Below are 57,671 nucleotides of genomic sequence, written 5' to 3'. Positions count from 1 at the left end.
ACTGATCAGCTAAGGGGTACACATGCTAAAAACTACTTCTGTATTGCAACAGTGTTATATGTCTGGTAGGGCAGCTGGTATAGCCACAGACCTTGGTTTTGATCATTATAGCCAATAAAGCTGCTCCACTCAGGCACATATCGCCATCGACCAAAAATGCCTCGATCTTTTCGATTTCCCTGGTGATTATATTGGCTGGGGGTATTTCCTGTCAGCGTGGGTTGATGCTCTGTGAGTGTCCAAGTTTCAGGGTTCAAGGTGATGGTATTACTGCTACCATTCCACAATACGAATACTCTGTTAACTGTATCGTAATCAATTCCATAGTGGCGAAGTGAAGTCGGTTCCTCTTTCAGTTGGCCTTGCCCCAATTGAAAGCGCTCTCGTTTACCATTTTGAATGATATACAGGGGTGCGGTTTTAATTTTTGGTAGTTTACTACTTGAATTATGCCAGTTCATATTAGATAGGTCATAATAGCTGACTTGTGAATCAAGAAGTTGAATAAATAGTCGGCGGTCTGGGGCAAAACCTGCTGGTGAAGCACCTCCAAAGTCAGGGCCTGTAGGCGACTTGTGCTTTATTTGGTTGTTGACAGGGTCATAAGCAACCATTTTTTTGCCATTAGCGACTAAAATGTACCCTGTTTGTTTATCGTAAGCTGAGCTTAGTTTGCCAGATAGAGGGATGGTTTGTTGTTGAGTCCATTGTCTGGACTGAGAATCAAAAAAATATGATTGCTGCTGTGATGTCGTTTTACCCCGGCCATATAGTGTACCAGGCCCCATCCAGAATTTTCCCAAGTTAGGCAGATATTGAACAGCATCATAGGAGTGAGCAGCAGTAGGGGTTTGATCCATGGTCAGGCAGTTGTCAACTGGCTGATTGTTGGGGTCAACACAATTACCTCGTGTGTCGCGATAGTAAAGGCTTGGTTCTGTTAGCTGGTGCCACTGTAAGGTTGTTAAATCTAGGCTATAGACTTCATTACCTCCGTAGTTGGATCGACCTCCACCCCAGAGTAGCAGCTGACCATTACCAACTGCACCACCAGACCATGCTGATAACACGGCAGTTGGGCCTGTGTTTCCCCAACTGTCGTGGGGTTTTGTGGGAAATACGTCAGCTAAGGTGTTATGGGTATTGACATAATACCATTGCCCCGGCTTCATATTATTAACAATATCGTTAATAGCAGTCACCTTACTCACTGACTTGCTGCCACTTTTAGCCTTTTGCTCACTTTTGGCTTTTGATAGGGTGGTGGCTTGGGCTGTGCCTGAACTGGAGTAATGAAAGGCTGCTTCAACCTGGTCATCAGGGTCTTCTATGATAATAACGTCATCATTGTTGTCATCATCATTTGTATCATCTTTGGATGGCGGCAAATTAACTGGGTTGACCACTAGGGTTTGACTAGGGGTTTCAGGGTGATAGCTTGATCCTTGCGTGTTGATTATATCATCAGCTTGAGTGTATTGGCTGCGAGGAACCAGTGCTAACTGAGGCCTTATATTGTAATTAGGCTTCATTGAACGACTAGCAAAAGTCTCCCAGGCTTGCATTGCATTGGAGTAGTTTGAGTCGGCAACAACAGCTAATGCAATCTGAAGGTGAGAAGGGAAGCCCTCTGTTGATGTAGCATAGCCGACCATTTCCCCAAGCTTTAACGTTTTTTGATTTTTTTGATTATAGTAGTCAAACATACCTTTGGAGTTGCAAGGCAGTTTTGCTAAGTCAATGCTGGTTGTTTTTGAAAATGCTTCAGCAAATGAACGATAGGTTTTGAATTGCTTGTTGCCTAAATTATCCCTTACTTTAAGGCTGTAGTTACTAGCAAAAATCCAGCAAAATCCAGGGTTAAGCATTCTTTCAACACTGAATTTAGCCCGAATGTCTAGAATGTTTTTGGCTTTGGTAAAGCCCAGTTCATTTAAAAAGCCAAGCGACCAAGTGTGAAGGTCGTCCATCCAAGGCGCAAGGCCTGTCTGGTTATCATAAGCCAAAGGGTTGGTACCCGTGCGGACAGCAAAGTTGTCGATTAGCGCTTCATTACCTTTACGGTCGCTATCCGTTTTATTGATATACATATCTTCTAAATAAGATAAGTTATTATCCAGCACTTGCTTGAAGTATGACTTAAGCGAGCGTTGGTGGTCTGGAGTAATATATGCTGCTTGCCCTAAGGTACGTAATGACCAAGCTTCTCCACGAATCTGTAAGTTTCTAAAAATACCTTGTCCTTTGCGTCGATACCAAGGATTGGTGTTGAGTAAGTTATAAGTTACCCAAAACTGGAGTTCTTCTAAATAATAATAATCCCCTGTTAAAGTGTAAGGTAGATAGGCTAAGGATGGCTGATGAGCACTATCAGGCTTGTAAGGACTCTTACACGACGAGCAGTTAGGAAATGCTTCAGATTTTCCTGTTTCGGGGTTTTTAAAGTCATGGGGGGTTCCTTTTAAGCCTGCATAAGGCTTTTTATCAATCCGAACGACTTGACCTGTTTCCTTATTTCGATAGTGGATAGACCAGGAGCCAGCTTGGCTAGCATTGCCCAAGGTGACATTTTTAAGTCGTTTATCCTGGCTAATTAAATAACTGGCGGTCCAGCCTGGAAGTGGGCCAATATCCGCACGCCCACCGGTAGTAGGCATGTATGCTGTCACAGTACCTATATTCATTAGCTGACTGTTTTTTTGGTAGTTCTGGTAGTACTTATTAGCCGTTGATTCATCCACTTGAATAGATGGGTCATATAAAGGAAATGCTTTGGTATTGATTAAGTAATTTTTGTTAAAGACAATATGAAGAGGGTCATTGCCCTTTAAAATAACATCTCGTTTCCAGCGGGCATGATGATAGTGCTCAACAGCATTTTGTTGTAAAAGGGTTTTACCCTGGCTGGTCAGCGTAACATTATAGGTATAGTTGCGGGGATTGGGTTGATAAGCATAGGTATTCTCAACAATCACTGAAACTTTGGCTTTTTCGTTATTACTACCATAAGTTCTCAGGTAGAAGCGAGCATGTAAGTGAGGGTGAGGCTGCCCCTGGCTGTTTTTAATTGGGCTACTAAAAATAAATTCATTAGCAATACCACCCGCAAGCCACTGCTTTTCTAAAGTACCATTTTTAATCACATCTGCCAGTTTGAGCTGATAAGCAGTACCTTCAACGTCAAGTCGTAGGGTTAAGTCAAAATTATATTGTTGCAACTGAGCGCGGGTAATGGGCGAACCAGGATTGGCCCCAGTTCCTTTAAATAGTGAGAAGGTTTCTTGTGAGTTGTGGAGGTTGACTTTAGCACTGATGATAGCGTGTCTTAGTGAACCATCAGGATGAGTCGCTTTTTTATCAACTTGAGTGCGAATTAAATTGCCCTTAGCATTTTTTAGCAACACAGTTTCGTTGGCGCTAATTTCACCAAGCTTAAATACATGGCCAAACGTGATGTAGTCAGCCAGTGGTTTGCCTTCTGCGTGGGTAATAATAATTTCAGTAATTTTTTCCCCAGCCTTCACAGGTGTATCGGGTGCGGGTTGGCTTGGTGCAGGAGGAGGATCGTTATTGACGACAGGATCATCAGGTTCAGTGTCATTATTATCATTATCTCCAACAGGTGATGATGGAGGAGGAGCATCAGGTTCTGTTGTCTTTGTATCGGGTTTTGGCTTAGAGCTACTTGAGTCTGGACAGCCAGTCAGGCAGAGAGACAAAATGCTGACTAGAGCAATGTATATCGCTGGCGATTTCATTAGCACTTATCCTTTAATTTAACAATATAGGTTGTTGGCGCCAATGTGTTCAAAGCATGACTTATTGTTCAGAATATAGCTTAGGTATATAAGCCAAGAGCGAATAAAAAACCAACAACTCAGTTAATAAACTTAATGAGTCAATTAATAAAACCTGTGCGAACTTGCTAACTCAATTCCCTGTTCGGTATTTGATCAACTCTCAGAGCTAAATCAACCGCTACGTTCCTGGCGCTATTGTTCCCTGTGTAGGCCAATAATGACACCCTTAGTTCAATGAAATGGCACTATTTGAGAATAAATACATAGGTTTTTTTATAAAGGATGAGCCGATTAAAAAATTAGTTGTTAAATAGAAAGAATCTTCAAATTAGTTTTTTAGTGATAAAAAATAGACATTAAAAAATAACGTGCAGTGTGTTACTTGTTTGTTGAGATAAACTTTTTACTCCTTTAAATGATCTTCTTAATTAGCAATACCTTATTAGTGTGGTTATCACTTGACTGAATTAAGAGATGAGTTTGATGGTATTTTGTAGTCACACTGCTGCTTTTAGTGGCTGTCGACACTGTTTACAAATATAGCGTGTCCCTTGCTGAGCACGTTTATGTTGTATTGGCCCCAACCAAACGGGTTGAGCACAATGACAATCGTAGCGGCGCTGGTTATTGAGGGTCGCTAAGTCATATTGATGACAGCGTTCTGCTGGGCAACGAAATACTTGTATCATCACGAACTGCCACTCTTTACCATGGGGCTTTATGCGACTGCCGTAAACGAGAGGGGCAATTAAGTGTGCTACTTCATGGGCAACGGTATGAGTAATAAAATGTTGTTGATGGTGGGCTAGAAATAAAGCGTTGAAGCGCACCTCATTGTTAAGCCAGTCGGCAGTACCTGCACAAGTACCTGTTAGGTCAAAGCGAATAGTGGGCATTTGAAACATTCTGCCAAAACGGGTTTCAGCCAGGCAGATTAACACTCTTACTCGCTTAACCACTGCATCTTCAAGCATTTTTAACTAACACATCAATTGCCGAATAATCTATTCGGCAATTGTAGGCGGTTGACTTGTAACTGCCAAGAGAAATTAAAAGACTACTTGTGATGGTCCAATGCCAATGCCCCAAAATAAAACGGTGATAGTGATCATTGAAACGAGCACCACCAACCCGACACAAAGCACGCTGCTGGCAAATAAAAAACCGACTTCTTTGGGTACCTTCATCATAACAGGAATACCAGTGTAGAGTAGGTAGGTTGCATAACTGGCCCCAGCAATGACAAGAAACAGATTGAGCCATACGTTGGGTAATAGAGCACCCAGGCCGGTAAGGAACAAGGGGGTGGCGGTATAAGCGGCAAAGACAATAGTCTGACTTAAGGTAGTATTGGCATGATAGGTTTTGGCCATCCACTGAATAAAGCAGCCCATGACAAAAATGCCTGCTAACATCGCCATGTAACCCAGCAAAGCCATGCTTGCAGCATTGGCTTCAGTGAGCTTGACCAGCTTGTCGGTGCCGACTGACCAACCCACTTGAGTAAAGCCAATATATCCACAAATAGCAGGGATCGCAGCAAGTAATAGAACATGAGTTAAGTAAATTTTACTAACTGAATTAGATTCATTACGAATGAGCCGCCACTCTTGTTGGGGAGTTGTAAATAACCCCCAGATGTGATTTAACAGCATGTGTTACCTCCTTGGCTTTTTAAGTATCAAGTAAAGTAGACATCATACCCTTCGCGAATGGATCTTTAGGGTTTGTTGTCGTCGCTGACCACCATGGATGGTGGGAATGCAGTTTCAGCAGGAGCATTTAACTGCCTTCACCCCAATCATGTATAAAAACATAAACTCATGGGGCCTCATCGCTCGACGGCCGCCCCTAAAAATCATTCGCATTGGCTATAGATAAGGGGATGCCCTACTTGTTGATTCTTGAAAGCAGCATACGGAAAACAAAAAAATTGTTTCACCACATTTAGGTTACTCTTAAAACTTAGGGAGCAGTATAAATGGCTGCTTTTTGTACCTGTTATTGTTAGTTTATGGTTTGTTTTTTATGCGTTTTTATTTCTTTTATTAGCTTATGTTAAATCCAGTTAACAGGTTCAGTATAAATAAATCAGCTTACAGGGTCACTTGATTTGTTATAGTTTTCAGTGCTTATAAAGCGTTTTTTTAAACATTATTAACCTTTTTCCTTATTTATATGACTAATAGTTATGAACAAAACATATCTTTAGTTTGAAAATGAAAGAGTTATCAAACCGTACCTTTCTTTTACTAATGTAAAGAAGGCTTAATTTATCGGGAGGTTAATAAGTGGTTGTAATGAAACGTAAGCTGTGGGGTTTATTATGGGGGTTGGCTGTATTGATCGTTTGTCAGCCTACTCTTTCTGTTGCGGCACCAAAAGCCAACTTATGGCATTTTTGGCAAACCAGTAATGAACAAAATAGCCACCAAATTAACCATCAACGATGGCAGCAGCTGTTAAACCAACACTTGGTGGTTAAACCTGAGGGGCATTTGTTTAATTACAATGAAGTGAGTGCTAGTGATAAACAGCAGTTGGCTCGTTATATTGAACAACTGAGTCATATTGATCCGCGCCAATATAAAAAACAAGAGCAGTTTGCTTATTGGGTTAATTTATATAATGCGTTGACTGTACAATTGGTGTTGAATAACTACCCTGTCAGCTCAATTAAAAAACTGGGTAAAGGCATTTTTAGTTTTGGCCCTTGGGATGATGAAATTATTCGTATTGCTGGCCAGGCAATTACCTTGAATGATATTGAGCACCGTATTCTCAGGCCTATCTGGCAAGATCAGCGGATTCACTATGTGGTCAATTGTGCTAGCTTGGGTTGCCCTGATTTAGCTACTCAAGCGTTAACGGCAGATAATCAAGAGCAAGTATTAGAGGCGGCAACTAAACGGTTTATCAATCAGGCTAAAGGGGTTTCATTTTCGAAGCAAGGGCTTGTATTATCAAAAATATACGACTGGTATCAGGTTGATTTCGGTGATAACGAAACTGCTTTAATACAGCACTTACAGCAATATGCCCAGCCAGCTTTGCGTAAGCAGTTAGCGCAATTTAAAGGCGATATCAGCTACCAATATGATTGGAATTTAAATGAAGTGAAGAAGTAAAAAAGTAGTATGACAGGCTGGTAAGGTGATACCAACCTAGAATAGTGTTTGCTATTTGGGCGTTCTGCTACAGTGAAATAAGCTTTACCACTGATGGTTGTTCTTCTGCATCTGTGCTTTCATCAATACCTGCTTGGTAATCTAAGCTGGGTGGGTCAAAGGCCTGATCTCCATCAGGGAATGGCTGGTCTTGTGTTGTTAGTGATTGAAAGTCAAACAGGCTTGTGTCTACCATATGTGATGGAACGATATTTTGCGTTGCACGAAACATGCTTTCAATACGCCCAGGGAACTGGCGGTCCCACTGGTTTAGCATGGCTTTCATCTGTTTACGCTGCAGGTTTTCCTGAGAGCCACACAGGTTACAAGGAATGATCGGAAAATCTTTCAAATTGGCGTATTTGGCAATGTCTTTTTCACGGCTGTAGGCTAGTGGACGAATAACCATGTGCTGGCCATCATCTGAAACCAGTTTGGCAGGCATAGCTTTCATTTTGCCACCATAAAACATATTTAATAGTAAGGTTTCGATGATATCGTCACGATGATGGCCTAGAGCAATCTTAGTGGCGCCTAGCTTTTTTGCGGTACTGTATAAGATACCTCGTCTCAGTCTTGAGCATAAGGCACAGGTGGTTTTTCCTTCGGGTACTTTGTCTTTAACAATACTGTAAGTGTCTTCTTCAACAATTAAATAGTCAATATTCAGTGAATTTAGGTAGTTAGGTAGTACTTCCTCGGGAAAGCCAGGCTGCTTTTGGTCCAGGTTAACTGCCACAATAGAAAAGTTGATAGGGGCATGTTGTTGTAGGTTAAGCAAGATATCCAGCAGCGTGTAGCTGTCCTTACCACCAGACAAGCAACACATGACTTTGTCACCGTCTTCAATCATATTGAAGTCGGCAATGGCTCGGCCCACTTCGCGACGTAAGCGTTTTTGTAGCTTGTTAAGGGTGAGTTTGTCAGATTTTGGCTTTTGCATAGACATCGTTACAGCTAAGTGAAGGCAACCAGGTAATGGGGGGCTGATTATACCTGAGCCTGTTGTTAATGAGAATAAAGTATGTGGGTAAGGGGAAGAGAAGCAAACTTTTTGTCTGTATTGTTTGCCCAATCAATAGGAACGTTAGAAAACGCTATAGTTAGATAAAGTAAGTCAATAACAGTTTTTAATAACGAATGTGAAAGTGGTGAGGCACTGCATGACATTATATGAAGACATAAAACGTCAACTACAGGCTAAACAAGTGGAGTTGGAACAGCGATTGTCGCGACTGAAGCGGGATGCAGTAAAACCCACCAGCCGAGACTGGTCAGAGCAGGCACAAGAACGTGAAAATGATGAGGTGGTCGATGCTCTAGGTAATGAGACTTTATCAGAGTTAATCAAGGTCCAGCGTGCATTAACACGTATTGATAATGAAGAGTATCTGTTTTGTAGTCATTGTGGGCAGGAGATTGCACCTGCTCGATTAAAGGTAATGCCTTATACGGATTTGTGTATTCAGTGTGCTGAGCAGTTATCAGGTTAAGTAAATAGGCAATACAGGAACATATGCGCTTGCTTAAAAAGTTAATAGTCAGCAAGTAAATATAAAATATTAACAGACTATATTTTCAACCTACTGCGGTAATTAATATAAGCAGTTGCTATGTTAGACCGTCAGGCTGCTTGCGGAGTACCCAGGATATACTGATGGTAATTATGGATAAAGTCGTCTAATGAGGCCTGGGGTTTACCATGGTAATAACGGCGCCAGCATTTCCCTAACAACCCTAAATTGGATGGATCACCTTTAGTCGGAAAATTTGGGACACGCTGGTAAACCATCCAGGCAATGGCTGTTGCATAACTCAGGTTAGTGGCTAATTCTTGGTGGGGATTTTCCAAAAATTCATGCTGGCTGGCCAATCCCCTTACCTGACTTGCCAGTTCTGGTAATTGAACCAAATATTTATCCCAAATATTTCTATGCATAATAGGGGTAATGCAATAAATGCCATAGGAATGATGTTTTTTAGGGCGTAGGTAGAAGCCTAGCCCACTTTCCTGAGCAGCTGTCCCCATTAGCAAATTTTCTGCTAAGCAATGCTTGATTTGCAATTGCTTTAAAGTGGGTTGAACGACATAATGTCTTAGTTCTTCTGCACAAATGCCCATTATTCAGCTCTCATTTTCCCTACGTTTATTGTTTTTAATGCATTTTTTTGACCAGTATGGGCCTTTACTGCTGTTGGCATTCCTTTTCTTCATTACAAAAAAATGACTGATATTCAATAAAATCCTGTTTTATGGTTAGTGTAGACTGAAATACACAACTTAACGGCTTGCTTTACTTGGAAAAAGTTAAAAAGTGTTTGATAAGGATAATGCTCTGAAGAATGGGGTTAGCGGTAGTGGAAATATTACTTTCGCTTTTTAACCTACCTGATGTTTGTTGAGCAAGATGAACAAGAAAATTATAAAGTGATCAAATAGCTGACAGAGTTGTCATTTAAATGACGGTGAAATTAGCGGTAACAGCTTTACTCTTCGATAACCAGCGCACCCTTTGATGGGCGCGCATTGGTGCAGCCAGGCCTGCTAGTCTTTAGCAAAGGCACAAAGTGTATAAACAGGAATATCCGAATCCTGGAGTTTTTGACTGCCACCTAAATCAGGCAAGTCAATAATGGCCGCTGTTTCATAAATACTACCCCCTAACTGTCGGGTTAAGGTTGCTGCGGCAAGAAGAGTGCCTCCCGTTGCAATCAAGTCATCCACTAGCAGAATACTTGCACCACTTTCAAAAGCATCATGTTGTACTTCTAGCACTGCTTTTCCATATTCGATGTCATATTCTTCTGCAATGGTTTGTGTAGGTAGCTTGCCTTGTTTTCGAAATAGCACTAGAGGCTTATTCAGCTCATAGGAAATGACCGAGCCTAGTAAAAAACCACGAGCTTCCATTGCGCCAATATGGGTAAAATCGGCATCAACATAACGTTGAATGAAGCTATCAACCACCATTCGTTGTGCTTTTGGTGATTTATATAAGGGAGTAATATCACGAAACATGACACCAGGGCTGGGCCAGTCAGGAACACTACGGATTAATGACTTTACATAATATTCGTCAAATATCATTATAATTTTTCCAGATAATGGTTTATCGATGCTTTTTCCCAGCTAAGGGACATGCACGAAATCACTTGCTGGATTTTTGCTCCAAGCTCGTTTGGCAAGGCGCAAAAAAGAAGGCATAGTGGGCTTATGTCGAGTTTTTGCCCTAACCACCAATAAACTTATAGCGCCAAGCGGGATGGATTGGAGCCAAAACTGTCAGCTATTTCGTGCACGTTCCTAAGTTTGCTGGGTAGGAAGGTTAGCCTGTTAATGAATCATTGGCTTGATTAACAGGTTTGCCCCCAGCTAAAGAGCAAATAGTCATGGAATCCTTGATCAGAATTTCCTTACCATTGGCATCAATTAAGCCATTTTTTTGGAAGCGCGTGAAGACACGACTAACTGTTTCTACCGCAAGCCCCAAGTAATTGCCCATCTCATTGCGAGACATGGGGAGTCTGAAAGCTTGAGAGGAAAAGCCCCGGCGACGGAAGCGGGCAGCTAAGTTTAAGAGAAAGGTTGCAATCCGCTCATCGGCATTTTTCTTACTGAGTAGCAGCATCATTTGCTGATCTTCGCGAATTTCTTTACTCATGATTTGCATTAATTTACGACGTAGCTCAGGCAGAGTACTGGCCAGCTCATCCAGTTTTTCGAAGGGGATTTCACAGACCATAGTGGTTTCAACTGCTTGAGCTGATACTGGATAATGTTCATCATCAATACCACTTAACCCAACTAATTCACTTGGTAACTGGAAGCCAGTAATTTGTTCAACGCCATCATCAGTGGTGGTGTAGGTTTTTAAGGCGCCAGAGCGAACAGCATAGATAGAGCTGAACGTGTCACCCTGGAAAAACAAATGCTCACCTTTGCGTAGCGGCTTGCCTCGTTTAATAATGCTGTCTAGCGTATCAATATCTTCTATTTTTAAGGCAATAGGCAGGCAAAGGGTGCTTAATATACAGTCTTTGCAAGCGACTTGGTTGATAGGTTTTACTTTGGCAGTCATTGTTACGCTGAGGCCTCGAACGCATAAAGTTGTTAATTTAGGCTAACGGGTACATTCTGATTATTGTAGGGGGTGAACCCGGTTAGCAACAAGCGAAAATTTCTAGTATTAAATGACTTTAGAAAATAAATTTTCCGTTGACTGTTTGCTTGCCAGATATCGATCAAACACCATACAGATATTTCTGGCTAATAGCCTTCCATTGTTGGTGATAGTTAACTTGCTATCGGCTAAGGTAATGAGCCCATCTTCAAGCATTGGCATAAGTTGCATAATTTCTTCCCGGAAATAAACATGCCAATTTATTCCAAGAGGTTGGCAATACTCAGCTAAATCTACCTGAAAATGGCAGATTAGCTGTTGAATAATACTTCGTCTAAGTAAATCATCCTGGTTTAATCGAAAGCCACGTTTAATTGGTAACTGATTATTTTCGATTGACTGAATATAGTCATCAAGTGCAGTGTGATTTTGGCAGTAAACATCACCAATCTGACTAATTGAAGACACCCCAAGCCCAATTAAGTCGCAATGGCCATGGGTGGTATAGCCTTGAAAGTTACGATGTAACTCGCCTTTTGCTTGAGCAATAGCCAGTTTATCATCAGGCAAAGCAAAGTGATCCATACCAATATAGTGGTAGCCAGCTGCCTGTAGCCGGTCAATACTGTGCTGTAAAATACTGAGTTTTTCTGTAGCAGAAGGTAAGTCGTTGGGCTTAATTCGTCGTTGTGGCTTAAACCGATGGGGTAAGTGGGCGTAATTAAATATCGAGAGCCGGTCGGGTGAGAGAGCAATGACTTTATCAAGGGTTTCTAAAAAGCTGGTTGTAGTTTGAAAAGGTAATCCATAAATTAAATCCACATTAATGGATTTAAATAATAATGCTCTGGCTGCTTCAAAAATAGCCTCTGTTTCAGCCTCTGATTGAACTCGATTAACCGCTTTTTGCACAACCGGATTAAAATCCTGAATGCCTAAACTAATACGATTAAATCCCAAGGAGCGTAATAACCCCATGGTTGGCCAGTCAGCTTCTCGTGGGTCTATTTCAATCGAGTAATCCCCATCAATATCATCCACCAGTTGAAAGTGTTGCTCCAGCAGCTTAAACAACTGGGCGGTTTGCTCATGGGTCAAAAAGGTAGGGGTACCACCTCCCCAGTGCAGTTGCTCAACCACAGGCTTGCAGTCTAATTGCTGAGAGATAAGCTGGATTTCTTTTTCCAATACCGTCAGATAGGGCAGAGCTTTTTGCCGGTTTTTGGTAATAATTTTATTACAGCCGCAGTAATAACAAACACTGGCACAAAATGGGATGTGTACATACAGCGACAGTGGTGTTTGCTGATGTTTGAGTTTTGTTAAAGCCTGTTGATAGTGGTCAGGCTCAAATGATTCTGAAAACTCAACGGCAGTAGGGTATGAGGTATAACGTGGGCCTTGCTGATTATATCGTTCGATAAGCGAGGACTGCCACTTCAAAGGTCCTAACATAAACTTGGCCTGTCACTGTTGATACAGATTAACAGTGTAAAGCGGTGGTCTGGAAAAGAATTGACATGAGTCAATGGTCAATGATGATGGGCATGACTGTTATGGCTTGGCATTAACAGTGCCTGGTGAGGGCCTGGAATCGTCCATATGCCAAAGCCAATCATAAAAATCGCTGCCACTGTGCGAGTGAGGTGGTGGGCAATAAATTGCTTCAATACATCAGCGAAAAAACCAGTCGCTAATACAGTGGGGAGTGTACCTAAGCCAAACCCCAGCATTAATAAACCGCCCTCAAGTGTATTGCCACTGGCTGCAGACCAGGTGAGGGCGCTGTAAATAAGCCCACAGGGCAGCCAGCCCCATAAAATACCTAAACAAAAGCCCTGTTTACTATTGGTTGCGGGTAAAAAAGGTTTAGTTAACGGCTGAATATAACGCCACAGGTGTTGTCCTGCTTGTTCTAGCCAAGTCAGTGCTTTCCACCAGTTAGCGATATAACAGGCCATTAAAATCAGTAAAATGCCTGCTAACCAGCGGAGCCCTTGATTAGCAGCAGGTCCCAGTTGCTGAATAGACCAGCCTAAACTGCCGACTAACATGCCTGCTAGAGTATAGCTGGTAATACGGCCGGTATTATAGCTAAGTAGTACGGGCAGTTTTTTCTGTTTTGGTAGGTGAAGGCTGATTGCTGCCATGATTCCACCGCACATCCCCAAACAGTGGGCACCACCCAGTAAGCCTAATAAAAAAGCGCTGATTAGTTGGCTTAGTTCAATACTCATTACGGTTTATCAGTATCAGAGGCGTGTTGCTTATCAGTCGAAGCAGGCTGGTTTTCCGCTTGCTTTTGAGTAGTGGGGTTGGACTCATCATCAAATAAAATACTGTGAGCAGGGCTTTCTAAATCATCAAATTGGCCGCTATCTACTGCCCAGAAAAAAATCCAAACCCCAATAGCAACAAAAATCAGGGCAATGGGAATAAGTAGATAAATTGACTCCATAATCAGACACCTGTGGTATTTTGATGGGGTTGCTGACTATTCCATGTGGACTTAGCTGTCGTATCAGGCTGAGCCTGATTAGCTTGTTGGGCACTCAGCCTAAGCGCATTCAGTACCACAACCAGTGAGCTGCTGGTCATCCCAATGGCAGCTGCCCAAGGGGGAATCATACCTAATGCTGCTAAAGGTAGTGCTACCACATTATAAGTTAGCGACCAGATTAAATTACCCCGAATAATTTGCCGGGTTTTTTGTGCTTTAGTTAAGGCGGTCAGTAATGTGGCAAGTTTTCCATTAAGCAAAATTCCATCAGCATGGGTTTTAGCTAAGTCGGTGGCAGAACCCATAGCAACCGAAACATCCGCAGCGGCTAATACGGGAGCGTCGTTTACTCCATCTCCTACCATTAGCACTTTATCCCCTTGGTCTTGTAAGGCATTGATATAAGCCAGCTTATCTTCGGGAGAAGCGCCTTGCTTAAGGTTGTGGATAGTTAAAGCGTGGGCAGTATTGCTGGCCTGTGTTGAGCGGTCGCCTGTTAACAAAGAGAGTGTGAATCCTTGTTGTTGTAAAGCCGCTATCGTATCAGCCGCCTCTTCCCGCAAACTATCATTGACTTCAAACCAGGCAATGGGCTGCTGGTCATCAGCCAGCAGTAACCAGTGACCATGGTGGGATGGTGGGGAAATTATTTCAGCGGGCCAGGCATGGCTAGCAATACCAATTCGATAGTTTGTACCATCAATTGTGCCACTGATGCCTTGGCCTGGAGTGTTTGTAATATCGACTGCTTGGAGGGCAGAAGAAGCTGGGAAAGCTTTTGCTATCGGGTGCTCCGAGTGTATTTCTAACGCAGCAGCTAAGGCCATAGCTTGGTCAGTCTTGATTGCTGCTATGGGTATCACCTGGGTGAGACTAAACTGTCCAGTGGTGAGCGTACCAGTTTTATCAAACACAATATGGTTGATGGTAGTTAAGCCTTCTAATAAATGCCCTTTAGTGATGATAAAGCCTTGTTGTTGTAAAGCGTAAGTGGCTGCAGTCAGCGCTGTGGGGGTTGCCAGTGAAAGTGCACAAGGGCAGGTTACCACCAATACTGATAACGTAACCCATAGGGCATCTTCTGGTGCGAGCTGCCACCAACAGAAAAATACCAGAGAAGCGATTACTAATACGCTAGCCACAAAATAATGGGCAACTTTATTCGCCAATAATGCAATGGGGGGTTTATCCTGTTGGGCTTGGTTGAGTAGCTGTTCGATACAAGCCAGTTGGGTATCAGGACCTGTATGAGTGATTTGAACCTGAATGGGTTGATCCACATTAATACTGCCAGCAATAACCTGATCACCCACTTGACGTGGCTCAGGTAAAAACTCGCCAGTGAGGGTTGCTTCATTAATGGTGGTTTGCCCAGCTAAAATAGTCCCATCAGCTGGTATTGTGGCACCAGGCTTGACCAGGATGGTGTCAGCTGGTTTGAGAAGGGTTAAGGGGATAACAGCCTCTTTACCCTCGGTGATGAGAGTGACCTGATCAGGCAATAATTGGTTTAATCGGTAGCCACTAAGGTGGGCGCGTTGTCGGGTATTAAATTCGACAAACCGGCCCAATAGCAGGAAGAAGGTAAACATACAGACAGAGTCAAAGTAGACTTCTCCACTATTGGTCAACATTGCCCAGCTACTGGCCGAATAAGCGCCACCAATAGCCAGGGCAATGGGGACATCCATACTCAGTTGGCGAGTGCGAATATCTCGCCAGGCGGTTTGGAAAAATGGCTTGGCTGCATAAAACACTACGGGTGTAGTAACGATGAAGCTAACCCAGCGCAAAAACCATTGATGTTGCTCTGCAATGCCTTGTAATGTACCCGCGTATAACGCCACCGCATACATCATTACCTGCATGGCGCCAATCCCAGCTACCGCTAACTGACGTACCATTTTTCGGCGGCGTTTGGCCATCAGGCTTTGTTGTTGATTAGGGTGGAAGGGGAGCGGTGGGTAGCCAATCTGCTGCAGAGCTGCCATTAATTGACTTAATGGCATGGCTTTAGCGTCCCAGCTAAGCTGGAGTTGATGTTGGGTAAAGTTGACAGTTGCTTGCTTAACCGCAGGGAATTGCTGTAAGTGCTGTTCAATAAGCCAAATACAAGCTGCACAGTGAATATTTTCTAACAGTAATAATGCTGTTCTATCCCCATTTGGCAGGGTTTTAACAAAGGTATCCTGCAAGGCGGGCTCATCATACACTTGAAACTGTTGAGCGTTAGCCTCGGCTTTAGTGGCTTTGTTGGTGCGATACTGGTAGTACTGGCTCAGGCCGCCTTGGTCAATCGCTTCCGCTACAGTTTGACAGGCAGGGCAGCACATTGGTTGTTGCTCACCAGCAATAGTGGCAAAAAATGTGGTTGAGCCTGCAGTAATGGGGGTGCCACAATGAAAACAATCAGTAAGTTGGGCCACAGCGAAATACCAACCCCTTAATTGGTTTCGGTTGTGGCAGTTGCAGTAGTACTGCCTAGACTGATAGTTTCCTGCTCATTGCTAAGATACCAGGCAGAAATCAGCCGCCAATCATTATCTGTGTACTTATCTCGCTCAGTAGGAATGGTTTCCAGTTGAATGTAGCGCTTCCCTTTTACCTGCTGTTTGAGTTGCCCGACATAATGGCCTTTAGCAATATGTCGCATCAGCAGGGATTGATCATCGTCTGGAATGGTAGGTGATACCAGGCTTAAACTCAGCTTGGCAGGGAATTGGGCTAATTCACCTGTGAGTTTGACATTGATGTCACCTGTTAGGTTATCAACCTTAATAGTGGCAGCTAGCTGTAAATCTTTGGCTTTATAATCTCGGGATAAGTCATTACGGATGGCTAGGCCATCTTTGTAATAATTATCCCGCACTAAGGTATCCGCACCCTTGATTGAAACTGTCAGCATCGCAATACCTAAGGCAATTGCAAGCAAAGGAATGGCCATGACAAACCAAAACCAAAACTCTTTATACCAAGGGTTTGCTGTTTGCTTTACGGTTTGCTCTGAGGTCTGCATAGTCATTACTTCAATCTAACTGGGTCAGTTGGGGCGATAAAGCGGCTTTCTTGAGAGGCGGCTAAATGTTCGCCATCTTGCGAAACTACTTTAAAGTGAAAAGTCATATTCCGGCTGGTAATTTTATCAGGGCTTAACTCCAATCGTACAGGAACCATTTTTACTTCACCTGTTGGTACAACAACTTCCGTTTCTTCCGTGAGCTTCATTCCTGGCACACCACTGACAGTGACTTTAAACGGGTGGTCATGCTGGTCCATATTACCAATCTTCAGCATATAAACATTTTCAATAGTGCCGCGGCTGGTTTCATTGTAAAGGGTGTTGCGGTCGCGGGAAATTTCCAGTGTGACAGGTACACGACTTAGTAAGGTATAGCTGAAAAAGCCGCTGACAATTAATAGCGCTGATAAATAACCTAATAAGCTGGGTCGGAGGATTTTGGTTGCTTTTCCTGCCAGGCTGTTTTCTGTGGTGTAACGAATTAGCCCTTTAGGATAATCCATTTTTTCCATAATATTGTCACAGGCATCAATACAGGCAGCACATCCTATGCACTCATACTGCAAACCATCACGAATATCGATGCCAGTTGGGCAAACCTGAACACACATTTGGCAGTCAATACAATCACCTAACCCTTTGGCTTTATAGTCGCTGCCTCGTTTTCTTGGGCCACGGCTTTCACCACGGTGAGGGTCATAAGAGACAATTAAGGTGTTTTCATCAAACATGACACTTTGAAAGCGAGCATAAGGGCACATGTAGATACACACCTGCTCACGTAGCCAGCCTGCATTGCCATAAGTAGCTAAGGTAAAAAAAGCTACCCAAAAATAGGCCCAAGGGTTTGCAGAACCAGTAGCTAGATCCATCACCAACTCATTAATAGGGGTAAAATAACCCACAAAAGTGATACCAGTAGCTAAGGAAACGGCTAACCAGATAGTGTGTTTGAGAAGCTTACGCCGAAATTTATTAAAACCCATTTCGGTTTTGTCTAGCTTCATCCGCTTGTTGCGGTCACCTTCAGTGATTTTTTCAGCCCACATAAATACCCAGGTAAATACACTCTGTGGACAGGTATATCCACACCAGATGCGACCTGCTAGCACTGTGATGAAAAATAAACCAAAGGCACAAATAATTAATAAGGACGACAGAAGTATCATATCTTGGGGCCAGAAGGTGACACCGAAGATATGAAATTTGCGAGCAGGTAGATCAAATAAAATGGCTTGTCGATCTCCCCAGGGTAGCCATACGCTACCAAAGTAGAGGATAAATAAAAAAGCGCCACCAATTATGCGGAAGTTGCGGTATATGCCCTTAAATGCACGGGTATAAATTTTGTCGCGTTTTTGGTAGAGGTCAATAACTTCGATTAATTCGGGGTTGTCCGGTTTGACTTCTTTTTCAGGAGAGGTGCTCATCAGGTGTTACCGGTAACTAATTAGAGGTTGTAGCAAAGCAAACCACACTGCATTCATAAACGTTTGCGACATCCTCATTAATTATAGAGAGACTGTAGTAATGGCAGAAAACAGCTAAACAATATCAGTTAGAATTAATTATTAGAATAGAGTAAATGACCAGCATTATGACTGGTCATTAAAAGGGCTTGTTATTTTTGTGATAGGCTATAAATATAGGCCGATACCACATGGACCTTGTCAGGACCAAGGATTTTTTCCCAAGCAGGCATTACACCGTTCCGGCCATTTCGTAAAGTATACTCTATTTGAATCTGACGTGAGCCATACAGCCAAATATCATCAGTTAAGTTAGGTGCACCCACTTCAACTTTGCCTTTGCCATCATTACCATGGCAAACGGCACACTGAGCCTGAAAGACTTTGTCACCCTGGGCAAGCTCTTCAGCATTGGCCGATACTTCCAAACCTGCTAGGTTACGTACATAACTAGCAGTATGCCTGATCTGGTCTGGTGTTAGTAATGCTCCCCAAGCAGGCATTTGGCCGTTTTTCCCAGCTAAAATAGTGGTTTTGATTTGCTCAGGTTTCCCACCATGAATCCAATCATTATCGGTCAGGTTAGGATACCCATAAGCCCCTTTGGCATCTGAACCATGGCAAATCGCACAGTTGCTGGCAAAAATCCGTTGTCCCGTGGCCACCGCTTTAGGAATTTTCGCTACTTCTTCAATAGGCAGCTTGGCATAACCTTCAAATAGTTTACCAAATTGGGCATCAGCTTTTGCTACTTCATGTTTTAGCTGACCACGCGCTGTCCAGCCATAGTCACCTGTTTCAAGACGATCTGATCTAAACTCAAAGCCATCTTCTTTAGAGTAGGTCACTAGCCCCCATGCACCTTTCCATAACCCTGGATAAAGGATTAAATACAGGGCAGAAAATACGATGGTGGCAATAAATAGATTAAACCACCAGCTAGGTAAAGGGTTGTCGTATTCTTCGATACCATCGTAAGCATGGCCGGTGGTTTCTTCCGTTAAACTGGAACGATGTTTACGGCGGGTAGCAAATAATACGAACATAATTAACCCTAAGCAGGTTAATGTCAGTACAGCTATCCAGCCTTCCCAAAAGTCACTCAAATACTGGTTAATCTCGATCACGGTTTATCTCCTGAGTGTTGCCTTGTTTTTTTTCAGGCTCATCAGCAAAGGGTAAGTTTGCAGCTTCATCAAAATCTTTTTTACGGCGGTAGCTATAGGCCCACAGACAAATGCCAACAAAGGCTACCATCGCAAATATTGTGGCTAAGCCACGAAAAGTGTTGATATCCATAATTAATTAACATCAACTGGTTTGGGCTTTATGCCTGTGACACCTTTAGGTATCGCAGTGCCTAACCCTTGTAAATAAGCAACTAATGCGTCCATTTCGGTTTTACCCTTCACTTCATCTTTCGCATTAGCAATATCTTCATCGGTGTATGGCACGCCCACCTTTCTTAACGCCCGCATTTTGTCTGCGGTATGCTCGCCAGTGAGTACATTGTCATATAACCAAGGGTAAGCAGGCATTACAGACTCAGGTACTACCTCTCGTGGGTCATTTAAGTGCTGACGGTGCCAGTCATCAGAGTAACGGCCACCCACACGTGCTAAGTCAGGTCCTGTTCGTTTAGAGCCCCATAGGAATGGGTGGTCATAAACGCTTTCAGCTGCTAGTGAGTAGTGTCCATAACGCTCAGTTTCTGCACGGAATGGACGAATCATTTGCGAGTGACAGCCCACACAGCCTTCACGAATATAAATATCACGCCCCTCTAAGCGCAAAGCACTATAAGGCTTAATTTCAACTGATTGAATATTGCCTTTGCTATCGGTATAGCTGATCAAGTTAGTATTTAGTTCTTTGGAAAAGAACAGGGGAACAATTTCAACCAGTCCACCAAAGCTAATCGCTACCACTGTTAGGATCAGCATCAGGCCTAGGTTTTTTTCTACAATCTCATGGCTTTTCATTCGTTTGCTGCTCCTCTACATTAAGCCAGTTGTGCTTCAGCTTTTGCTTTTGCAGGACTCTCATCAGCAATGGTTTTCCAGGTGTTATAAGCCATTAAGAACATACCTGCGAGGAAGAACGCACCACCAATTGCCCGAACAATATAGCCAATTTCGCTGTTTTCTACTGACTCAACAAAGCTGAAAGCAAGGGTTCCATCAGTTTGGTTAGCCGCACGCCACATTAGCCCTTGAGAAATACCATTAACCCACATGGAAGCGATATATAGCACTGTACCAATCGTGGCTAGCCAGAAGTGACCATGGATCAGCTCAACACTGTACATTTGAGCTTTGCCCCAAAGCTTTGGAATCAAGTGGTAAACAGCACCAATAGAAATCATGGCAACCCAGCCTAATGCACCTGCGTGAACGTGGCCGATGGTCCAGTCAGTGTAATGGGACAGGGCATTAACGGTTTTGATTGACATCATGGGGCCTTCAAACGTGGACATCCCATAGAAAGATAAAGACACCACTAGGAAGCGCAGCACTGGATCAGTACGTAGCTTGTCCCAAGCACCAGATAAGGTCATCATGCCGTTGATCATTCCCCCCCAGGAAGGTGCTAACAGGATTAATGACATAACCATACCCAGGCTTTGAGCCCAGTCAGGCAGTGCGGTGTAATGTAAGTGGTGAGGACCAGCCCAAATATATAGCGAAATCAATGCCCAGAAATGCACGACAGATAAGCGGTAAGAATAAACTGGGCGTCCAGCCTGTTTAGGTACGAAGTAATACATCATACCCAGGAAGCCAGCCGTTAAGAAAAAGCCGACTGCATTGTGGCCATACCACCACTGAATCATCGCATCTTGAGCACCTGAATAGGCAGAATAAGATTTAAACAAGTTGACGGGCACTTCCATACTGTTGACCACATGAAGTACTGCAACAGTCAGAATGAAGCCACCATAAAACCAGTTGGCGACATAAATATGTTTCGCCTTCCGCTTCATAATGGTGCCAAAAAAGACAATAGCGTAGGTTACCCAAACGACAGTAATGGCAATATCAATTGGCCATTCCAGTTCGGCATACTCTTTAGATGTTGTATAACCTAACGGTAATGTAATAGCGGCGGCTACGATAATGGCTTGCCAACCCCAAAAGGTAAAAGCGGCTAGACCATCAGAAATTAACCGGGTTTGACAGGTTCTTTGCACCACATAATATGAGGTTGCAAATAAGGCGCAGCCACCAAAAGCAAAAATGACGGCATTGGTATGTAATGGGCGCAATCGACCAAAACTAAACCAAGGAGTGTTAAAGTTTAATTCAGGGAAGACGAGTTGGGCGGCAATTAATACGCCAACGCCCATCCCGACGATGCCCCAAACCACCGTCATGATGGTAAACTGGCGTACCACCTTATAGTTATACTCTGAGTTGTTCGTTGCTGAGCTCATTTTACAGGTTCCATCACTAAACGCGGAGTAGGGGTGGAAATACCACTGAGGCGGTGGGATGTATGGTGTCGTCTACTTGCTGTAAAGCAAGCAAACCCAAATAATCGTGTTGGCCATAACAAGCTGGTCAGACAACCCATACAACACCGACCTAATACCAGGCTAATACTGTGTATATAGTTTAGTGGCTGATTATTAAATGTGCTGCTTATGTCGAACATAGGCAGCGTGCCGCGAGGATACGTGCATGCCATATTAGCTGTCAACATGCAATGCCCTTAGTTAGGGTTTTAATTAGTGGATTCAGTGAGTAAATTTGACTTAAATCAAGACAACTTTTGTCGGGTAAAACATTGAGTTGCCTTATTAGTAAGTCTTATTGGAAGTAAAGCAAATGAAACAAAAATTTGCCTGTGGTGAAGCGATATTTAATTCAGCTGATTCACCTATTGCTTTGTGTTTATTAGCGCATGGTGCAGGAGCAGGGATGCAGAGTGAGTTTTTGCAGACATTAGCAGCAGAACTACAAACACATGCCATATTTGTTGTGCGGTTTGAGTTTCCCTATATGCAAAAAACAACAGTTGATGGCAAACGTCGGCCACCAGACCGAGCGGATCGACTGGTTGCTCATTGGCAAACCGTGGTAACTGAAATAACTCAGCATTCAGAATTACAGCAATTACCGTGCTTTTTGGCAGGCAAGTCAATGGGCGGTCGAATGGCGGTGATGGCGGTGAATCTGATTGATCAAGCAGTGGCTGCGATTGGGTTGGGTTACCCCTTTTATGGGCGAGGTAAAAATCAGCAGCCTCGCATCGAGCCGTTACAGGGTTTAGAAAAGCCTGCTTTGATTATTCAAGGTAACCGAGATCCAATGGGTAATGCCCAGCAAGTGGCGAAGCTACCTTGTTTTAGCAAGGTTCAGTTGGAATGGTTGGATGATGGCGACCATGATTTTAAACCCCGTAAAGCGTCAGGTTTTACCCAGGCGCAGCATATTGCTACTGCAGCAAACCTAACCAGTTGTTTTATTCGACAACAATTAGAAACTGAAAATAAGCTTAGGAACACTTGAAAAATAACGTGAAAATTTTTGAGTGTTTCTTCGTGCTTAATATGGAGTAACGGGCGTGGGTGGTAAAGCGAAAGCCACTTGCGTAATACGCCATAATCAGTACACTCGGCAGCTTTTTTCTAACCTTAATTAATGAACTGGTCAACCATGCTTAATCAATTGTTATTGTATTGTCGCTCTGGCTTTGAAAATGAATGTGCTGCAGAAGCCATGGCCAAAGCAGAAGCGGTTGGGTTGGCTGGATATGTAAAAGCTAAGCCGCGTCAGGGCTGGGTGCTGTTGAATTTATATCAGCAGGATGGTGCATTATCGCTGCAGCAGCAGCCTTTTAAACAGTGGATTTTTGCCAGGCAATGGGTGGCTTGTTTGCCATTACTTAATCAATTACCAGTGACTGATCGGGTTACTCCAATTGTTGATGCCGTTAAGCAGTTGCCCCTGTGTGGTTCTATTCAAATCGAAACTCCTGATACCAATGAGGGCAAGTCAGTGCAGTCACTGACACGGAAAATTTCTGCACCATTAATGAAAGCGCTGAAAAAAACCGGATGTCTGACTAATAAGGACAACAGTCAAAAACCGACATTACATGTCTTCTTTATCTCTGGTACTAGTGTGCTGATTGGTATTTCACCAGCAAACAATCACAGTCCCTGGTCCATGGGGATACCGCGTTTGAAGTTACCTAAACAGGCACCTAGTCGAGCAACTCTCAAGCTAGAGGAAGCCTGGCACACCTTTATACCTAAAGCGAAATGGGATCAGCAATTAGCTGCTGAAATGACTGCGGTTGACTTAGGGGCAGCACCTGGTGGCTGGACTTGGCAGCTAGTCCAGCGCGGGATGCGTGTGTATGCCATTGATAATGGCCCTATGGCGGAAGACATTATGGCAACCGGGCTGGTTGAACATGTTCGGGCAGATGGTTTTACTTACCAACCCAAACAAGCTGTTGATTGGCTAGTCTGTGATATTGTGGATAAGCCTGCTCGGGTCACGGCCATGGTAGCTCACTGGTTAGTCAATGGTTGGTGTAAGGCCACCGTTTTTAATTTGAAACTACCCATGAAGCAACGTTGGCAGGCAGTGGTTAACGCAAAAACGGTGCTTGAAGAGGCATTGCATCAGTCAAACTTAAAAAGGTATCAGATTCTAATACGGCAGCTGTATCATGATCGGGAAGAAGTGACTGTTTATATCGGTCCTTAATAGAGAGGGTTATGGAGAGCTGCATTAGTCACTCAGGATAACCACTTTTTCTTCATGTAATAACATGGGTTGAATATTGGCAACCAAGGACTGACGAGTTTCCGAGTGTTGCCAATTTTGCCAAGATTGTACATTGTCCCACTGTGTAATGATAAAACGATGGTTGGGCTGGTGCAGGTTTTTTAAAGCTTCACAGCCTACAAAACCAGGTGCCTGAACCACTTCTTGAAAGGTTTGCTTCACGAAGGTTTCGTAATGACCAACTAAGTCGCTGTCTACCACCCGTTCAATAATGACTTTAATCATGGGTTATTATCTTTGCTGTTTTTTTAGACTATCACAAAACCTCTGTGCTCATGCCTGTTGCAATAGCCTACTTTTGTCGTGTGGATAAATGATATGTGCTGACAATAGCACTTACCGCCAGTGTAGTATTTCATTATGAAAAATGCTTGAAGAATTATTATCAAAGACAGTCAAGAGTTGGTAATCAGTTGGAGGCTGTGCTAATTGTATATATAGATAAGGTATTTTTGTAGTTATTTGAGTTAGTGTTAATGCCGCAGTATTCGCAGTCTATTCATATTGCCTCTTCCTCTTTAGAACCTTTATACCCTTGGACATACGCCAAACTTCACTGGCAACACTGGATACCTGACTCAAAAGAAGCCAATATTCCTGGGATACGGGCTAGTTGGGCAAATGTGCAGCTTGATCAGCAAAACTTGACGGCTTATGCTGACATTTGTGGGGTTAACCTGGTTACTGATGTTGCGTTTTTAGGGGATAGAGGATGGTATAGCCATGAAATTCCTCCTTTATATTGGTTGTCACTAACAGCTCCTATTCAAATGCAATTGTTACAAGGTGATAACTTACCTTTATCTTTATTGACTACCCGGCTAGCGTGGATTCGCGTATTAGCGAAGCAATATCTACATAAACAAACAGCGATTGATTTTAAGTTTTTTTTAACAGCAGTAGAGCCATCTGCGCTAGGTTGTCAGGTGACTTTATTGATAAATGCCATGATTCAACAGGAAATTATTTGGCAAGCTGAAGTAGGGTTTGTAAGCCTAGGGCGACAAAAACTGACTGAAGCGTTTCGTCAGCAGCAGTGCCATCTAAATGCACAGTTGTTGAAAGTTGGCTACTGGTATGTACCTGTGGATATGGGAAGGCAGTTTGCACGTATTTCAGGTGATTACCATCCCCTCTATGTATCTTCACTACTGGCACGGATGATGGGTTATCGACGGGATGTTGTACAGGAGCTATGGTTATTGGCTGCAGCCATTGCCCATTTTCCCTTACCGCCTCAACCTTTTTTGCTGGAAGCTCAATTTGGTGGGCCAGTTTACAATGGTAGTAAAGTTGATTTGTTTGGTCTGCAAAACCCTAAAGGCTATAGCCTACAGCTAACAACGCCTTGCCAACAGGTGCCGGTTGTCAGTGCAAAGGTTGTATCCTATTAGCGCCTGACTATTTCTCGTGTTCCTTAACTAAATTATTGTTACACTATGAGTCTACATTATTGACGTTGAAGACAGAGAGATTATGGCTATTAAAGCAGACTTTCAACTGGACACTTCTGGGCTGTGTTGTCCTGAACCAGTGATGTTACTGCATAATAAAATTCGGGATATTAATGCGGGTGATGTACTGGAAGTCGTGGCAACAGACCCTTCAACTACACGCGACATTCCAAAATTCTGTGCGTTCTTAAATCATGATTTAGTGGCCCAGGATGAGCGGGAACAAAAATATTATTATTATATTAAAAAAGGCTAAATACACTTTATCTTGCCTTTTTTAATCGCTGGGGAATAACGCTTTTTTTGATGATATTAAAAATTTAATACGCTTACGTATCTACCAATAATGAAAAGGCAGCCATGGCTTCTGGGTCATTGGATTTAATTTTGTTGGCAATGCGATGATGAAAAAAGTACTTAAATCCTGGATGATTTTGCGCTGCAAACAGGCAAGGGTCACCTGGTAAAACGGGCGTTGATTCTACTTTATTATCATCAATTAACATCGCGTGAATGCGACCGTTATGTAACAAACGCCAACTGACGACTTCTACCAGAGAAAAACTGGCAAAATTATTGTAGGTAATAATGGCATGGGTGCCAATATTATCTGGAATTTCATGCACGACATCGTCAGCCTTTTCGAATGAGGCTTCGTAGTATTCAGCAGAGCTTTCCAATTCAACAATTTTATGCAGAGGTGCTTCAAAAAATATTTCGTCAATCCCAGCATCATAATAACCCTCCCAATGGCCGTTAAGGGGGTCATTTAATTCATCACAACTGACAATGTCATTAAGCCAGGGAACCATGGCTACTACTTCGCCATTTGCCCGTAATGCCCAGCAGAGAATTTTCATGCTGAACAGCTTATTAGGATTGGAGTCATTGCTGTAAAGCATTTCGAGACCATCTAATTCAGGTGCAAGGCGAATGACTTTTCGGGAATCCTGATTGGCGACAGGTTGGCGGGTGAAGATATCAATGACATTTTCGCTGGGCTTTTTGGCTTGGAAGGTACGCATAAAAGACCTCATCCTGCTGCAAAGAGTGACTGACTGGCCTAATACTGCTTCCCTGCAGGTTAGCTACAATCTCACTCTGGCTTGCTACTACAGTTTCAGTATAGTTAGTGACTGACTGCCCTAGCAAATCACAGCGAGTTGCGCCACTAGTACTGTAAGCAAAGACAATACCAGTCGACTTGTGGCTAAATGCAAGCCTATCTTCTAATAGTAATAATTACGTTACAGTTTGGATCATTAAAAAGCAATCAAAGTTTCAATCACTTAGCTGAGGCATCAATCGGCATTGCTGTAATAATTGTTCCCAGGCTCTGGCATGGCGTTTTGTTGCTTGCTTAAACAAAATAAGTTGTAACGCAGGTTGATTTGGCTGTCCTATCAGCTCGCGTTTAAATCGCAGCCAAATTGGATGGGCTGATTGGGTCGAAAGCTGTTGCAATAATCGTTGCATGGCTTGTTGCCACTCAACTTGTAACTGGTTTAGGTGAGCCAGGTAAGGCTGAACCTCTCCAATGTAAAATTTTCTGAAAACAGTATTTAAAATTCTTGCTTTGGGTGTTGGCTTGTTTTGAGGGCAAAGTGGTCGTGTTTTTTGCCGTTGTTCCAGCCAGTGGCTGATGGTGGTTAAGTTAACAATAGCCAGCTGAGTAGCTTGACTGAGCTCTCCCAGGTAGCGACGCTGATATAGTTGTTGAAAGTGCTGATCCCAGGCAGATTGTGGTGCGAGGTGTGTTAGCTTATCTGGCATGTGCTTAGCCTGAGCTGTAAAAAAGGTTAACGCTGCAATCGAGCCTTCTGCACGACGCTTATTGGGTGCTAACGGTGGTGTACTGAAACTCAGTGAAAGTAGCATTTCATCCGTAGCAAATAAGCTATTCCATAGGGTGGCAGGGAGGGCTGCGGTTTTTTGTTGCAGCCAATCCTGAAGCTGCTTGACCAACTGATTGTTATTTTGTGTTTCTGGGTGGGCTAAGCACTGATTGATTGCTGCAAGCAATGTTACTTCAAATAAAAACCGATGGGTGTCAGCCATCACCTTGCCTAAAGCACTATTACGCTCTGCAAGCTTTTGGGTGAGTGGCTGGCAGTGGGTAATAGCAAGTACATCAAATAGGTCTAGCCGTACATCAGGTAGAGGAAGCTTCAGGGTTCGTTTATCCAGATTTAGCTTAAGTGGAGCTGGTTGAGGTGATTTATTATCAATAGCCAGGGTTCTGGCAATACGACCGAGGTAGTTGTCCATCATGGCTTCGGCACTGGGCTGCTGGTTGCAACTGGATAGACACAGTGCAGTGAGCAATAACCCAATTGTCATTAATAACCTGTTGCACAAATTACAGAACCATTGTGTATTGTTTTGGACTATGGATATTTCCAGAATAGACACTGGTAGTCGCCTTAGAGCATGCAGCGATTCAATAAGTCACAGGCTTAAATCAGCTCGGTCAGAGAAAACTGGTCGTTATTTAGTGTTAGACCAGGCTGATAGTGATTTAATAATTGTTCAGTAAATAATTGGGCGCGCTTGGGTAGCCCTACTTCTAAATAATTGAGGGTTTCTCGAAAAATAGCCTGCTTAAAGGCGCTGGTATCAATAGGAGGGCCGGACAGGTTATCGGCACTAATAAAAAAGCGGATGCCAGCCGCTTTAGAAAAAATCCACTCCAAAGCTTGGGGTTTGCTTTCGACTTGCTCAAAAGCTGTTTGCTGTTGCTGGGTACGACCATCTGGCTGATACCAATAGCCATAATCCAACAATAAACGGCGTTGTGGGCCTGCAATACACCAATGGGCTATTTCATGAAGGGCACTGGAAAAGAAACCATGGGCAAAAATAACTTGGTGATAGGGACTAGTTTCAGACTGAGGAAGGTAAAGTGGCTCATTATCACCTTTCACTAATACTGTGTTTTCACTTTGCTGAAAGCATTGGTTGAATAGTCCAACTAAATCATCACACTGATGTTGAGCTAACTTAGGGGGTGTGTTGGTTGTTAATTGTTCAATACAGTCGTTCATGATGATGATTGTAATAGTGGCGTTGGCACAACAGTAAAACGGTCGGGAATTATAGCACATGCGTTGGCAGCTGGTATATTTTGTAAAAATGGTTAATTATTTCACTATTGCAAAATTGCCTGAATAAAAATAGTGAGCACATCGATATTATTAGGGAGTGTACTATAGTTGTCTAAAACCTATCCTGAAGGTTGCAGGTATGAGCAAGCAAACAGTAAAAGCGATGTGCTTTTTGGTTTTATTTTATTTTGCGCTGGGGCTTGTATTACTTGCTTTTTTATTAGTTTATCTTGATGGCGTAGATGGAATTTTTCCTGGTTTAATCAGCGGTATTGTGGGCTATAATCTTTTAGAATATCTGGATGAAATCTAGCAAAATATAACTATGCTGGAATAGATAACTATTGAGATTCTTATAAGTTGTGTCGGTAATGCTATGAAAAAATCTTCAATTATTGTGATTTTCATAGCGTTGTTTACTCATATAGCTGTTGCTCAACCGGTTCACATTTGTAGAAATGGGCCAGAATATGCACCATATGTTTATTGGGAAAGAGTAGCTGGTAAACCGACTAAAACTAAAATCATAGGTGCGACAACTGAATTTTTACAGGAAATCTTTAGGATAGTTGGTTTGAAATATACCCAGGAGCTAATTCCATGGAAGCGCTGTTTACATGAGGTAGCCAATTATGGAGAGTTAAAAAAATATGAAATGTTTACTGATGGTTCATATAGTGAAAAAAGAGCAAAAAAATACTATATAAGTACTCCTATTTACAAATTACACGAAGGGCTTTGGTACTCAAAAAATAAATTTCCAGATACGCTTCCGGTTATTATACCAAAAGATCTTAATCGCTTTCGACTGTGTGGACTTGCTGGCAATAATTATGATTGGTTGCTTGAATTAGGCGTTACTAAAAGGCTTGACACTGGTACCATTGACTTGCCCAGTATTTTAAAGAAATTATCAGCAGGTCGTTGTGATTTTTATTTCAATTCACTAGAGCCAACATATGGTGGTGAGTTAGTTGGGAAATATACTATTCCAAAGGATATAGTAGGTGTACCTTTTCCTGGAAAAAGAGAGCTTACTATGCATCTATTTATTGCCAAGAGTTCCTCGCGTGCCTATGAACTATACACAAAAATTAACCAAGCAATCCTTTTACTTCAATATCAAGGAATAGCTGACCAGATCTATAAAAAATATACGCCAGGTGGTACAGGATTGTGATTGGTTATCTATACAAAGGTAGCCTGCCTATAAGATTATTTTACTGTATTAATCTGTTATTCATTTTATTAGCTGAAACTGCTAGTGCGCTAGAAAAAAACAAACGCTGTTTTTTTCGGTATTGGATTTTAGTGCAAATTATGTAATGAAAGCGGTTTGTCAACATCTTGGATTAACTATTGAAAATAGGAAATATCCTGCAGAACGAGCGTTAATAATGGATTGATAGAGGGAGAAGTGGCTTGGTGCTTACCCAATTCTTTTAGCTGATTTAACTGACCTTAAAATTTTACTTGTCTGATTCCGATATAGTACCAGTTCTGACAAATTCTATTAACTTTCCAGTCTCTAAATTAATAAGCCTATATCTTACACTCTATTGTTTTACTTTTAGACATTATTGATCTACTCACTCACATAATATTATAGGTATTAACCGCAGTTTACCCGTTGTTTGCTACTTAACTAAATAAGGTATAGCTGGAAATCTATAATGTGGCATAAATAGAATGCCTCTACCCTCAGATACAGCCTGTTTATTGAGCGAATCGACTATGTCACTTTATGATTTTCTAGCTATACAACTGTGGTATAAGAGAGTTATTCTTACATGTGATATACCCTTCACGAATGACTTCTAGGTTTATTATCTTCACTCCTAATCACCAAGGATGGTGTGAATGCAGTTAATGCATGGAGCATTCGTATTGGGTATATTTGTAATGTGTTATAGAGACTGAAAGTTTTATAACATATGTATTTTATATATTGATCTAAAATGTTTCGTTGGTATAACATGAGTCGTCTGAACTGTTTTATAGGTTGTTATTGATGAGCTAAAGAAACCGTTTTCCCTCCATTGTCTTCATCATTTGTTTTATAAGGCTTGTATAGTCTATTTAGTAATGTTTAAAACAATTGTTTTGTTCGTCTACTCTTTTTACTTAAGGATTCATGCAATATGAATAAATTTGTGCTGCTTAGTGCTCTAGCATTATTAGGCGTGTCGGGTTGTGCCAACGTATCACTTTTTACAGAGCAGGACTCTACACCGATCGTTGTCAGCCCTAGTGATGATCGAGCCTATCAAGTTTTAACATTAGCAAATGAAATTGAGGTTATTTTGGTATCTGATCCTCAACTGAAAAAGTCGGCTGCTGCCTTAAGTGTTGGCGTTGGGTCAATTCAAGATCCCATGTCTCAACAAGGGTTAGCCCATTTTCTAGAGCATATGTTATTTCTGGGTACAGAACGCTATCCTGATACCAAAGGCTATTCGGAATTCATGACCAAACATGGTGGTGCGCACAATGCTTATACAGGGCTTGATATCACCAACTATATGTTTCAAATAAATAATGATGCTTACGACCAAGCATTGGATCGCTTTTCTGACTTTTTTAAAAGTCCCAAGTTATACCCTGAATATGTAGAGAAAGAAAAGAATGCAGTGAATGCAGAGTGGTCAATGTCTCGTGAAAATGACTATGCAGGTCAATTTAAGTTATCCCGCAATATCTTGGGAGACCATCCAGCCAATCGTTTTTCCACCGGAAATCTAGAAACACTTTCTAATAAATCAGGGAGCAAGCTTCATCAGGAGATGGTCGATTTTTATAATAAATACTATTCTTCTAATATTATGAAGGTGGCTATGGTTTCTAACTTACCATTAGCTGAGATGGCCCGTTTAGCCAAACAACATTTTAGTGGCATTAAAAACAAGCATATTGAGAAGCCAAAGGTAACCAAAACAATTAATTTGCAACAGGCGGGTGGTAAGCAAATTTACTATCAATCCAATGAAGATGTGCGACAACTGGTGCTTGATTTTACAATACGTAATAATCAAGCCGATTTTGCCAGTAAACCAAATAAGTTTGTGACTTATTTATTGGGTTCAGAAATGCCTGGTACCCCAGGTCAGTTGTTGAAATCAAAAGGATGGGTATCATCTTTTTACGCGGGCTCGTACCCCAGTAGTTATGGTAATTATGGAAGCTTATCCGTCAACATTGAGTTAACTCAAGCAGGGATGAAAAATCGGGATAAAATTGTTGCTATCGTTATGCAGTATATTGACTTAGTCAAGCAACAAGGAGTCAATGAAAAGTATTTTCAGGAAATTAAAACATCGTTAGATAATGAGTTCAGATTTCTAGAGAAGTTTGATGATTTCATGTATGCGGCATTTCTTGCAGAAGATATGCAAAACTATCCTCTGCAAAATGTGATTAATGCACCGTACTATTATAAAACATTTGATGAAAATGCAATCGAGTCTGTTTTAAATCAGTTAACACCTGAAACATTGAATGTGTGGTATATCAGTAAAAATGAAAAAACGGATAAGCAGCTACATTTTTATAATGGTAAGTATAGAATTGAAAATATCTCTGCTGAAACTATAGCAGGTTGGTACGATTCTACTAATATGAAGCTCAGCTTACCCTCAGTTAATCGAATGTTGCCTGAAACATTTGCTATTAAAAAAGTCAGTAAAAATAATAAGCCAGAACTAGTAGTTGATAATAAAGGTATTAAAGTCTGGTATCTTCCAAGCCAAGCCTTTAAAGAACAGCCTAAAGGATCAATTGATGTTTATTTTAATAGCTCGCTAGCGCAAAATAATATCAAGTCGACTATCCTTTTATCTATCTGGTCTGATTTATTTCAACTTCAGCAAGCAGAGCTCATTGAAGAAGCGAATACAGCGGGAATGCAAGTGTTTGTACACCCCGAAGCAGGTGGGCTGTTATTATCAATCAGTGGTTTTACAGATAAACAAAAAGACCTGTTGAGTAAAGCACTACAAAATATTCAGGTTGAGGTCGATGAACAACGCTTTTTACAAGCAGTTGATCGACTTACTCGAGAAGTTGAAAATGAGAAAAAACAACTTTCCGTTAGCCAGGCCTTTAATGCATTTGGCCAGCTGATTACAAAAGATTCTTGGGATAAACAAGCGTATCTTCAGGTTGCATCAAAGCTGACAAGTAAGGATTTACAAAGCTTCATTAAACAGTTGCTCAGTCAAAATCAGGTAAGAGTGTTTGCTTTTGGTAACTACGATAGTCAAGATATTAACGAGATGGCTGCAAAGTTGAAGCGCCTATTACCTGATAACCACAAGATCACAGAATATACGCGTAGCAAATCCTGGGAGCCCAAGGAAGGTCAGTTATTTGTTGTGAAAAAAGACATTGAAGTTAATGATGTAGCAATCATTGATTTACAGTCACATTCAGAACCAGGGTTAAAACAACAAGCCAGAGCGAGAGTACTAATTGATCATTTTGCAAACTATGTTTTTGATAAATTACGTACTGAGGAACAGCTTGCCTATGCTGTGGGAGCCATTGCCCCCACTATTGATGAATATGCAAGTGTGGGGTTGTATATTCAAACACCGGTCAAAGGACCAAAAGCCATTCAGTTAAGGCTTGATCAATTAAAGCTTGAGTATCAGCAAGAGTTGAATAAGTTACCCGAGGCGGCTTTTAAGCAGCTTAAAACCAGTGCGTTAGTGGCACTGAAAGAAAAACCAAAAAACTTGAGCGACGAAGTTAGCCCATTTATCAGTGACTGGTATGATGAAAATTATCAGTTTAACACTAAAGCGCAATTGATTGCTGAGATAGAAAAGGTAACCTTGGATGATATCAAGCGTTTTTACGCAGAGACTATGGGTAACCCAAAAGCACCACGCTTGAATATTCAGATGAGGGGTAAAAAGTTTGCTAACCAACCATTTGCCAGCTTTAAAAACCAAACTGAAGTAAAAAGCCTGTCAACATTTCACCAAATGATTTCTTATCAATAAACCTGCCTTGCTTCTCTGGTTATCTAATGGATAACACCAGGTGATAACTAGAGAAGGGCATATCCACTGCTGCAAGAGCTGCGGTCGCTACTTACATTAAAATAAATGTACTTGAAATAACCTTGTTTGCAGTTTACTTCATATCGGACAACAGTTTTGGGTTGGTGACCAGTTTTCTAACACCATGGGCATGGTCTTCTTTGAAAACGTTATCCTTACACCATTCGCCCAAATTATTGATATCAACTTTTGTGCAAAATGGCCGTACACTCCAGGTTACTTGAAAAGGTGAACACTTTTGTTCGGTAAACTTGGGACCGGTGGTAGAGCCTAAAAATTCTACCGGTTTACCCGTATTGTTAGGTAAGGCTTTGGCTTGGTGATAGCCATCTTCCATATTACCGTCATAAACCAAATCATTAAAATTGAGGGAAGAAGAATCATTGACGACAGTAAATACCTGAGATTCAACGCGAAGGTTCGGGTTGGAACAGCTATCAGATAGACAAGAAGTTAAGTCTTTACCTGGTTTTATATCGCAGGAAGTGTACACCCAGTGGACTTCAATAGTATCACCAGGTTTTAACCCCTTGCATACTTCATTTTTAGGTGGGGCTAACTCTGCTGAGGAAAGTGACTTGCTTGTATTACACTGATAACCGCCACCATGACCATGATCGCCTTCCCCTGCATATATGGAAAAGTCCTTTGCTTTATGCTCAGCATTATTGTGAAAATGAATGTTGCATAGGTTCATACTTTCATAGCGGGGAGCCAAGCTAAATAGTCTTTTGTTTTCACCCGCAAGTTGATCGATATCTCTTGGCGCTTGAGGGCCAAACCCTTCGCAGGCTGAGCCACTCGCGTCACTGATTACGACAGCAGGGAAGCTACTCATCACACTAACCAATAACGTTAACAGAAGTCGATGTTTAACTGAGACCATTTATATTCCTCCATAGTTTTTATAACAAAAAATCGCAACACTAGTAGTATTGGTTTAGTCATGATGCACTGCTATTAGCAGCTAACCTGTCGCTGGTTAGACTTACACTTATTACAGCTACTGTATTTATAGGCTCGATTGCTAAGGAGCACACATTAAAAAACTATGACATATTGATATGACTCAAAAATTAACCTCTGTTTTATGGGATAGCTTGATAATGAAGGCTAATCGAGGCAATAGCTGAGGCTTATCGGAAGAGAAAATACCAAAAAGAAAAGCCAATATCAGAAGATGATTAGTAAATGAAATCTAGGCAAGAGAAGGAAAATAAAAATATTGAAACTCGTTTCAATAAATTAAAAGAAAAAATTATCTCACATAATGAGGCGGTTGTCAGAATTACGTGACTACTATTGCTAGACAATACTATTTGATAGTGTAAAGCAACTGTTTTACTAACGTTGTCTGATATTAATTACATGACAGTTACCTTCTTGTGCGGCAATATCTAAAGCCGCTAAGGTTGGCTCATCTAATTCTGGTAGCCAACTGACAACAGTATGACTTTTGCCTAAAGTGAGTGCCTGCAAGGTTAAGTCTTTGATAGAGCTTTCATTGCTGGCAGTAAGAAATAAGACCTGTTTATTATTAATATAGGCATCTTGAAGCCACTTTAAGGTCATGTTGCGATATTGTTTGGAACAGACGACGGTTAACCAGCGTTGTTTTTCATGATGGCTCAACTGTGCCAACATAGGTGGAATAAATGATGTCAGTGGAATACGGGCAGAAGATAAAATAATTTCTGTAATATGCGTAAAGCCATTGTGGTCTGTCGATAAAGGGAAGTGATGGGGTTGATTTGGCGTGCTATGGTTGGGTTTTGAATCATTGTCACTGCCATTGAACTCCATGGGTATATTTCCTATTTTATTATCAAAACGAATGACTGTAAAAGAAGGGTGTCAGGTGATGAGCGACAGCAGCATTCTTTATAAAATAAATGAAGATTGTTACTGCAAGTCATACAATAATAGACTTGTCTCATCTTCTATTATGTTAGTTAAGCGACGATAACAACGTCTAAAAAGTCATTCGAAAAGAATATTGTCATGTTCGTTAGTTACAGCTGAAGTGTATCACTGACAAAAAATCCATATCTTTGGCCTAATTCACTGTATTTACCATCTTGGGGGTAGATTGTGGATCAGAGTTGATAAAAAGATGTAAAACTGCAAATTAAGTCGCTTTTTTAAGAAAAGGTAGTAGCTATTAGATAATTAATTTCCCCTTGGGTAATTTGGAGCATATATCGATGGTTACCCAGGGGACCAAGTTATTTTTTTTCAGCTTTCGTATAAAAGGTTAGTGTCTAATGACGCCAACACTAATTCCTTCGATTGTGAAATTTTCGCTATGTAAGTTCACTTCGATAGTATTGAAGCTGCTATTTTCTGGATGCAATAAAACGACTTCTCCTTTTCGTTCAAATCGCTTAACGGTTACTTCATCATCAATTCGAGCAACGACGATTTGACCATTATGTACATCAGTTGTTTTGTGAACGGCTAATAAATCGCCATCGAGAATGCCACAATCCTTCATGCTCATTCCTTTAACTGTTAAAAAGTAATCAGCACGAGGTTTAAAAAAACTAGCCGGTATCTGGCAGTAGTTGTCTATATTTTGTTCGGCTAAAATGGGGAAGCCCGCAGCCACTTGCCCGACTACAGGAATACCTTGTTGGGTTTCAGAGGGGATCCGAATACCGCGGGAGGTGCCAGCAATAATTTCGATAGCACCTTTACGGGCAAGGGCTTTGAGGTGTTCTTCGGCAGCATTGACAGAACGAAATCCTAGCTGTCGAGCAATTTCGGCTCGGGTGGGAGGAAAGCCGGTTTCTTCAATATGGTCTTTAATAAATTGAAAAATTTCAGCCTGGCGAGCAGTTAATTTAGCCATTGAGATGGCTCCTTATACCTATTTGAATACTTACTAATTTAATGAAATAACGGCTTTTTATAGCGGCTGTGGTTTTATACAGTTACTGTGATTATATCCAGTTTGGACTGACCTTCAACTGTTTTCAACTATTTCGGTCCCTTTTAAGGGGTGTTTCCTTACTTAGCAGACGTTAATTTTACTTGCAGGAAAAAGTAAAGCCTGCTTGACTTGTATACGTATTAAACGTATGTTCAAAACGTTTGAAGATTACAACAGGCGGCTAATATAAAGCGAATATTTTTTAGTTGGCTTGCTGCCTGTATCTAAATACAATTGGTCCTTAGCTTCGATGGGCACTCAGAACGGCCCAGAGAATCAAGGCTTTTTTAAGAAATGTTAATTGGCTATGGCGCAATCAGAAACTGTTGAACGAATACTAGATGCTGCAGAAGCGTTATTTGCAGAAAAGGGCTTTGCTGAAACGTCACTGCGGACGATTACCAGTAAAGCAGGTGTTAACTTAGCAGCAGTTAATTACCATTTTGGCTCTAAAAAAGCATTGATTCAGGCAGTATTTGCCCGGTTTCTAGAGCCATTTTGCAAAAAACTCACGGTTAGGCTCAACGAATTTGAAGCATCATTAGCAGAACAGAAACCGACACCTGAACAGCTACTTAATTTGCTATTTCAGCAAATACTATCTGTTGAAGCACGAGGAAAAAATGATCTTTCTGTGTTTATGCGGTTGCTGGGATTAGCGTTTAGCCAGTCTCAAGGGCATTTGCGAAAATATCTTGAACAAGTATATGGTGATGTATTCCGACGCTTTGTGAGTTTAGTGGTGCAGGCGTCACCTGATTTACCGCCGGTGGAAATTTTCTGGCGAGTGAACTTTATGGTGGGATCTGTCGCATTTACTATGTCTGGTTTAGATGCGTTGAGAGACATTGCTGAAAGTGAGTATAAAGAACATACTTCAGTTCCTGCAGTCATGAAGCGACTCGTGCCATTTTTAGCCCATGGCATGAAAGCTGAGCTGCCAGCAGCCAGCCTAGAAGTTTAGTTAGCTGCGCATAAATTAGTCAATTTGTGGCTTGCTAATTTATGGTGAGTTAATTGGTAGCTAGTGAATATGTATAAGCCCGTTATTTATGTCTCTATTGCTGAGCAAACTCTCAGTGTGTGCGATGGCAATCAGTTAATTACTCGGTACTCCGTTTCTACTGCTGCTAAAGGGGTTGGTCAGTGCCAAGGAAGTTTTCAAACACCCTTGGGGCGACATATCATTCGAGCCAAAGTAGGGGGTAGTTGCCCTCTAAATGCTGTTTTTGTAGGACGACGCTTTACTGGTGAAATATATAATGAGGCACTGGCCAAGCAATTTCCTAATCGTGATTGGATTTTGACGCGTATTTTATGGTTAAGTGGCCAGGAGCCTGGTGTTAACCGGTTAGGAGCAGTCGACTCCATGCGACGTTATATTTATATTCACGGCACCCCTGATAGTGAGCCAATGGGAATTCCTGCCTCACACGGGTGTATTCGAATGCGAAATGATGAGGTTGTGGAGCTGTTCAGTAGCGTGCCCGTCTATACCCAGGTAATCATTGAAAACGAGTAATCGCCATCTATTGGTTAATCCTATGTCAGGTAATGTCATTGTAGATTTAGCAGGAACAACAATAACAGACGACGAACGTCGGCTATTAGCGCAGCCTGCTGTTGCGGGAGTGATTTTATTTGCCCGTAATGTTATTGATCGCCCGCAAGTGATACAGCTGGTGCAGTCTATTAGCGCAGTTCGGTCAGATTTATTAATTACTGTTGACCAGGAAGGTGGAAGGGTACAGCGCTTGGTTACAGGCTATACTCAGTTACCCGCTTCCTGTCGGTTGGGTGAGCTGTATCAAAATGAACCTGAGCAAGCCTGCCAGTTAGCAGAAGACTTAGGATGGTTAATGGCCAGTGAGGTGATTGCATCGGGGATCGATTTAAGTTTTGCGCCGGTTTTAGATTTAGGCTTGCCTATCAGTCAAGTGATAGGCTCTCGTGCCTTTGCTGAGCAGCCTGAAACGGTTGCGACGTTAGCTCGTCGTTATTGTTTAGGTATGAAGCAGGCGGGTATGGCAACGGTGGGTAAACATTTTCCAGGGCATGGCAGTGTGGCTGCTGACACTCATCACTCGATTGCCTGTGATGATCGCCCTTTTGCTGCGATTAAACAAGCAGATATGTTGCCTTTTAACAACTTAATTAAGCAACAGTTGTTAGATGGGATAATGCCAGCACATGTCTTATACCCACAAGTAGCGGCAGAGCCCGCTGGTTTTTCTCATCATTGGCTAAAAACAGTGTTAAGAGAGTCTCTGGGTTTTACAGGCGTTATTTTTAGCGATGATTTAACTATGCATGCTGCCAGTCAAGCAGGTGACTACCCTTCACGTGCGGTACAAGCACTTAATGCAGGATGTCAGTTATTACTGGTTTGTAACAATCCCGAAGGAGCACAGGCTGTTGTCTCTGCATTAAATACCCATTCTGGAGTAGCAGTTAATATTGAGCAGTTGAAGGGACAAAGGAAACTCAGCTGGGCTGAGTTATTAGAGCATCCCCGCCGATTAACAATACACTCTCAGCTAGAAAATCTATAGAAGAAGAAAGAAAACAAGGCTATTTGTTCATGGAAAAATTGCTGGACTTTTTAAACTTTACTAAAAGCCAGGAGACTTGGGTTTATCAGGTTTTTATCGTTGTTTTTTTAACCTTATTCGCTAATTTTATTGCCCGTCGTTTACTTGCCCGTTTACATCAGCAACTGACTAAAACCCGAACGATTTGGGATGAAACCATTGTTGACTCTGCCCAAAAGCCTTTAGCTGCCCTTATTTGGGTGATTGGTTTTAGCTGGGCAGCCGAAATTGTTCATAAAGTGTCGGATGCCGTTATTTTTCAAGCGATTGATCCAGTTCGTGAAACACTGATTATAGGCCTGATTGTTTGGTTTTTAATTCGTTTAATAAAAGCAAGTGAAACTCAATTAATTGAGCCCCGAGAAGGGAAAAAACAGGCAGACCCAACTACCGTGCTTGCCACTGGTAAGCTACTGCGGGCAGCCGTTATTATTACTGGTGTATTAGTGGTATTGCAGTCATTAGGTTATAGCATTTCTGGTGTTTTAGCCTTTGGTGGGATTGGTGGTATTGCGGTAGGTTTTGCAGCCAAAGATTTATTGGCCAATTTCTTTGGTGGGCTGATGATTTATTTAGACAAGCCTTTTAAAGTGGGGGATTGGGTTCGTTCACCTGATAAAGAAATAGAAGGGACTGTGGAATATATTGGTTGGCGCTTAACCCATATTCGAACCTTTGATAAACGACCGTTGTATATTCCTAATGCAACTTTTGCCAGTATTTCGGTAGAAAACCCTTCCCGTATGCTCAATCGGCGTATTTATGAGACCATTGGCTTACGTTATGACGATGCAGATAAAATCAAGCCTATTATTGCTGCGGTAAAAGTTTACTTAACTCAACACCCAGAAATTGAGACTAACCAAACCCTTATTGTGAACTTCAATAGTTTTGGGGCCTCTTCTTTAGATTTCTTTATTTACTGTTTTACCAAAACCACAAACTGGATACGGTTTCATGAGATTAAGGAAGAAGTACTATTAGATATTATGGAGATTATTACCAAACATGAGGCTGAAATAGCATTTCCAACCCGTACGCTGCATGTAGAACCGGTTAATGTAAGGAATGTCAATGCCTGATATAGCGATTATTGGAGGAACAGGGCTAACCCAATTAGCAGGGCTAACGCTTATTGAGCAACAATCTGTTGCAACTCCTTATGGGGAACCATCTGCTCCAATTAAAATAGGTCAGCTTGCTGGCCAGCAATTAGCTTTTTTAGCCCGGCATGGTGACCCCCACCAACTAGCGCCTCATCAGGTCAATTATCGAGCAAACCTGTTCGCCTTAAAAACACTGGGAGTAAAGGTTATTTATGCGGTTAATGCTGTAGGTGCAATCAATGCTGCTATGCCGCCTGCCCATGCAGTTATACCAGATCAAATTATTGATTATAGCTATGGGCGAGAGCACACTTTTTTTGCTGATGAGAGAGCCGTCGAACATATCGACTTTACTTATCCTTATTCAGACTCCTTGCGCCAAGCATTGCTAGTTGCAGCTGATAAAGCCGGTATTCAATGTACAGATGGTGGTGTCTATGGTTGTACCCAGGGGCCTCGGCTGGAAACCAAAGCAGAAATTGATAAGCTAGAGCGGGATGGTGTTGATATCGTTGGTATGACGGGAATGCCTGAAGCAGCCCTGGCTAGAGAAGTAGGGATTGAATATGCCTCACTAGCGTTAGTGGTGAATATGGCAGCAGGGCGTTCGCAAGGGATTATTACAATGGATGATATTAAGCAAGCCCTGGAAGAAGGTATGGGAAAGGTGTTAACAATTTTAACCCATGCAATAGCAACGTAACCTGGTTTATTTTCTGCTGCTGGGACGTTTATTTTTTATTCATCTTTTAGCAGCGGGTGATTTTTAGGTAACTGCCGGGAAATCCACAATGCCAGTTTATGGCGCATATTGGGTTCGTTATCCTGGCCTTTTGCCAAGGGCTGGATCAAATTGTCGTGTACTAATAAGCGATAAATAAAAGTGACTTTCACTTTTTGTGGATCAGACTCGTCTACTTGGCCAACCCCTCTTTTTTCTGCATAGATAGCCCCAACCCTGAGGGCTTCCTTGACCAGGCCTGCTTCATTTTTGAGTTTTTTCATTCTTAAATCCCTTCACGTATGACCAGTATGTAAGCACCGAACCCTATCCAGGAAAGCACTAATAATGCCCATGGTAACCAATGTTGTTTATACACAACAACTTCTTTGACTTCAACGGCTAGGTTGGCACTCTCATGCAGTTTGGCTGTGGTTTTTTTCAGCTTTTTATCCAACTCTCTCGCTTTGGCTTTTTGCTGTTTTTTATACTGGTCAATTCCTTTCTGAATACCCTGGGCGATTAGCCTGGTTTGCTCTTTAGTTTGGCCTGGTTTTTGAGTGCCGCGCGCAATTTTCATAGCCTCGTCTTGAGTGGCTTGGGATGTCTTATTTTTTGCTGAATATTTAGCCATTTTAAGTCAGTTAACGTATAGCGTAGATTGTTATCGTGTATCTGTTAAATTGATGAAATCAGCATAACATGAAAGTTAGCTGGTTTGCCCGTTAGACATAGTGGTTATTAGATATAGTGGTTAGTTGATGCCTTAGCCATGAGGTTAAAAAATCGATAACCAATTTGATGCGTTTTATATGGACTTTATCTTTGGAGTAAATTAAATAAATACTATTGTCTAAGCGGTTGGGTGTGATAGCAAAGCGACTTAATAAACGAATCAATTTCCCTTCTGATATTGCTTGAGCAACCCCTAGCTGGGGTAATAAGGCAATACCGCCACCACTTAACGCACAAGTATAAATTGCTGCAGGATTATTGGTGTGTAGCCAGGCATGTTGGAGACTAATACGATGCAGTTTTTTTTCGTCTTTCAAGAACCAGCTAGAGTGAGGCTGAGTAAATCGATAAGCTAATAATTGATGGCTGAATAAGTCTTGGGGGTGGTTGGGTGGCTGGTGTTTTTCCAAATAATCTGGTGCTGCTACCAGCCAGTATTCATTCTTGGCAATTTCCTTGGCAATAAGGCCAGAGTCTGCTAAACGCCCAAACCGCAAATAGATATCATGTTTCCCTTCATTGGGGTCCAATAATTGGTCATTACTATCCAAGCTAATCGTTAACTCTGGGTGACGTTGGTGTAAGTTTGACAAAACAGGGGCTACAAAGTTTGTACTCAACCACCAGGGTGCAGAAAGGCTGACATTGCCACTGACTTGCTGGCTTTTTTCTTTCAGGTTATCTCCTAAATCATCAAGTGAGGCCAGTAACGGTGATGCTTGCTCAAATAAGCTGAGACCCGCTGCGGTCATTGCTACTTTACGAGTGCTGCGGGTTAACAAGGCTACTCCCATGTCTTTTTCTAGCTCGGCAATATGGCGAGAAACAGAGGAGCTAGACAGGTTTAATTGGGAGGCGGCTTTAGCAAAGCTGGCATGATGGGCAACTGCTAGAAATGCCCGTAAGGAGTCTAGAGAGCGGATCATTATTGCAATTTTTCGAATAATATAATTGAAAATAACTGATTAATAAATGAGTGTGGAACAATTAGTATAGCGCTGTCAAGTTGTCTAGGGGATAACCCAAAGGAGCTAATATAATGCAGAAAGTACTCATCATTAATGGTGCCGAAGAGCGCGCTATTGCCCCAGGAAGATTTAACGAAAGTATGTTGGCAGTGGCGCAAGCGCTGTTATTACCTAAAGCAGAAGTAAAAATCACTCGGGTAAAGGATCATTATCAGGTAGCTGAAGAGCAAAATAAAATTTTATGGGCTGATACGATTATTTTTCAATTTCCTGTTTATTGGTTTAGTGTGCCATCAAGCTTGAAAAAATACTTTGATGAAGTTTACGCTCATGGCCTGTTTTTTGGCAACGCTAAACGGTATGGGGAAGGGGGATTTTTAACAGATAAACGTTATTTGTTGTCTACAACCTGGAACGCACCTGCTGAGGCTTTTTCATATATTAATGGGTTATTTGAGCATACTACACCTGACGATTTATTAGCATCAGTACACTTTACTCAACAATATGTAGGAATGAAGAAGCTACCAAGTTTTGCTGCATTTAATATTGTTGCTCAACCAAGCGTTGAGTATTGGCAAGAATGTTGGCAATCCCACCTTAAAATGCATCTGTTAAACAATTATGAGGATTGAGAGTAAAAAAGTATATAAAAATAGTGAATTATAATTCAGTTAAAAGCAGTTTATGATAGGTTGCTTATTTAGATAAAGCTATTTTGTAAAGGTTGGCAAATTAACAAAAAATAGCTTAAAAATGGCAAAACATGTCTTTCTTTTTGAGGTAGGATAAAAATAAGAAGATTAAATAAAAACAAAGAGGATGTGTCGATGAAATTAACAATATCAAAATCTGTATTATCTGTAATGGTGTTGCAGATGTCGCTACACCATTCTGCTGAAGCTACTGGAAATAATGGATCATTTCCTTATTGGATCACAGATGATTGGTTTTCCAGTTATACAACAGGTGATGATCAGTGTGCTGCTACTTTTAAAGGGCAAGCCAACGGATTAGGGACAGCCAATTGTGATCAACAATATCCCTTTATCTGTAAGCATAAATACAACAGTAATGACTTAAAAATAACCCAGCGTGCTGAAAAATGGGACATGGGTCATCAAGCCTGTAATGATGAGTTTGGTGATAATTATCAGTTTGCCATTTATGCGGATCGCGAGGAGTTTGAAACTGTTATTGGCCTTCAAGCCAATCAGTGGAGCTGGGTTAATTATTTTAAAACTGCAGATGACCGACGCCATCGAAACCCACTAGATCACCGAGGAGAAACCTGGACATCTCGCCCATTTATTTATAGCCATTGGGCATCCAACGAACCGAATCGAGATAATGGTTATTGTGTGGTAATGGGGCAGGGTAATTACGAAGGCTATTGGTATGCGGATAATTGTGATAATCAACATCAAGTGATTTGTCGCTCTAATGACCGAACTCAATGGCGTATTACCAAGCAGGCTGTTAGTTGGATGGATGGTGATAATGCCTGTAAAGCTCAGTTTGGCAGTGACTTTGATTTTGCAATTCCAAGTACGAATGAAGAAGATATAAAAGTAAAGCACTTAGCTTATAAATATACGCAAAATGGCCAGGTTTGGTTAGGACTATATGCTTCTAGGCGACACAAGCGTTGTATTGGTCCTGTGAGTTTTTGGGTCTGTGCGGGTGCGGCAGTATTCTTTGGTACGGTTGTTCATGGCTATCATGCTTATACTGCTGAAACAACCTTTGATGCTAAAGCATTTAAGCCAAAGCAGCCAGACCATGATCAGCAGCATGCTTTACCTTGGTATTTTAGTGCTATTGGGCTTGATCAGATTGCAGATAAAATAAAAATTCGCTCAACAGTATCAGTGTCTGTAGTTGATTCTGGCATTAAGTTTGTGAAAGGACTTGCTGGCACTGAAGCCTTTTCAAAAAGCTATACAACCGATGGTAAAACAGAACCAGTAAAAGGCACAGACGAAGCAAAATATATTCATGGCACTGCCATGGCGGGGGTAATTGCTTCTCAAGATACTATTGTGCAAGGTAACCGAGTGGTGGGGGTGGCACCAGGGGTTAAAATTGTTAATCGGCGTTGGACCCCGAATGGAACCAACAGCACTGCGCTATTAACAGCGGTTGAAGATGCCGTTAGCTTACAGGCAGATGAGAGGGTACAAGAAACCATTATTAATATTTCTGGTGGTAATACGGGAACAGGGAATGCTAATGAATGGAATGGTTTATTACAACGGTTAGGGGCAGCCGGTAATGCATTAATAGTCGCGTCTGTGGGTAATGATGCATTAGATATACGAACAGCTTCGCCTGATAAACAAATTTGGCCGGCAGCTTATAAACCAAAAGCTAAAGTGCATAAAGATAATGACCCAGTGATTCGAGTAGCAGCGTTGGCTCAATATAAATCAGGTGAAACACCACAGATTTATCGCGGCCGCTCAACAGGTAGTCGTTACGGCTCTGGTCGTGTAGATATTGGTGCGCCGGGTCAAAATATTGCTGTATTGACTCCTGATGGTGAAGTTAAGCCCTCTAATGGAACTTCTGAAGCGGCTGCGATTGTGTCGGGAGTTGCTGCGTTATTAAAATCCTGTAACCCAGGGGCAACCATGAAAGCAATTAAACAAGCAATCCTGGTTAATGCCGATAAAGTAGCCAGCTTAGAGGATAAAATTACTGAAGGGCGGGTCCTTAATGTGGCGCGAGCTTACAATAACTTTTGTCCCAAAAAAGATGAATTCTAAAAAGGCTTAGCGCAGGTAGTTCATTACTGAACTACCTGCGCTGGTTATGCTAATTGGCAGTAGTGCTTGTTTTAAGTCGCATAAAACGTTTATTGATGATTCTTACCCGCTTGAAGGTTTATCCCAGGTAATGTACCAAGAATCTGGCTGGGGACACTAAAGTGTATGGGGGAATCCCTGAGCATGACTGGCAAAGAGTATAGTTGCACTTCAAGTATAATTCTTATATAGTCCCCGCCGTATATCAAATATCTTAAATCTTTCATTTCATTGATAACCAGAAGGAGGCTCAAATGATGATAGTTCGCTTGATCGTAATAGCATTGGGCTTCTTTGCTGATCGGCCCTTTAGCTAACGTTTCAGTTAGGTTGATAGCTGCGTACCATTACAACTTTCTAGCCTTTTGTAGCAGTAATATTTATTGCTAAGTAATACTGCTGTGTCTGTAGTAAGGGCTGACAATATTTGTTTGCATACACTATTTAATTTATGACTAGTGGTGAGCAAGCTGTTATGAGTGTATTGGTTATGTAGCGATGGCACTTCTAATCACTTATTTTCTAATTTGCTGTTTCTGGTCGTCTTGTATAAGAGTCTGTCAGGTTTTGCAGAGGCGATAAACAATAATTAGAGGTGCCCTAACCCGACTATTTCATCAAACCACAGAAAAAATGCATGTAGCCTAAGTTAAATCATCGGCTTTAGCATGTTTATGGGCGTTACATTTGGCTCTATTTCCTTCGAGCCTTGGAACCACCAAGGTTAGTCAGAAACTAAAGCAAGCTGTTTAGCCAGAATGCCCAGAATCTTTGATATCTGATGAAATATTCGGGTTAACGTCAATAGGAAACTTAGTTCTTATGTGTCTGCTATTTTATATTGTTAGTTTTCAATGTTATGGACAAGAAAGAAATACAAGAGTTTATCGCTTGTTTGGGCGACGAAAGGCGCCTATTTTATTATCATAAAGATCGTTATTGCTTTGATTTATTACGTTATGAATTACAAAGAAATAATCGATCAACGGGTAAACTTAGTCAATTAAAGCAAAGCCAATTTAGTCAGTTTTTTAATAAAAATACGGTTAAAAATGCCTTAGCAGGTTATGGTAATGGTGAAATTAGTGATGATCAGCTAGCCAGTTGCTGGCTTGATAAACCGTTAATGTTTACTTTAACTTTGGATTGTTGGGGCGAGAGTGATAGAGGCTGGGATCAAACATCTCGTAATCAGTCTAATCTCGTACTTCAGATTAATTTTACTGGCGAACATTTGGATGCATATAAACGGTTAATTAAGCCTGAAAATATGGCTTATGGCCCATTTGAAAACAGTGGCCATCCTATTAATACTAAAGGCCGCCATACCATGGCATGGGTAAGATTGGATTTTGATTTAGCCACCAATGAAGCGCTAATTGAAGAAATACAAAATGACTGGTTACGGGAAGCAAATAGTGCTTTAAAGCGGCTAGAGGCAAGAAGAAAAAACAATCCTAATACTAAACCCAGTCAAGTATGGTATGGCATTGGTGGAAGTCATGAAGAACTTGCCGAATATGTACTGACAGCGTTAAAACCCTATCAGCAAGTATGGTCAGAAGTGGCATTAGCCGCTGCGATTCAATTGATTCGGGAAGAGCTAGGTATTACCACAATTTACTACCACACCTATGAAACAGGGAAAAAAATCAAAGACATATGTTCAAGCCCACCTCGGTCAATGTACACAAAACTGCCGAAACAGTTTGGCTTTAAGCAAACAACAGAAACACCGGAATTTTTAATGAAAGATAAAGTGTCTCGTCGTTATTTAAAAGCGATTAAACATCCCGAGTGGTTTGTAATGAGGTTATAGAGCTTAAAAATGAAGCCTTCTGAACTGTTTGTAGAGGTATTTGGGTAACAGCAAAGCAGATTTATAGTTTTTATATAGTAAGGTGCTATTGAGAAAATTAATAAGTAAAAGTGGATGCTTTGGTGAAGCTGAGCTATAACGAGAACAAGCTTTTAAAGTCTGCTAGTAATTGGAGTACTAATAATGCTTAGCGATAAACAAAAAGAGCTAGTTAGTATTTATATTACTGAAGATGAGGCATTTGGCCCTGTTAATGCTGCAGAAATAGAAGATACAGAAGCACTTCAAATATTATTTGACACACATAATCGTATCTATAAGCAACTGCATCAGCGGCCCTCGATCGTCATTGGCAGAAAAGGAGCAGGAAAAACATCCTACTTACACTCAGCTTATTTCGAGAAAAACTACGATTATGTGGTTGAAATAAGTACCCCAAAGGCTTTTACCAACGTTATTGAGTCAATAGAAAAAACAACAAAAGGGGCACTATTTCCTGAAACAATTGCAGAAATGTGGGAGACGGTTCTATGTATAACATTTTTTAGTAAAATTAGGGAGGAGTTATGTGCCTCTAAAAAACTGATAGATGCCTACTTAGCCAAAATTGGTATTAGAGCTGGGGCAACTATCGACGATGTGTTATGGAATATTGCAGACACAATATCCGAAAAAGCATCTGGAAAAGCGCTTGGTATAATAGCAGAGATTTTGCGACGAACGGATAATATTTCTTTTGCAGATGTAAAAGAAACAGTTCGCAAAGAGCTACAAGAAAAAAAACAGCGTGCTGTAATTATGCTTGACTCATTAGATGAGTTCCAACTCGATATTGACTCGGTTAGTTTAGCTTTACAAGGACTTTTAAAGTGTATTGGACGGTCAAATAAACCATCGGCAAGAACTGATATCAGATTTTGTCTGCCTGCTGAGCTATTTCATAAGTTCCAGTCTATTTCATCAAATCCTAACAAAGATTTTCGTAGAGAGCTGGTGTTGCACTGGACTGCACCAGAACTTTTACTTGTAGCCGCGAATAGGCTGCTGCTTTATTTAGAGTTATATAAAAATGATTTTTATAAAAATTATGGAGCAACATCAATTTTGAATAACAATGATGTGCGAAAGATTTTTCATACTATTTTACCTAATCAAATGGTAGGGGGATTAGGTGTAACAGAGGAACCTTTAGCATATATTATTCGTCATACTCAATTATTACCACGCCATCTTTTGATATTGTTAAACTCAATTTGGCAAAGAAATAAACGTTTAAGCGAAAGTAACTGTTTGAAATTACATGAAGACTCAATTAGAGAAGGAGTCAGCGCAGTAGAACAAAAGTTGGTAATGGAAATATTTGTAGCATATAAGGCAGTGCATCCCCATGCTCAAGCGGCTTGTGAGCAATGTTTTCCTGAGTTGCATCATGTGTTTTCAATAGGAGACTTGGAACGGGTATTCAGAACACATGGTAAAAGAGCTACTGAATCAGATGATTTTTTTCTTTTTAAACGAATGCTTATTGAAATAGGCGCAATAGGTAAAGTAATTAATGTTACAGATCGATATGTTCAAGCTTTATTTGAATATACTGTTCCTCATCGGCTAGTAACTAGCACTGACGATGAATTGTGCATACATCCTTTATTTTCAGAAATTTACTCAGCTAAAACTAAATTGAAAATGCCTGTATATCCGTATGGATCAATGCTTGATGATCCTGACTATAGAGAGTGGGACTAAAATAACATATAAACTACTTATTCTAGAATTTCTATATATTCTGGTATACTAATACTGCATTTTTGTTAAGTAATAAGAATTGAGACCATAAGCTAAATAGGCCCACCCAAAAAAATGATTACCCAAACTCAACTGTGATATAGTTGGCTTTTATAGTTCTTCCCACCTGTACTGATTTCTATAATTTACCTGCATAATGAGTCTAACGATAAAAACAAATGCCATTTAAGCAGGCCCAAGATATCTCTAGTAAGCAAAATAAGGATATGAATATTCTTGGCTTTGGGTATTAGAGGTGCCTTAAAAATAATGGGTCGAAATGGTTATTAATACTTAATGTGTATTAAATATCACATTAAGTATGTGCTGTTAGGAGCTAAACGATGCCTACGACCCCTACTGTTGATCACCCAAATGCTGTTAATCAGGCTAATGATTTAGGTTTTGAAGATACCCCTGATCAGCAGCCCCTGAGAAGAAATAGCCCAAGCCGGCAAGGTTTTCGAAAACTAGCTAAGCGCTTGGGGCCGATGGTAGCAGCGGGTACCAGTCAGGAGTCCACGAGCCATCGAGCATCTCGTCGAGCGTCTACAGTCATAGCTGATTCACAACAACAGTTTTCTGGACATCAATACTCGACTTCAACAAGTTCTTCGGATCAGCAAGTCACCCAGTTCAAAAAGCCATTACTATCACGACTAAAACTGGTGGTTTCTTTAGTCAGTGGCGATAAGCTTAATGTCGAGTTACCAAAAAATATCGATATTAAACAGGTTAAAGTGTCAGGAAATGGTGAGCAACTCTGGATATTAAGTAAAAAAGGGACTCTTTATCAATTTAACCGAGGCGCTGAGGGGAAAGGAGAGCTGCAATATAATCAAGGATTCTCTGCTTTGTTAAATCAAGGTAATAATCGTTATCAAGCTATTGAAACTGCCCAGGATGGAACCTTATATTCGGTAGATAATGTGGGTTATTTATATCAAGCCAAGCAAGATAAAGGCGTTACAAGTATTTCTCGTTCAAGTGACGCCAGTTTTGCGAAATTGATATTGCAGGATAAAGTTAGTGCTAAAGGCAGCAATTATCAACAAGTCAAACCTAAATTAGATTTAGCGTTAGCACAAGGCCATTTAAAAGTCCTTAGTAATGGCGTTGAACAGGGAATTCAAACGGTTCAAGCGTTGTCACCACAGTTTGTTGGGCAAGCAGCTGGTATTTATACAGCTGCGGATGGGCAGCGCTGGCTGCTGGAAAACAATCAGTTGTTCAAGTGGAACGTTAATCAACAGCAGTGGGAGTCTGGTCATGATAAGACAGTGTCGCAGCTACGAGTGGGTGGCGATGGTCAGCTTTATGCATTAAGTGAACGGCGTGAAATTTTACGTTTAAATAATAATTCAACGGTATCTGTTTACCGATTAACGACAGCAAATAAATTAATTCAAGATTTTACCGTACAACAGAACCAACAAATTGCTTTTATCGATACAGAACAACATTATAGCTTTACTTCAACAGCAGCTCGCTTGGTGACGACACCTGTAGTATTACCTGACGAGGTTAAAGCGACAGCATTAATTAACAATAATAATGAGCGCTGGCTATTAGGTGAAAATCAGCAGTTATATCGAGTCACATCGGGAAGTGCACAACCTCAAGTAGTGGGATTACCAGAAGGGGTAGATGGGGTTGTTCGTTTTGAGCGAGTGATGACTGATGCAGGTCCTCAATTACAGATAGCAGCTAAAAAAGATGGACGCTTACAACAGTATATATATGTTAATGATAACTGGCAGGTGGGTATTGCATTAGATAGCGCGGCTTTATTTGTTAACTCTGAAGGTTTAAGTAAAGCTGTCATTGGGCATAGTGGGTTTGTTCAAACCCGAGACGGTGAAAGATATGCCATTCATAATGGAGAGTTACACTATCAACGGGCAGATGATGGTCGTTGGCATAGTACGGGTGTACATAATCTAAGTCAGTTAAAGTTGGGGGGAGATGGTCAACTATACGCCTTGCGAGGTATTAATGAGTTAGTCACCATTAATCAAAAAACCAAGTCTGTTCAGTATGGATTACCGGCAGCTAAACATTGGGGTAATGACCGCCAGCAAACCCAATTTACCCCTGATAGTTTGACGATTGCGAATCATGCTGTCAGTGATTTTACGGTGGGGCGTGATGGGCAAATTCATTTTCTGGATCATCAAGGGCAATTATATGAATATAATAAAAATAATCAGCAAGCTAATATAATAACACCTGCACCTCGATTAACAGCAATCAGCAGTAATAAGCAGGGACAATTGGTAGGGTTAACTGGAGAGGGAGAAATTCTCAAACAAACAGACACTAACTGGCGTCATGTCTTTACTGCTTCAGGCCAAAAAGTACTTGGGCTAAACCAAACCTCGACTGGTGAACTGGCAGTTATGCTAGAAAATCAAGCGTCTGGTGATAGCCAGCTTGCTATTCGTAAAACACTGAACAGCCAAGGTCAACTGATTGATATTTCCCAGGAAGCAATCATTGACAAATTATTTCAGCGTTTAAAACAACAGGATGTTGATCAGGTCAGGTTACCAGGTACGGGGCTGACTGCCAAAGGTAATTTTGCTTTTGTTGGTGTAGAGAGTGGTAATCCAAATAGCGAAGGAATCAATACAAAAGATTATTTAACTGCTCATTTATATCATAAGAAAACCAATTGGTTGCACTGGCCGAGGCCATTAAAAGCCATTGGCTATCATTTTCAGCATCGGGCTAGAGGAAGAGAGGGGCTAAAATCTTTATATAGTGAAATAGGGAATAACTTTAATCAATTAGTACAGCACTTATCGGTTAAGCAGTCAGGACAACAGCAAACGCTGTCGGCGCGTATTGAGCAAACACTTAATGCTGGGCGTATTACTCAGGAACAAAAAGACCAACTATTGGGATTAAAGCAGCAGCTAGAAGCTGAAACGCTTTCTTATTTGACGCGGCTAGGTAAAAAGAAAGGATTACTCACTGAGTCGGGTGAGGTCAATCAACAATTTACGGGTAATACAAAAGCTAAGGTGGGTCGCTTCTTAAACCCACGAATTACTTCACAGGATTTAACCAAAGAACTCAATCAATTATGGGAAAATTATCAGGGTGATGAAAGTAATTCAGCTTTATCAAAAATAAAACAACAATTAAAGTTGATGCAGGAAAAGGGGCTGTATTTAAGACATCCTGGACAAAATAACGGGTTTACTCGGCGTGATTATGACGACAATGTTGGTTTGTTGACTGCGCGTGTTGTGCAAAATAGTAATACCTTGGCGGATTTGGATAATTTAATTAAAGTAATTAATGGTACTAAGGAGAGTCACTTTAAAAGTGACGAAGTAAAACAGTTGATCACTGAACTTCAGGATGGCTATGATAGTAGCGCAATTAAAAAATTCAGTGATATGGGCTTTAGTAACCTAGATCGACTGGAATCCAGCTATGATGCCGTACGCTTTTTCAGTAAAGCTTTTAGTAAGACCCACCACCCTGTCTATCAAAATGCACTCAATACCTTTGGTAGCGAAACCCCTGAACAATTAAAAAATAATTTACATGATGCTATTACTCATTTGAAAAAAGGTGAAACATTAACATTTGACCGTAATTATTCTGGTGGTAGTGCACCTTTTTTTATGATTAATAAATTACAACAGTTGGTGAGCCCAATCGGGATTGAGTTGGAACCTGGCGTTAAAGCAGAAAGGCATTATGGGCTTTCGTTTGAAAAAACGGATAAAGGCATTAAGGTGGCTTTTGTTCGAGATATGAGCATACCTGCTAATGTAACCGCTGGTGGGTATTTTGGTACGCCAGGCGTTGCTTCTGCTCGGGTAGGAGGCGTATTAAACCCAACCTTAAAACACGATAAAAATAATCAGCTCGCCTTTGAAATTGATAACGGAAAAGTTGAACAATTTCTTAATGATTTAACCCAAGGTAAACTCAAACCAACCCAGTTGCTGGCACAGGGACATGACTATGCAGTGAAAAGAGGACATAAATGGGGCTTTGATTTAGATCTGCATGCTGTTGCAGAAGCACGCTTAACCGGAAGTGGTAGTACGGCCAGTGGCGAAAACACAGGTACTGATGGTGTTACCGATGTGAATGGTTGGGCGAGGGCCAAAGGTGGTATTAAATTTACTGTAAATGTATTGAGTGCAAATAAAGATCGGTCAACAACTACAAAAGATAATGGCGAGCAAACCCAGTCCCATTCAAGTAATCGTCCACGCTTTTTGACTAAAGCTGGCTTAGATGTTGAGGCGACCAGCCACTTTAAATTTGGTGTTGATCATGATGAATTTAGCACCAATGCACTTAGCTATTCTGCAGGTGCCAAATGGAGTGGATCAGTCGAGTCAAAAACCAGCAAAAGTTATGATGTCACAGCCAAGCCGGCAGAGCAGGTTAAACTAGTAGAGTGGCAAGCGATTGTTGGGCAATTACAAACGCAATTTAAAGATGATTTAACCTCACAACAACAGCAGATATTAAATCGAGTTGCTAATAGTAAAAGTGAGAATGAAGCGGGTGCAGCGGAAGCAATTAAACAGTTACAAGGGCTTGACTTCAGTCAGGCTTTAACAAAGTTGGATGCTGCTGGTAGCGATTCTGCACGGCAAACCCTTCAGCAGCTTGAATCACTGACAATACAACAACAGTTGGCTGATCAGGGTAAGTATACGATCAGTGATGTTTCTTTTGGCAAAACAATGAGTAATTTATCGCGCTTAGATGAGCGTAGTTTGCTTGGCTGGGCGGGGGCTCAGTTTAATCCTGGCCATCAACAACAAAGCAGTTCGCGTACATTGCATGAGTGGATGGATAAGCATCCTGAGCTGAAAACCCTGGTGAATACCTTAAAACAGAGTGATGCTACAGAAGCTAAAATCACTCTGGAGTTAACAGAGCATGCAAAATTAAAAGTGGCTCGATTAATGGCCAGCAATGACCCTGAGGCGTCTATTCAGTTGGCAACACTGCTGAATGACCGAACCCAGTTTCGGATTAAGTCCATTGAAGTCAGTGCCAGTGCTAAAAATAACAGTGCGTTTGGTCAATCCATTGGGTTAGCTAACTTCAAAAGTGCCGCTGCTACCAGTATTAAGAAAAAGCTAGGTAAAATCAGTTTTAATTATGATAATAATCATACAACACCTAACGGCTATCAATTAGAAGGTGAGTTATTAACGAAAATTCCACGGCACTTGACAACGGTGTTGAATAACTTTGAGCAAACCCATCAACAACGCTTGCTGAATGTGGCTGATAGTGTTAACCAGCATAATATGAATGCGCTGGTTGCTGATCCCATTCAAGCTGCCCGAGCAGCACTATTGGGGCAGCTGTCAGAATTAGGCATTAATCAAGTGACACCAGCAGAAATTAAAGGTATGGCGCGAAGAACTCAGGAGCTGTTTTCACAACTATTAGCTTCTGATCAAAGCGCATTACTCACTCAATTGATTAATGGCCCTGTTGATAATAGAGCTACTGCTTTAAAACAGATAACGGATATATTAACTGAGCTAAAACTGCAGCAACCAAAACTCAATCCATACCAACAACAACTTTATCAGCGGGCCCATTTAGCCAGTCAACGCCATGCTGATGTGACTCGTTTATTAACTCAAGCGACTAATCAAGTTGCTTCGACAGAAAGTCAGGCTCCTGGCACTATTTTACAATTTGTGCGTGGTCGACTGGCTTATCAAAATCGATTATTAACCCAAACAGAAGCCATGCAGGTAGTACGGCATTTTGGAGATCAAATCCTACAAAAGATGCAATCCGGTTATAGTGGATTTGCTACTTTTGATGGTGAATCACCATTTAATGGTGAAGCGGTGCAACGGATTGTCCAGCGGCAAGAAAATGCTAATTCAATTCAGCCTCGTATAGGCCAGAGCCCTCGTTTGCGTACCTTAAAAGTAGGCGATTTAATTCATCTGTTAATATCAGGTGAATTAACCTTAAATCGACTGAATCCTGCCCAGCGACTGTTAATTAATGAATATTTCCCAGGTGATCGAACCAGCCAACAGCAGCAACTGCAAGCACTTGCTGATAACCCAGCTAAATTAGCAGCTATCATCCATCAAGCTAATCAGTTCAGCCCTGCCGAATTAGTAGCCAGTGATCGTTTAACTGGGTCAACAGGGCAACGAGGGTTAGAATACTTGTTGTCATGGGATCAGTTTGTTCTGGAAGGGGCAACTAAGTTCAAACAACAGGTAGCGCCTAATGCAAAGGTAAATTTTGCACCACAATCGTTGTATGTTCAGCTCAGTCAGTCTAATCAACCCAAAGGCCGTTGTACTGGACTGGCAATGGCCTATCTACAACTGTTGAGCCAGGACAATGGGGTAGCCAAGAAGAATAAGCTGTTTGAGACCTTGGTCACTCATTCAGCGATTTATCAACAATCAATGGATGAAGGTGTTAGCAATAAAGAAGTGGCGGATGCAAATCGATTTGCCACATTAATTGATCAATTACATGCAACCAGTCAAACGGGTGGTAATAATAATCCGTTACAAGCAGTAGGTGATTTAACGGTTAGTGACCTTGTCGGTCGGCTTGCAGCTAAAGGGGATCAATATTTAGTATTAAATACTGGTAATCACAGTTTAGCAGTAGCGAAGAAGGGAGAGCAGTTCTTTTTTTATGACCCTAACTTTGCTGATGTGGAAGTAGCCTCCACAACCAACTTACATCAGGTATTAACTAAACACTTAAATCTGTCTTTGAGTAGCCAAGCTAATCAGTCGCTAGCACAGCTGTATCAGACGAAGCAAACTCACAATAAACCAACGTTTAGTGTGTTTCAGCTAGATTCAGATAATACAGCTTTAGCCCAGCAGGCCGCTAAATTGAATCAGTTTGTTAATACTGAACAACTGATGACGGAGCGTGATAGACTCGCACAGTTGGGTGAAGCTGAATTTAACGGACAAAAAATTAAATGGACTACCCTGTACGATATGGGCGCCAGCGTGGCGGGAAGGAGACTGACGACAGCGGATGCACAAGCTATGCAGCAAGCAGGCAATGTTAACCAATTGCAGTTTGATCGTAGTCAGTTAGGTGAGTTTGTGACTCAGCGGGTACAGACGCTTGATAATACGCTAACCCCTGCAGCTCAATGGTTGAAATCAGTTATCCAGCAACAGGGAAGTGAAACAACTCAGACCTTATTAACCCATTTAACGGAAGGACAAACAACGACTATTGCGGATGACTTTATTAATGCTGTCGATCGTCATATTAATAGTCAGTTAAATGTTTCTCCAGACTTTTGGCAATCATTAACCACCAAAGTAAAAGCAAATAGCCATCTTGCAACAGCGAATGCTGTATCGAATAAAGTAGGAAAAGGTTTACAGGGATATGGTTATTATCAAAATATCATGGGCATTTTCAATGCCTTGCGCCGGAGTAATCAGCCAGGCGTTGACCAAAGTGAAATTAATAAAGAAATTGGCTTGGCTGCAGGTGGGCTAGCGGCAGACTTATTAGAGCCTCTAGCAGAAAAAGGGCTGCAAAAAGCTGGTTTGTCACTGGTCAATCGCTTTGGTCAGTCAGCTTCTACAGCAGGTAAGTTCGCCAGTAAGCTAGGCACTGGATTAATGCGAGCCGGTGGTGCGGTGTTAGGCGTATTAACCTCGGGATTTGATATTTATTCGGCAGTTGACTCCTTTAAAAAACTGGCTTCAGAAACTGACCCAAAAAAACGTCAGGATTTAATTGTCAATGGTTCACTCTCGGTAAGTGGCGCGGTGGTGGGGATTGCCACTGCTATAGCAATTGGGATTGGTGGTACCGCGGCAGCTGTTGCAGGTCCCATTGGGGTGGCTGTAGCAGCGGTGTTAGCCATTGGTGGGCAAATATATAATGCTGTACGGCAAGTAGATGAAATAGACGACTATATTAGCCTTAGTACAGGAGAGCGTTTACGCAGTGGTTGGTTGGCCTTTTGGGGAAAACAACTGGATGAAAGTGTGCTTCGACGATATGGAAAGGCAAAAGCTGAGACTGAAGGCCGTAAACTATTTGATAAAACCCTAAGAGAAGGTTCTGCAGGTCAACTGGAAAGCATGCTGGATAACGTTGATACCCTGGTTTATTCAAAAGGAAAAGTAGAAGTAAAAGACCGTTCTTATTATACATATGAAGAGCGTGAGAGTGCAGGAATGGGTTTTGCTCAGACCATGCGAAGGTGGACAGAAAAAGTTTATCATCCCAGGTTTGATCCAGCATTAAAGGAAAGCGATGACAATGTGGATTTGACTAGTGGGGTTGCAGGTCATTTCCAGGCTCGTGCTTACCAAGACCAAACGGATAAGCATGGTAATAAGATCAAAAAAGAAGTCGATACAAACGCTGCTGATAATTTGAAAGTAAAGAGTTTTGAAAATGCTGGAAGTAATGCGGCTGCTGTTCAAGCAACTCAACAAGACGACAAGAAAGCTGCTTTTATTAATCTTGGTGAGGGTAATGACACAGCGAAAGGCTTCACACATAAACGTAATATTTTTATTGTTGGTGAAGGCGAAAAAACATTTACCGGTGGGAAAAAAGATGATGCCTTTATTATATCGGGTAGTAGAGCACCTAATAAAACCAGTCAATTAACGGCAGGTGAGGGTAATGATACGGTTATTGCTCAGGGGGATTTAACTGATCGAACTGAAGATACGG

At 41.5% G+C, this 57,671-nt stretch carries 46 protein-coding genes; 19 read left to right on the top strand and 27 right to left on the bottom strand.

Annotated features, from left to right (window positions below; translation table 11 throughout):
* Nucleotides 1–32 precede the first annotated feature (32 nt).
* The 3 genes from ORQ98_RS18430 to ORQ98_RS18420 all read right to left on the bottom strand — a co-directional run bounded on the left by ORQ98_RS18430 (nt 33) and on the right by ORQ98_RS18420 (nt 5,455).
* The gene (locus ORQ98_RS18430; protein ID WP_274690280.1) at nt 33–3,758 is read right to left on the bottom strand and encodes a hypothetical protein; all 3,726 of its coding nucleotides are present in this window, start codon (nt 3,756–3,758) and stop codon (nt 33–35) included.
* 539 nt (nt 3,759–4,297) lie between these two features.
* On the bottom strand, nt 4,298–4,774 hold the full coding sequence (locus tag ORQ98_RS18425; RefSeq protein WP_274690279.1) for a SprT family zinc-dependent metalloprotease: 477 nt from the start codon (nt 4,772–4,774) through the stop codon (nt 4,298–4,300).
* 75 nt (nt 4,775–4,849) lie between these two features.
* The gene (locus ORQ98_RS18420; protein WP_274690278.1) at nt 4,850–5,455 is read right to left on the bottom strand and encodes a Yip1 family protein; all 606 of its coding nucleotides are present in this window, start codon (nt 5,453–5,455) and stop codon (nt 4,850–4,852) included.
* Nucleotides 5,456–6,100: 645 nt separating this feature from the next.
* On the opposite strand from ORQ98_RS18420, the gene ORQ98_RS18415 reads away from it, so the two are divergent.
* Nucleotides 6,101–6,928 carry a DUF547 domain-containing protein gene (locus tag ORQ98_RS18415; protein WP_274690277.1) on the top strand — a complete coding sequence of 276 codons (828 nt, stop codon included), beginning with the start codon at nt 6,101–6,103 and terminating at the stop codon, nt 6,926–6,928.
* Between the two features lie 67 nt (nt 6,929–6,995).
* On the opposite strand, the gene ttcA is transcribed toward ORQ98_RS18415, so the two are convergent.
* On the bottom strand, nt 6,996–7,916 hold the full coding sequence (ttcA, locus tag ORQ98_RS18410; protein WP_274690276.1) for a tRNA 2-thiocytidine(32) synthetase TtcA: 921 nt from the start codon (nt 7,914–7,916) through the stop codon (nt 6,996–6,998).
* Nucleotides 7,917–8,130: 214 nt separating this feature from the next.
* Here ttcA and ORQ98_RS18405 point away from each other — a divergent pair, with 214 nt between their 5' ends.
* Nucleotides 8,131–8,460, top strand: coding sequence for a TraR/DksA family transcriptional regulator (locus ORQ98_RS18405; RefSeq protein WP_274690275.1), 330 nt, complete (start codon nt 8,131–8,133; stop codon nt 8,458–8,460).
* 131 nt (nt 8,461–8,591) lie between these two features.
* Here the strand turns inward: ORQ98_RS18405 and ORQ98_RS18400 are convergent, their stop codons facing one another.
* From ORQ98_RS18400 to ccoN, 13 genes are all read right to left on the bottom strand, one after another.
* The gene (locus ORQ98_RS18400) at nt 8,592–9,089 is read right to left on the bottom strand and encodes a hypothetical protein (protein WP_274690274.1); all 498 of its coding nucleotides are present in this window, start codon (nt 9,087–9,089) and stop codon (nt 8,592–8,594) included.
* A 423-nt stretch (nt 9,090–9,512) separates the two neighbouring features.
* Entirely contained in the window at nt 9,513–10,055 is a 543-nt protein-coding gene (locus ORQ98_RS18395; RefSeq protein ID WP_274690273.1) for an adenine phosphoribosyltransferase, read from the bottom strand.
* A gap of 238 nt (nt 10,056–10,293) precedes the next feature.
* The gene (gene fnr, locus ORQ98_RS18390; protein WP_274690272.1) at nt 10,294–11,046 is read right to left on the bottom strand and encodes a fumarate/nitrate reduction transcriptional regulator Fnr; all 753 of its coding nucleotides are present in this window, start codon (nt 11,044–11,046) and stop codon (nt 10,294–10,296) included.
* Between the two features lie 108 nt (nt 11,047–11,154).
* Nucleotides 11,155–12,543 carry an oxygen-independent coproporphyrinogen III oxidase gene (gene hemN, locus ORQ98_RS18385; protein ID WP_274690271.1) on the bottom strand — a complete coding sequence of 463 codons (1,389 nt, stop codon included), beginning with the start codon at nt 12,541–12,543 and terminating at the stop codon, nt 11,155–11,157.
* Nucleotides 12,544–12,620: 77 nt separating this feature from the next.
* Nucleotides 12,621–13,325, bottom strand: a complete 705-nt coding sequence (locus ORQ98_RS18380) for a sulfite exporter TauE/SafE family protein (RefSeq protein WP_274690270.1) — start codon at nt 13,323–13,325, stop codon at nt 12,621–12,623.
* Nucleotides 13,325–13,546 carry a cbb3-type cytochrome oxidase assembly protein CcoS gene (gene ccoS, locus ORQ98_RS18375; RefSeq protein WP_274690269.1) on the bottom strand — a complete coding sequence of 74 codons (222 nt, stop codon included), beginning with the start codon at nt 13,544–13,546 and terminating at the stop codon, nt 13,325–13,327. The genes ORQ98_RS18380 and ccoS overlap by 1 nt, the downstream gene beginning before the upstream one ends.
* A gap of 2 nt (nt 13,547–13,548) precedes the next feature.
* Nucleotides 13,549–16,014, bottom strand: coding sequence for a heavy metal translocating P-type ATPase (locus tag ORQ98_RS18370; RefSeq protein ID WP_274690268.1), 2,466 nt, complete (start codon nt 16,012–16,014; stop codon nt 13,549–13,551).
* 17 nt (nt 16,015–16,031) lie between these two features.
* Nucleotides 16,032–16,604: a FixH family protein gene (locus ORQ98_RS18365; protein ID WP_274690267.1), complete on the bottom strand. Its 573-nt coding sequence runs from the start codon at nt 16,602–16,604 to the stop codon at nt 16,032–16,034.
* Between the two features lie 5 nt (nt 16,605–16,609).
* A complete protein-coding gene (gene ccoG, locus ORQ98_RS18360; protein ID WP_274690266.1) occupies nt 16,610–18,037 on the bottom strand; it encodes a cytochrome c oxidase accessory protein CcoG in 1,428 nt (475 codons plus the stop codon).
* A gap of 191 nt (nt 18,038–18,228) precedes the next feature.
* The gene (ccoP, locus tag ORQ98_RS18355; protein WP_342455214.1) at nt 18,229–19,203 is read right to left on the bottom strand and encodes a cytochrome-c oxidase, cbb3-type subunit III; all 975 of its coding nucleotides are present in this window, start codon (nt 19,201–19,203) and stop codon (nt 18,229–18,231) included.
* Nucleotides 19,190–19,375 carry a cbb3-type cytochrome oxidase subunit 3 gene (locus tag ORQ98_RS18350; protein ID WP_274690265.1) on the bottom strand — a complete coding sequence of 62 codons (186 nt, stop codon included), beginning with the start codon at nt 19,373–19,375 and terminating at the stop codon, nt 19,190–19,192. Before ORQ98_RS18350 ends, ccoP begins: the two co-directional genes overlap by 14 nt.
* 2 nt (nt 19,376–19,377) lie before the next feature.
* Entirely contained in the window at nt 19,378–20,058 is a 681-nt protein-coding gene (ccoO, locus tag ORQ98_RS18345; RefSeq protein WP_274690264.1) for a cytochrome-c oxidase, cbb3-type subunit II, read from the bottom strand.
* 20 nt (nt 20,059–20,078) lie between these two features.
* On the bottom strand, nt 20,079–21,509 hold the full coding sequence (gene ccoN / locus ORQ98_RS18340) for a cytochrome-c oxidase, cbb3-type subunit I (RefSeq protein ID WP_274690263.1): 1,431 nt from the start codon (nt 21,507–21,509) through the stop codon (nt 20,079–20,081).
* Nucleotides 21,510–21,903: 394 nt separating this feature from the next.
* Here ccoN and ORQ98_RS18335 point away from each other — a divergent pair, with 394 nt between their 5' ends.
* On the top strand, nt 21,904–22,587 hold the full coding sequence (locus ORQ98_RS18335; protein WP_274690262.1) for an alpha/beta family hydrolase: 684 nt from the start codon (nt 21,904–21,906) through the stop codon (nt 22,585–22,587).
* A gap of 132 nt (nt 22,588–22,719) precedes the next feature.
* Entirely contained in the window at nt 22,720–23,796 is a 1,077-nt protein-coding gene (rlmM, locus tag ORQ98_RS18330; RefSeq protein ID WP_274690261.1) for a 23S rRNA (cytidine(2498)-2'-O)-methyltransferase RlmM, read from the top strand.
* 24 nt (nt 23,797–23,820) lie between these two features.
* On the opposite strand, the gene ORQ98_RS18325 is transcribed toward rlmM, so the two are convergent.
* Nucleotides 23,821–24,102 carry an antibiotic biosynthesis monooxygenase family protein gene (locus tag ORQ98_RS18325; RefSeq protein WP_274690260.1) on the bottom strand — a complete coding sequence of 94 codons (282 nt, stop codon included), beginning with the start codon at nt 24,100–24,102 and terminating at the stop codon, nt 23,821–23,823.
* A 251-nt stretch (nt 24,103–24,353) separates the two neighbouring features.
* Between ORQ98_RS18325 and ORQ98_RS18320 the strand changes: the two genes are divergently transcribed.
* Together ORQ98_RS18320 and tusA are read left to right on the top strand one after the other, a co-directional pair.
* Entirely contained in the window at nt 24,354–25,271 is a 918-nt protein-coding gene (locus ORQ98_RS18320; protein WP_274690259.1) for a hotdog family protein, read from the top strand.
* 82 nt (nt 25,272–25,353) lie between these two features.
* Nucleotides 25,354–25,587, top strand: coding sequence for a sulfurtransferase TusA (gene tusA / locus ORQ98_RS18315; RefSeq protein ID WP_180566777.1), 234 nt, complete (start codon nt 25,354–25,356; stop codon nt 25,585–25,587).
* 73 nt (nt 25,588–25,660) lie between these two features.
* Here tusA and ORQ98_RS18310 read toward each other — a convergent pair whose 3' ends face one another.
* From ORQ98_RS18310 to ORQ98_RS18300, 3 genes are all read right to left on the bottom strand, one after another.
* On the bottom strand, nt 25,661–26,356 hold the full coding sequence (locus ORQ98_RS18310) for a hypothetical protein (protein ID WP_274690258.1): 696 nt from the start codon (nt 26,354–26,356) through the stop codon (nt 25,661–25,663).
* A 256-nt stretch (nt 26,357–26,612) separates the two neighbouring features.
* Nucleotides 26,613–27,671, bottom strand: coding sequence for a DUF3080 family protein (locus ORQ98_RS18305; RefSeq protein WP_274690257.1), 1,059 nt, complete (start codon nt 27,669–27,671; stop codon nt 26,613–26,615).
* A gap of 116 nt (nt 27,672–27,787) precedes the next feature.
* Nucleotides 27,788–28,435, bottom strand: coding sequence for an elongation factor P hydroxylase (locus tag ORQ98_RS18300; protein ID WP_274690256.1), 648 nt, complete (start codon nt 28,433–28,435; stop codon nt 27,788–27,790).
* A 139-nt stretch (nt 28,436–28,574) separates the two neighbouring features.
* On the opposite strand from ORQ98_RS18300, the gene ORQ98_RS18295 reads away from it, so the two are divergent.
* The 3 genes from ORQ98_RS18295 (at nt 28,575) to ORQ98_RS18285 (ending at nt 33,438) form a co-directional block, all read left to right on the top strand.
* Nucleotides 28,575–28,748 carry a hypothetical protein gene (locus ORQ98_RS18295; protein WP_274690255.1) on the top strand — a complete coding sequence of 58 codons (174 nt, stop codon included), beginning with the start codon at nt 28,575–28,577 and terminating at the stop codon, nt 28,746–28,748.
* 63 nt (nt 28,749–28,811) lie between these two features.
* Nucleotides 28,812–29,615: a substrate-binding periplasmic protein gene (locus ORQ98_RS18290; RefSeq protein ID WP_274690254.1), complete on the top strand. Its 804-nt coding sequence runs from the start codon at nt 28,812–28,814 to the stop codon at nt 29,613–29,615.
* A gap of 961 nt (nt 29,616–30,576) precedes the next feature.
* The gene (locus ORQ98_RS18285) at nt 30,577–33,438 is read left to right on the top strand and encodes an insulinase family protein (RefSeq protein WP_274690253.1); all 2,862 of its coding nucleotides are present in this window, start codon (nt 30,577–30,579) and stop codon (nt 33,436–33,438) included.
* 133 nt (nt 33,439–33,571) lie between these two features.
* Here ORQ98_RS18285 and ORQ98_RS18280 read toward each other — a convergent pair whose 3' ends face one another.
* The 3 genes from ORQ98_RS18280 to lexA all read right to left on the bottom strand — a co-directional run bounded on the left by ORQ98_RS18280 (nt 33,572) and on the right by lexA (nt 36,349).
* Nucleotides 33,572–34,384: a delta-class carbonic anhydrase gene (locus ORQ98_RS18280; RefSeq protein ID WP_274690252.1), complete on the bottom strand. Its 813-nt coding sequence runs from the start codon at nt 34,382–34,384 to the stop codon at nt 33,572–33,574.
* 458 nt (nt 34,385–34,842) lie between these two features.
* Nucleotides 34,843–35,301, bottom strand: coding sequence for a SulA-like leucine-rich domain-containing protein (locus ORQ98_RS18275; protein WP_274690251.1), 459 nt, complete (start codon nt 35,299–35,301; stop codon nt 34,843–34,845).
* A gap of 451 nt (nt 35,302–35,752) precedes the next feature.
* Entirely contained in the window at nt 35,753–36,349 is a 597-nt protein-coding gene (gene lexA / locus ORQ98_RS18270) for a transcriptional repressor LexA (RefSeq protein WP_274690250.1), read from the bottom strand.
* A 388-nt stretch (nt 36,350–36,737) separates the two neighbouring features.
* On the opposite strand from lexA, the gene ORQ98_RS18265 reads away from it, so the two are divergent.
* From ORQ98_RS18265 to ORQ98_RS18245, 5 genes are all read left to right on the top strand, one after another.
* Complete coding sequence (locus ORQ98_RS18265; protein WP_274690249.1) at nt 36,738–37,394, top strand: TetR/AcrR family transcriptional regulator; 657 nt, start codon at nt 36,738–36,740, stop codon at nt 37,392–37,394.
* Nucleotides 37,395–37,463: 69 nt separating this feature from the next.
* Entirely contained in the window at nt 37,464–37,952 is a 489-nt protein-coding gene (locus tag ORQ98_RS18260) for a L,D-transpeptidase (protein ID WP_274690248.1), read from the top strand.
* On the top strand, nt 37,939–38,982 hold the full coding sequence (gene nagZ, locus ORQ98_RS18255) for a beta-N-acetylhexosaminidase (protein ID WP_274690247.1): 1,044 nt from the start codon (nt 37,939–37,941) through the stop codon (nt 38,980–38,982). The genes ORQ98_RS18260 and nagZ overlap by 14 nt, the downstream gene beginning before the upstream one ends.
* A gap of 29 nt (nt 38,983–39,011) precedes the next feature.
* Nucleotides 39,012–40,103, top strand: coding sequence for a mechanosensitive ion channel family protein (locus tag ORQ98_RS18250; RefSeq protein WP_274690246.1), 1,092 nt, complete (start codon nt 39,012–39,014; stop codon nt 40,101–40,103).
* Entirely contained in the window at nt 40,096–40,830 is a 735-nt protein-coding gene (locus ORQ98_RS18245) for an S-methyl-5'-thioinosine phosphorylase (RefSeq protein WP_274690245.1), read from the top strand. Before ORQ98_RS18250 ends, ORQ98_RS18245 begins: the two co-directional genes overlap by 8 nt.
* 35 nt (nt 40,831–40,865) lie before the next feature.
* On the opposite strand, the gene ORQ98_RS18240 is transcribed toward ORQ98_RS18245, so the two are convergent.
* The 3 genes from ORQ98_RS18240 to ORQ98_RS18230 all read right to left on the bottom strand — a co-directional run bounded on the left by ORQ98_RS18240 (nt 40,866) and on the right by ORQ98_RS18230 (nt 42,509).
* Entirely contained in the window at nt 40,866–41,132 is a 267-nt protein-coding gene (locus tag ORQ98_RS18240) for a DUF5062 family protein (protein ID WP_274690244.1), read from the bottom strand.
* A 2-nt stretch (nt 41,133–41,134) separates the two neighbouring features.
* Nucleotides 41,135–41,482, bottom strand: a complete 348-nt coding sequence (locus ORQ98_RS18235; RefSeq protein WP_274690243.1) for a DUF2956 domain-containing protein — start codon at nt 41,480–41,482, stop codon at nt 41,135–41,137.
* A gap of 91 nt (nt 41,483–41,573) precedes the next feature.
* A complete protein-coding gene (locus ORQ98_RS18230; RefSeq protein WP_274690242.1) occupies nt 41,574–42,509 on the bottom strand; it encodes a LysR family transcriptional regulator in 936 nt (311 codons plus the stop codon).
* A 113-nt stretch (nt 42,510–42,622) separates the two neighbouring features.
* Between ORQ98_RS18230 and ORQ98_RS18225 the strand changes: the two genes are divergently transcribed.
* The 5 genes from ORQ98_RS18225 to ORQ98_RS18205 all read left to right on the top strand — a co-directional run.
* Nucleotides 42,623–43,186 carry an NAD(P)H-dependent oxidoreductase gene (locus tag ORQ98_RS18225; protein ID WP_274690241.1) on the top strand — a complete coding sequence of 188 codons (564 nt, stop codon included), beginning with the start codon at nt 42,623–42,625 and terminating at the stop codon, nt 43,184–43,186.
* 195 nt (nt 43,187–43,381) lie between these two features.
* Nucleotides 43,382–45,319, top strand: a complete 1,938-nt coding sequence (locus ORQ98_RS18220; RefSeq protein WP_274690240.1) for a S8 family serine peptidase — start codon at nt 43,382–43,384, stop codon at nt 45,317–45,319.
* Nucleotides 45,320–46,217: 898 nt separating this feature from the next.
* On the top strand, nt 46,218–47,177 hold the full coding sequence (locus ORQ98_RS18215) for a hypothetical protein (RefSeq protein ID WP_274690239.1): 960 nt from the start codon (nt 46,218–46,220) through the stop codon (nt 47,175–47,177).
* Nucleotides 47,178–47,360: 183 nt separating this feature from the next.
* Nucleotides 47,361–48,923, top strand: a complete 1,563-nt coding sequence (locus ORQ98_RS18210; RefSeq protein ID WP_274690238.1) for a P-loop ATPase, Sll1717 family — start codon at nt 47,361–47,363, stop codon at nt 48,921–48,923.
* A 383-nt stretch (nt 48,924–49,306) separates the two neighbouring features.
* On the top strand, nt 49,307–57,671 hold an 8,365-nt coding region (locus ORQ98_RS18205), incomplete at its 3' end, for an AvrE-family type 3 secretion system effector (protein WP_274690237.1).

It is taken from the genome of Spartinivicinus poritis, from assembly GCF_028858535.1.
GTDB lineage: Bacteria > Pseudomonadota > Gammaproteobacteria > Pseudomonadales > Zooshikellaceae > Spartinivicinus > Spartinivicinus poritis.
This window is presented reverse-complemented; position numbering and strand designations above follow the sequence as displayed.

Bases quoted from the DNA above. Each gene is read 5' to 3' on its own strand.
- ORQ98_RS18430 (WP_274690280.1), bottom strand. From the start codon at position 3,758: ATGAAATCGCCAGCGATATACATTGCTCTAGTCAGCATTTTGTCTCTC.
- ORQ98_RS18425 (WP_274690279.1), bottom strand. From the start codon at position 4,774: ATGCTTGAAGATGCAGTGGTTAAGCGAGTAAGAGTGTTAATCTGCCTG.
- ORQ98_RS18420 (WP_274690278.1), bottom strand. From the start codon at position 5,455: ATGCTGTTAAATCACATCTGGGGGTTATTTACAACTCCCCAACAAGAG.
- ORQ98_RS18415 (WP_274690277.1), top strand. From the start codon at position 6,101: ATGAAACGTAAGCTGTGGGGTTTATTATGGGGGTTGGCTGTATTGATC.
- ttcA (WP_274690276.1), bottom strand. From the start codon at position 7,916: ATGTCTATGCAAAAGCCAAAATCTGACAAACTCACCCTTAACAAGCTA.
- ORQ98_RS18405 (WP_274690275.1), top strand. From the start codon at position 8,131: ATGACATTATATGAAGACATAAAACGTCAACTACAGGCTAAACAAGTG.
- ORQ98_RS18400 (WP_274690274.1), bottom strand. From the start codon at position 9,089: ATGGGCATTTGTGCAGAAGAACTAAGACATTATGTCGTTCAACCCACT.
- ORQ98_RS18395 (WP_274690273.1), bottom strand. From the start codon at position 10,055: ATGATATTTGACGAATATTATGTAAAGTCATTAATCCGTAGTGTTCCT.
- fnr (WP_274690272.1), bottom strand. From the start codon at position 11,046: ATGACTGCCAAAGTAAAACCTATCAACCAAGTCGCTTGCAAAGACTGT.
- hemN (WP_274690271.1), bottom strand. From the start codon at position 12,543: ATGTTAGGACCTTTGAAGTGGCAGTCCTCGCTTATCGAACGATATAAT.
- ORQ98_RS18380 (WP_274690270.1), bottom strand. From the start codon at position 13,325: ATGAGTATTGAACTAAGCCAACTAATCAGCGCTTTTTTATTAGGCTTA.
- ccoS (WP_274690269.1), bottom strand. From the start codon at position 13,546: ATGGAGTCAATTTATCTACTTATTCCCATTGCCCTGATTTTTGTTGCT.
- ORQ98_RS18365 (WP_274690267.1), bottom strand. From the start codon at position 16,604: ATGCAGACCTCAGAGCAAACCGTAAAGCAAACAGCAAACCCTTGGTAT.
- ccoG (WP_274690266.1), bottom strand. From the start codon at position 18,037: ATGAGCACCTCTCCTGAAAAAGAAGTCAAACCGGACAACCCCGAATTA.
- ORQ98_RS18350 (WP_274690265.1), bottom strand. From the start codon at position 19,375: ATGGATATCAACACTTTTCGTGGCTTAGCCACAATATTTGCGATGGTA.
- ccoO (WP_274690264.1), bottom strand. From the start codon at position 20,058: ATGAAAAGCCATGAGATTGTAGAAAAAAACCTAGGCCTGATGCTGATC.
- ccoN (WP_274690263.1), bottom strand. From the start codon at position 21,509: ATGAGCTCAGCAACGAACAACTCAGAGTATAACTATAAGGTGGTACGC.
- ORQ98_RS18335 (WP_274690262.1), top strand. From the start codon at position 21,904: ATGAAACAAAAATTTGCCTGTGGTGAAGCGATATTTAATTCAGCTGAT.
- rlmM (WP_274690261.1), top strand. From the start codon at position 22,720: ATGAACTGGTCAACCATGCTTAATCAATTGTTATTGTATTGTCGCTCT.
- ORQ98_RS18325 (WP_274690260.1), bottom strand. From the start codon at position 24,102: ATGATTAAAGTCATTATTGAACGGGTGGTAGACAGCGACTTAGTTGGT.
- ORQ98_RS18320 (WP_274690259.1), top strand. From the start codon at position 24,354: ATGCCGCAGTATTCGCAGTCTATTCATATTGCCTCTTCCTCTTTAGAA.
- tusA (WP_180566777.1), top strand. From the start codon at position 25,354: ATGGCTATTAAAGCAGACTTTCAACTGGACACTTCTGGGCTGTGTTGT.
- ORQ98_RS18310 (WP_274690258.1), bottom strand. From the start codon at position 26,356: ATGCGTACCTTCCAAGCCAAAAAGCCCAGCGAAAATGTCATTGATATC.
- ORQ98_RS18305 (WP_274690257.1), bottom strand. From the start codon at position 27,671: ATGACAATTGGGTTATTGCTCACTGCACTGTGTCTATCCAGTTGCAAC.
- ORQ98_RS18300 (WP_274690256.1), bottom strand. From the start codon at position 28,435: ATGTGCTATAATTCCCGACCGTTTTACTGTTGTGCCAACGCCACTATT.
- ORQ98_RS18295 (WP_274690255.1), top strand. From the start codon at position 28,575: ATGAGCAAGCAAACAGTAAAAGCGATGTGCTTTTTGGTTTTATTTTAT.
- ORQ98_RS18290 (WP_274690254.1), top strand. From the start codon at position 28,812: ATGAAAAAATCTTCAATTATTGTGATTTTCATAGCGTTGTTTACTCAT.
- ORQ98_RS18285 (WP_274690253.1), top strand. From the start codon at position 30,577: ATGAATAAATTTGTGCTGCTTAGTGCTCTAGCATTATTAGGCGTGTCG.
- ORQ98_RS18280 (WP_274690252.1), bottom strand. From the start codon at position 34,384: ATGGTCTCAGTTAAACATCGACTTCTGTTAACGTTATTGGTTAGTGTG.
- ORQ98_RS18275 (WP_274690251.1), bottom strand. From the start codon at position 35,301: ATGGAGTTCAATGGCAGTGACAATGATTCAAAACCCAACCATAGCACG.
- lexA (WP_274690250.1), bottom strand. From the start codon at position 36,349: ATGGCTAAATTAACTGCTCGCCAGGCTGAAATTTTTCAATTTATTAAA.
- ORQ98_RS18265 (WP_274690249.1), top strand. From the start codon at position 36,738: ATGGCGCAATCAGAAACTGTTGAACGAATACTAGATGCTGCAGAAGCG.
- ORQ98_RS18260 (WP_274690248.1), top strand. From the start codon at position 37,464: ATGTATAAGCCCGTTATTTATGTCTCTATTGCTGAGCAAACTCTCAGT.
- ORQ98_RS18250 (WP_274690246.1), top strand. From the start codon at position 39,012: ATGGAAAAATTGCTGGACTTTTTAAACTTTACTAAAAGCCAGGAGACT.
- ORQ98_RS18245 (WP_274690245.1), top strand. From the start codon at position 40,096: ATGCCTGATATAGCGATTATTGGAGGAACAGGGCTAACCCAATTAGCA.
- ORQ98_RS18240 (WP_274690244.1), bottom strand. From the start codon at position 41,132: ATGAAAAAACTCAAAAATGAAGCAGGCCTGGTCAAGGAAGCCCTCAGG.
- ORQ98_RS18235 (WP_274690243.1), bottom strand. From the start codon at position 41,482: ATGGCTAAATATTCAGCAAAAAATAAGACATCCCAAGCCACTCAAGAC.
- ORQ98_RS18230 (WP_274690242.1), bottom strand. From the start codon at position 42,509: ATGATCCGCTCTCTAGACTCCTTACGGGCATTTCTAGCAGTTGCCCAT.
- ORQ98_RS18225 (WP_274690241.1), top strand. From the start codon at position 42,623: ATGCAGAAAGTACTCATCATTAATGGTGCCGAAGAGCGCGCTATTGCC.
- ORQ98_RS18220 (WP_274690240.1), top strand. From the start codon at position 43,382: ATGAAATTAACAATATCAAAATCTGTATTATCTGTAATGGTGTTGCAG.
- ORQ98_RS18215 (WP_274690239.1), top strand. From the start codon at position 46,218: ATGGACAAGAAAGAAATACAAGAGTTTATCGCTTGTTTGGGCGACGAA.
- ORQ98_RS18210 (WP_274690238.1), top strand. From the start codon at position 47,361: ATGCTTAGCGATAAACAAAAAGAGCTAGTTAGTATTTATATTACTGAA.